General features: G+C 70.9%; 70 protein-coding genes (1 of these 70 cut by a window edge). 51 read left to right on the forward strand and 19 right to left on the reverse strand.

Annotated features, from left to right (window positions below; all coding sequences use genetic code 11):
- The 5 genes from AC27LF_RS28575 to AC27LF_RS28595 form a co-directional block, all read left to right on the forward strand.
- Nucleotides 1-808: helix-turn-helix domain-containing protein (locus AC27LF_RS28575; RefSeq protein ID WP_479663257.1), on the forward strand; the 808-nt coding region annotated here is incomplete at its 5' end.
- 163 nt (nucleotides 809-971) lie between these two features.
- Nucleotides 972-1148 (forward strand): hypothetical protein, encoded by a 177-nt coding sequence (locus AC27LF_RS28580; protein ID WP_479658212.1) that lies wholly within the window; start codon nucleotides 972-974, stop codon nucleotides 1146-1148.
- A 155-nt stretch (nucleotides 1149-1303) separates the two neighbouring features.
- Nucleotides 1304-1471, forward strand: a complete 168-nt coding sequence (locus AC27LF_RS28585; RefSeq protein WP_479658213.1) for a hypothetical protein — start codon at nucleotides 1304-1306, stop codon at nucleotides 1469-1471.
- 85 nt (nucleotides 1472-1556) lie between these two features.
- Complete coding sequence (locus AC27LF_RS28590; RefSeq protein ID WP_479658214.1) at nucleotides 1557-2753, forward strand: JmjC domain-containing protein; 1197 nt, start codon at nucleotides 1557-1559, stop codon at nucleotides 2751-2753.
- Nucleotides 2687-3544 carry an aldo/keto reductase gene (locus AC27LF_RS28595; RefSeq protein ID WP_479658215.1) on the forward strand — a complete coding sequence of 286 codons (858 nt, stop codon included), beginning with the start codon at nucleotides 2687-2689 and terminating at the stop codon, nucleotides 3542-3544. The genes AC27LF_RS28590 and AC27LF_RS28595 overlap by 67 nt, the downstream gene beginning before the upstream one ends.
- Here the strand turns inward: AC27LF_RS28595 and AC27LF_RS28600 are convergent.
- Nucleotides 3532-4389 (reverse strand): hypothetical protein, encoded by an 858-nt coding sequence (locus AC27LF_RS28600; RefSeq protein WP_479658216.1) that lies wholly within the window; start codon nucleotides 4387-4389, stop codon nucleotides 3532-3534. The two genes, AC27LF_RS28595 and AC27LF_RS28600, sit on opposite strands and share 13 nt — an antisense overlap.
- 630 nt (nucleotides 4390-5019) lie before the next feature.
- Here AC27LF_RS28600 and AC27LF_RS28605 point away from each other — a divergent pair.
- Complete coding sequence (locus AC27LF_RS28605; protein WP_479658217.1) at nucleotides 5020-5691, forward strand: O-methyltransferase; 672 nt, start codon at nucleotides 5020-5022, stop codon at nucleotides 5689-5691.
- Nucleotides 5692-5719: 28 nt separating this feature from the next.
- Here AC27LF_RS28605 and AC27LF_RS28610 read toward each other — a convergent pair whose 3' ends face one another.
- Nucleotides 5720-6112: a hypothetical protein gene (locus tag AC27LF_RS28610; RefSeq protein WP_479658218.1), complete on the reverse strand. Its 393-nt coding sequence runs from the start codon at nucleotides 6110-6112 to the stop codon at nucleotides 5720-5722.
- 103 nt (nucleotides 6113-6215) lie between these two features.
- On the opposite strand from AC27LF_RS28610, the gene AC27LF_RS28615 reads away from it, so the two are divergent.
- Nucleotides 6216-6629 carry a DnaJ family domain-containing protein gene (locus AC27LF_RS28615; protein WP_479658219.1) on the forward strand — a complete coding sequence of 138 codons (414 nt, stop codon included), beginning with the start codon at nucleotides 6216-6218 and terminating at the stop codon, nucleotides 6627-6629.
- Between the two features lie 396 nt (nucleotides 6630-7025).
- The gene (locus AC27LF_RS28620; protein ID WP_479658220.1) at nucleotides 7026-7586 is read left to right on the forward strand and encodes a GNAT family N-acetyltransferase; all 561 of its coding nucleotides are present in this window, start codon (nucleotides 7026-7028) and stop codon (nucleotides 7584-7586) included.
- Here AC27LF_RS28620 and AC27LF_RS28625 read toward each other — a convergent pair.
- Nucleotides 7579-9618: an MDR family MFS transporter gene (locus tag AC27LF_RS28625; RefSeq protein ID WP_479658221.1), complete on the reverse strand. Its 2040-nt coding sequence runs from the start codon at nucleotides 9616-9618 to the stop codon at nucleotides 7579-7581. The two genes, AC27LF_RS28620 and AC27LF_RS28625, sit on opposite strands and share 8 nt — an antisense overlap.
- A 783-nt stretch (nucleotides 9619-10401) precedes the next feature.
- Between AC27LF_RS28625 and AC27LF_RS28630 the strand changes: the two genes are divergently transcribed.
- Nucleotides 10402-11289, forward strand: coding sequence for a peptidoglycan-binding domain-containing protein (locus AC27LF_RS28630; protein ID WP_479658222.1), 888 nt, complete (start codon nucleotides 10402-10404; stop codon nucleotides 11287-11289).
- A gap of 97 nt (nucleotides 11290-11386) precedes the next feature.
- Nucleotides 11387-11737, forward strand: coding sequence for a hypothetical protein (locus AC27LF_RS28635; protein WP_479658223.1), 351 nt, complete (start codon nucleotides 11387-11389; stop codon nucleotides 11735-11737).
- 106 nt (nucleotides 11738-11843) lie between these two features.
- Here the strand turns inward: AC27LF_RS28635 and AC27LF_RS28640 are convergent, their stop codons facing one another.
- Together AC27LF_RS28640 and AC27LF_RS28645 are read right to left on the reverse strand one after the other, a co-directional pair.
- Nucleotides 11844-13928: a pentapeptide repeat-containing protein gene (locus AC27LF_RS28640; protein WP_479658224.1), complete on the reverse strand. Its 2085-nt coding sequence runs from the start codon at nucleotides 13926-13928 to the stop codon at nucleotides 11844-11846.
- A 170-nt stretch (nucleotides 13929-14098) separates the two neighbouring features.
- Nucleotides 14099-14491 carry a winged helix-turn-helix transcriptional regulator gene (locus tag AC27LF_RS28645; protein ID WP_479658225.1) on the reverse strand — a complete coding sequence of 131 codons (393 nt, stop codon included), beginning with the start codon at nucleotides 14489-14491 and terminating at the stop codon, nucleotides 14099-14101.
- A gap of 121 nt (nucleotides 14492-14612) precedes the next feature.
- On the opposite strand from AC27LF_RS28645, the gene AC27LF_RS28650 reads away from it, so the two are divergent.
- Both AC27LF_RS28650 and AC27LF_RS28655 read left to right on the forward strand, forming a co-directional pair.
- Nucleotides 14613-15446: an alpha/beta fold hydrolase gene (locus AC27LF_RS28650; RefSeq protein ID WP_479658226.1), complete on the forward strand. Its 834-nt coding sequence runs from the start codon at nucleotides 14613-14615 to the stop codon at nucleotides 15444-15446.
- A 38-nt stretch (nucleotides 15447-15484) separates the two neighbouring features.
- Nucleotides 15485-15706 (forward strand): DUF2277 domain-containing protein, encoded by a 222-nt coding sequence (locus AC27LF_RS28655; RefSeq protein ID WP_479658227.1) that lies wholly within the window; start codon nucleotides 15485-15487, stop codon nucleotides 15704-15706.
- A gap of 381 nt (nucleotides 15707-16087) precedes the next feature.
- Here AC27LF_RS28655 and AC27LF_RS28660 read toward each other — a convergent pair whose 3' ends face one another.
- The 5 genes from AC27LF_RS28660 to AC27LF_RS28680 all read right to left on the reverse strand — a co-directional run bounded on the left by AC27LF_RS28660 (nucleotide 16088) and on the right by AC27LF_RS28680 (nucleotide 22036).
- Nucleotides 16088-16708, reverse strand: coding sequence for a DedA family protein (locus tag AC27LF_RS28660; protein ID WP_479658228.1), 621 nt, complete (start codon nucleotides 16706-16708; stop codon nucleotides 16088-16090).
- A 91-nt stretch (nucleotides 16709-16799) separates the two neighbouring features.
- Entirely contained in the window at nucleotides 16800-17255 is a 456-nt protein-coding gene (locus tag AC27LF_RS28665) for a DoxX family protein (protein ID WP_479658229.1), read from the reverse strand.
- A 90-nt stretch (nucleotides 17256-17345) separates the two neighbouring features.
- Nucleotides 17346-19238, reverse strand: a complete 1893-nt coding sequence (locus AC27LF_RS28670; RefSeq protein WP_479658230.1) for an FAD/NAD(P)-binding protein — start codon at nucleotides 19236-19238, stop codon at nucleotides 17346-17348.
- A gap of 459 nt (nucleotides 19239-19697) precedes the next feature.
- Nucleotides 19698-21326 (reverse strand): alkaline phosphatase D family protein, encoded by a 1629-nt coding sequence (locus tag AC27LF_RS28675; protein ID WP_479658231.1) that lies wholly within the window; start codon nucleotides 21324-21326, stop codon nucleotides 19698-19700.
- Between the two features lie 65 nt (nucleotides 21327-21391).
- Nucleotides 21392-22036, reverse strand: coding sequence for an HNH endonuclease family protein (locus AC27LF_RS28680; RefSeq protein ID WP_479658232.1), 645 nt, complete (start codon nucleotides 22034-22036; stop codon nucleotides 21392-21394).
- A 633-nt stretch (nucleotides 22037-22669) separates the two neighbouring features.
- On the opposite strand from AC27LF_RS28680, the gene AC27LF_RS28685 reads away from it, so the two are divergent.
- A complete protein-coding gene (locus tag AC27LF_RS28685) occupies nucleotides 22670-24949 on the forward strand; it encodes a GDSL-type esterase/lipase family protein (protein ID WP_479658233.1) in 2280 nt (759 codons plus the stop codon).
- 329 nt (nucleotides 24950-25278) lie between these two features.
- Here AC27LF_RS28685 and AC27LF_RS28690 read toward each other — a convergent pair whose 3' ends face one another.
- On the reverse strand, nucleotides 25279-25947 hold the full coding sequence (locus AC27LF_RS28690; RefSeq protein ID WP_479658234.1) for a TetR/AcrR family transcriptional regulator: 669 nt from the start codon (nucleotides 25945-25947) through the stop codon (nucleotides 25279-25281).
- Between the two features lie 100 nt (nucleotides 25948-26047).
- Between AC27LF_RS28690 and AC27LF_RS28695 the strand changes: the two genes are divergently transcribed.
- Together AC27LF_RS28695 and AC27LF_RS28700 are read left to right on the forward strand one after the other, a co-directional pair.
- A complete protein-coding gene (locus AC27LF_RS28695) occupies nucleotides 26048-26941 on the forward strand; it encodes an SDR family NAD(P)-dependent oxidoreductase (RefSeq protein WP_479658235.1) in 894 nt (297 codons plus the stop codon).
- A gap of 186 nt (nucleotides 26942-27127) precedes the next feature.
- Nucleotides 27128-27670: a hypothetical protein gene (locus AC27LF_RS28700; RefSeq protein ID WP_487231249.1), complete on the forward strand. Its 543-nt coding sequence runs from the start codon at nucleotides 27128-27130 to the stop codon at nucleotides 27668-27670.
- Between the two features lie 73 nt (nucleotides 27671-27743).
- Here the strand turns inward: AC27LF_RS28700 and AC27LF_RS28705 are convergent, their stop codons facing one another.
- A complete protein-coding gene (locus tag AC27LF_RS28705) occupies nucleotides 27744-28538 on the reverse strand; it encodes an SDR family oxidoreductase (protein ID WP_479658237.1) in 795 nt (264 codons plus the stop codon).
- Between the two features lie 141 nt (nucleotides 28539-28679).
- On the opposite strand from AC27LF_RS28705, the gene AC27LF_RS28710 reads away from it, so the two are divergent.
- Nucleotides 28680-29570 (forward strand): helix-turn-helix transcriptional regulator, encoded by an 891-nt coding sequence (locus AC27LF_RS28710; protein WP_479658238.1) that lies wholly within the window; start codon nucleotides 28680-28682, stop codon nucleotides 29568-29570.
- 42 nt (nucleotides 29571-29612) lie between these two features.
- Here the strand turns inward: AC27LF_RS28710 and AC27LF_RS28715 are convergent, their stop codons facing one another.
- Entirely contained in the window at nucleotides 29613-30506 is an 894-nt protein-coding gene (locus AC27LF_RS28715; RefSeq protein WP_479658239.1) for an NADP-dependent oxidoreductase, read from the reverse strand.
- Between the two features lie 70 nt (nucleotides 30507-30576).
- Here AC27LF_RS28715 and AC27LF_RS28720 point away from each other — a divergent pair, with 70 nt between their 5' ends.
- Both AC27LF_RS28720 and AC27LF_RS28725 read left to right on the forward strand, forming a co-directional pair.
- On the forward strand, nucleotides 30577-31161 hold the full coding sequence (locus tag AC27LF_RS28720) for a TetR/AcrR family transcriptional regulator (RefSeq protein ID WP_479658240.1): 585 nt from the start codon (nucleotides 30577-30579) through the stop codon (nucleotides 31159-31161).
- A gap of 273 nt (nucleotides 31162-31434) precedes the next feature.
- A complete protein-coding gene (locus AC27LF_RS28725) occupies nucleotides 31435-32091 on the forward strand; it encodes an HAD family hydrolase (protein ID WP_479658241.1) in 657 nt (218 codons plus the stop codon).
- Nucleotides 32092-32492: 401 nt separating this feature from the next.
- On the opposite strand, the gene AC27LF_RS28730 is transcribed toward AC27LF_RS28725, so the two are convergent.
- The 5 genes from AC27LF_RS28730 to AC27LF_RS28750 form a co-directional block, all read right to left on the reverse strand.
- Entirely contained in the window at nucleotides 32493-32705 is a 213-nt protein-coding gene (locus AC27LF_RS28730; protein ID WP_479658242.1) for a hypothetical protein, read from the reverse strand.
- A gap of 94 nt (nucleotides 32706-32799) precedes the next feature.
- Nucleotides 32800-33039, reverse strand: coding sequence for a hypothetical protein (locus AC27LF_RS28735; protein WP_351728841.1), 240 nt, complete (start codon nucleotides 33037-33039; stop codon nucleotides 32800-32802).
- Between the two features lie 340 nt (nucleotides 33040-33379).
- Nucleotides 33380-34672, reverse strand: coding sequence for a tyrosine-type recombinase/integrase (locus AC27LF_RS28740; RefSeq protein ID WP_479658243.1), 1293 nt, complete (start codon nucleotides 34670-34672; stop codon nucleotides 33380-33382).
- A 215-nt stretch (nucleotides 34673-34887) separates the two neighbouring features.
- A complete protein-coding gene (locus AC27LF_RS28745; RefSeq protein WP_479658244.1) occupies nucleotides 34888-35142 on the reverse strand; it encodes a hypothetical protein in 255 nt (84 codons plus the stop codon).
- 204 nt (nucleotides 35143-35346) lie between these two features.
- A complete protein-coding gene (locus AC27LF_RS28750; protein ID WP_479658245.1) occupies nucleotides 35347-35736 on the reverse strand; it encodes a helix-turn-helix domain-containing protein in 390 nt (129 codons plus the stop codon).
- Between the two features lie 270 nt (nucleotides 35737-36006).
- On the opposite strand from AC27LF_RS28750, the gene AC27LF_RS28755 reads away from it, so the two are divergent.
- From AC27LF_RS28755 to AC27LF_RS28865, 23 genes are all read left to right on the forward strand, one after another.
- Nucleotides 36007-36321, forward strand: coding sequence for an XRE family transcriptional regulator (locus tag AC27LF_RS28755; protein WP_479658246.1), 315 nt, complete (start codon nucleotides 36007-36009; stop codon nucleotides 36319-36321).
- The gene (locus AC27LF_RS28760; protein ID WP_479658247.1) at nucleotides 36305-36547 is read left to right on the forward strand and encodes a hypothetical protein; all 243 of its coding nucleotides are present in this window, start codon (nucleotides 36305-36307) and stop codon (nucleotides 36545-36547) included. Before AC27LF_RS28755 ends, AC27LF_RS28760 begins: the two co-directional genes overlap by 17 nt.
- 128 nt (nucleotides 36548-36675) lie before the next feature.
- Nucleotides 36676-37071 (forward strand): DUF6197 family protein, encoded by a 396-nt coding sequence (locus tag AC27LF_RS28765; protein ID WP_479658248.1) that lies wholly within the window; start codon nucleotides 36676-36678, stop codon nucleotides 37069-37071.
- A complete protein-coding gene (locus AC27LF_RS28770; RefSeq protein ID WP_479658249.1) occupies nucleotides 37068-38111 on the forward strand; it encodes a hypothetical protein in 1044 nt (347 codons plus the stop codon). Before AC27LF_RS28765 ends, AC27LF_RS28770 begins: the two co-directional genes overlap by 4 nt.
- A gap of 106 nt (nucleotides 38112-38217) precedes the next feature.
- Entirely contained in the window at nucleotides 38218-38946 is a 729-nt protein-coding gene (locus AC27LF_RS28775; RefSeq protein ID WP_479658250.1) for a hypothetical protein, read from the forward strand.
- The gene (locus AC27LF_RS28780; protein WP_479658251.1) at nucleotides 38943-39191 is read left to right on the forward strand and encodes a hypothetical protein; all 249 of its coding nucleotides are present in this window, start codon (nucleotides 38943-38945) and stop codon (nucleotides 39189-39191) included. Before AC27LF_RS28775 ends, AC27LF_RS28780 begins: the two co-directional genes overlap by 4 nt.
- Nucleotides 39191-40081: a PD-(D/E)XK nuclease-like domain-containing protein gene (locus AC27LF_RS28785; protein ID WP_479658252.1), complete on the forward strand. Its 891-nt coding sequence runs from the start codon at nucleotides 39191-39193 to the stop codon at nucleotides 40079-40081. Before AC27LF_RS28780 ends, AC27LF_RS28785 begins: the two co-directional genes overlap by 1 nt.
- A complete protein-coding gene (locus AC27LF_RS28790) occupies nucleotides 40078-41010 on the forward strand; it encodes a hypothetical protein (protein WP_479658253.1) in 933 nt (310 codons plus the stop codon). Before AC27LF_RS28785 ends, AC27LF_RS28790 begins: the two co-directional genes overlap by 4 nt.
- The gene (locus tag AC27LF_RS28795; protein WP_479658254.1) at nucleotides 41007-41375 is read left to right on the forward strand and encodes a hypothetical protein; all 369 of its coding nucleotides are present in this window, start codon (nucleotides 41007-41009) and stop codon (nucleotides 41373-41375) included. Before AC27LF_RS28790 ends, AC27LF_RS28795 begins: the two co-directional genes overlap by 4 nt.
- A complete protein-coding gene (locus tag AC27LF_RS28800; RefSeq protein ID WP_479658255.1) occupies nucleotides 41372-41647 on the forward strand; it encodes a hypothetical protein in 276 nt (91 codons plus the stop codon). The genes AC27LF_RS28795 and AC27LF_RS28800 overlap by 4 nt, the downstream gene beginning before the upstream one ends.
- The gene (locus AC27LF_RS28805; RefSeq protein WP_479658256.1) at nucleotides 41644-42141 is read left to right on the forward strand and encodes a hypothetical protein; all 498 of its coding nucleotides are present in this window, start codon (nucleotides 41644-41646) and stop codon (nucleotides 42139-42141) included. The genes AC27LF_RS28800 and AC27LF_RS28805 overlap by 4 nt, the downstream gene beginning before the upstream one ends.
- Nucleotides 42138-42524 (forward strand): helix-turn-helix domain-containing protein, encoded by a 387-nt coding sequence (locus tag AC27LF_RS28810; RefSeq protein ID WP_479658257.1) that lies wholly within the window; start codon nucleotides 42138-42140, stop codon nucleotides 42522-42524. Before AC27LF_RS28805 ends, AC27LF_RS28810 begins: the two co-directional genes overlap by 4 nt.
- Nucleotides 42521-42766, forward strand: coding sequence for a hypothetical protein (locus tag AC27LF_RS28815; protein WP_479658258.1), 246 nt, complete (start codon nucleotides 42521-42523; stop codon nucleotides 42764-42766). The genes AC27LF_RS28810 and AC27LF_RS28815 overlap by 4 nt, the downstream gene beginning before the upstream one ends.
- 93 nt (nucleotides 42767-42859) lie before the next feature.
- Nucleotides 42860-43297 carry a hypothetical protein gene (locus tag AC27LF_RS28820; protein ID WP_479658259.1) on the forward strand — a complete coding sequence of 146 codons (438 nt, stop codon included), beginning with the start codon at nucleotides 42860-42862 and terminating at the stop codon, nucleotides 43295-43297.
- A gap of 93 nt (nucleotides 43298-43390) precedes the next feature.
- Nucleotides 43391-44230 (forward strand): hypothetical protein, encoded by an 840-nt coding sequence (locus AC27LF_RS28825; protein ID WP_479658260.1) that lies wholly within the window; start codon nucleotides 43391-43393, stop codon nucleotides 44228-44230.
- Nucleotides 44227-44493: a hypothetical protein gene (locus tag AC27LF_RS28830; RefSeq protein WP_479658261.1), complete on the forward strand. Its 267-nt coding sequence runs from the start codon at nucleotides 44227-44229 to the stop codon at nucleotides 44491-44493. The genes AC27LF_RS28825 and AC27LF_RS28830 overlap by 4 nt, the downstream gene beginning before the upstream one ends.
- A 47-nt stretch (nucleotides 44494-44540) precedes the next feature.
- Nucleotides 44541-45152, forward strand: a complete 612-nt coding sequence (locus tag AC27LF_RS28835) for a WhiB family transcriptional regulator (RefSeq protein WP_479658262.1) — start codon at nucleotides 44541-44543, stop codon at nucleotides 45150-45152.
- A gap of 19 nt (nucleotides 45153-45171) precedes the next feature.
- Nucleotides 45172-45465 (forward strand): hypothetical protein, encoded by a 294-nt coding sequence (locus AC27LF_RS28840; RefSeq protein WP_479658263.1) that lies wholly within the window; start codon nucleotides 45172-45174, stop codon nucleotides 45463-45465.
- 85 nt (nucleotides 45466-45550) lie between these two features.
- Nucleotides 45551-45898, forward strand: a complete 348-nt coding sequence (locus AC27LF_RS28845; RefSeq protein ID WP_479658264.1) for a hypothetical protein — start codon at nucleotides 45551-45553, stop codon at nucleotides 45896-45898.
- Nucleotides 45895-46230, forward strand: coding sequence for a hypothetical protein (locus tag AC27LF_RS28850; RefSeq protein WP_479658265.1), 336 nt, complete (start codon nucleotides 45895-45897; stop codon nucleotides 46228-46230). Before AC27LF_RS28845 ends, AC27LF_RS28850 begins: the two co-directional genes overlap by 4 nt.
- Nucleotides 46227-47129 (forward strand): hypothetical protein, encoded by a 903-nt coding sequence (locus AC27LF_RS28855; RefSeq protein ID WP_479658266.1) that lies wholly within the window; start codon nucleotides 46227-46229, stop codon nucleotides 47127-47129. The genes AC27LF_RS28850 and AC27LF_RS28855 overlap by 4 nt, the downstream gene beginning before the upstream one ends.
- Nucleotides 47130-47131: 2 nt before the next feature.
- Complete coding sequence (locus AC27LF_RS28860) at nucleotides 47132-47356, forward strand: hypothetical protein (protein ID WP_479658267.1); 225 nt, start codon at nucleotides 47132-47134, stop codon at nucleotides 47354-47356.
- Nucleotides 47357-47414: 58 nt separating this feature from the next.
- Nucleotides 47415-47885, forward strand: coding sequence for a hypothetical protein (locus AC27LF_RS28865; RefSeq protein WP_479658268.1), 471 nt, complete (start codon nucleotides 47415-47417; stop codon nucleotides 47883-47885).
- A 61-nt stretch (nucleotides 47886-47946) separates the two neighbouring features.
- Here AC27LF_RS28865 and AC27LF_RS28870 read toward each other — a convergent pair whose 3' ends face one another.
- Nucleotides 47947-48228 carry a hypothetical protein gene (locus AC27LF_RS28870; protein ID WP_479658269.1) on the reverse strand — a complete coding sequence of 94 codons (282 nt, stop codon included), beginning with the start codon at nucleotides 48226-48228 and terminating at the stop codon, nucleotides 47947-47949.
- Nucleotides 48229-48411: 183 nt separating this feature from the next.
- Here AC27LF_RS28870 and AC27LF_RS28875 point away from each other — a divergent pair, with 183 nt between their 5' ends.
- The 10 genes from AC27LF_RS28875 to AC27LF_RS28920 form a co-directional block, all read left to right on the forward strand.
- Complete coding sequence (locus AC27LF_RS28875; protein WP_479658270.1) at nucleotides 48412-49215, forward strand: DUF2637 domain-containing protein; 804 nt, start codon at nucleotides 48412-48414, stop codon at nucleotides 49213-49215.
- 6 nt (nucleotides 49216-49221) lie between these two features.
- Entirely contained in the window at nucleotides 49222-49380 is a 159-nt protein-coding gene (locus AC27LF_RS28880; protein WP_479658271.1) for a hypothetical protein, read from the forward strand.
- Between the two features lie 9 nt (nucleotides 49381-49389).
- Nucleotides 49390-49905 (forward strand): hypothetical protein, encoded by a 516-nt coding sequence (locus AC27LF_RS28885; RefSeq protein ID WP_479658272.1) that lies wholly within the window; start codon nucleotides 49390-49392, stop codon nucleotides 49903-49905.
- Nucleotides 49902-50360, forward strand: a complete 459-nt coding sequence (locus AC27LF_RS28890; protein ID WP_479658273.1) for a hypothetical protein — start codon at nucleotides 49902-49904, stop codon at nucleotides 50358-50360. Before AC27LF_RS28885 ends, AC27LF_RS28890 begins: the two co-directional genes overlap by 4 nt.
- Before the next feature lie 97 nt (nucleotides 50361-50457).
- Nucleotides 50458-50793, forward strand: coding sequence for a hypothetical protein (locus AC27LF_RS28895; protein WP_479658274.1), 336 nt, complete (start codon nucleotides 50458-50460; stop codon nucleotides 50791-50793).
- A gap of 97 nt (nucleotides 50794-50890) precedes the next feature.
- A complete protein-coding gene (locus AC27LF_RS28900) occupies nucleotides 50891-51325 on the forward strand; it encodes a hypothetical protein (protein ID WP_479658275.1) in 435 nt (144 codons plus the stop codon).
- Between the two features lie 30 nt (nucleotides 51326-51355).
- The gene (locus AC27LF_RS28905; protein WP_479658276.1) at nucleotides 51356-51613 is read left to right on the forward strand and encodes a hypothetical protein; all 258 of its coding nucleotides are present in this window, start codon (nucleotides 51356-51358) and stop codon (nucleotides 51611-51613) included.
- A 127-nt stretch (nucleotides 51614-51740) separates the two neighbouring features.
- A complete protein-coding gene (locus tag AC27LF_RS28910) occupies nucleotides 51741-52166 on the forward strand; it encodes a hypothetical protein (RefSeq protein ID WP_479658277.1) in 426 nt (141 codons plus the stop codon).
- On the forward strand, nucleotides 52163-52342 hold the full coding sequence (locus tag AC27LF_RS28915; RefSeq protein ID WP_479658278.1) for a hypothetical protein: 180 nt from the start codon (nucleotides 52163-52165) through the stop codon (nucleotides 52340-52342). The genes AC27LF_RS28910 and AC27LF_RS28915 overlap by 4 nt, the downstream gene beginning before the upstream one ends.
- Before the next feature lie 42 nt (nucleotides 52343-52384).
- Nucleotides 52385-53470, forward strand: the 5' portion of a protein-coding gene (locus AC27LF_RS28920) for a phage terminase large subunit family protein (RefSeq protein WP_479658279.1). Its footprint extends 225 nt past the window's final position; only the first 1086 of its 1311 coding nucleotides appear in the window; the start codon lies at nucleotides 52385-52387; its stop codon lies off the right edge, out of view.

Raw genomic sequence — 53470 nt, forward strand, 5'->3', positions numbered from 1 at the left:
AGCCCTCGCGAGGCGCTTGCAGCACCTTCGTCAGGACGCCGGCCTCACCGGGAAGGAGCTCTCCTGCCGGTGCGGCTGGCATCCGGCGAAGACGACCCGCATCCAAAAGGGCGAGGCCGCACCCTCCGACGCGGACATCAGAGCCTGGTGCGCGGCCTGTGGAGCGGACGACCAGACAGAGGATCTGATCGCCACGGCGCGGGTCGTCGACTCCATGTACGTGGAGTGGCGGCGCATCCACAAGAACGGCATGCGCAAGGTCCAGGAGGACTTCTACACTCTCCACGAGCAAGCGGCCGTATGCCGCGTGTACTGCTCCAACGCCGTTCCCGGGTTCTTCCAGACCGCCGACTTCGCCACCGCCCTGATGCAGTCGATCACCGACTTCCAGGGAACCCCCAACGACGTCGCCGAGGCCGTCACCGCCCGCCTCGCCCGTAGTCGGTTCCTGTACGAGGGACACCACCGCTTCGTCGTGCTGTTGGAGGAGTGGGTTCTGCGCTCGCGGATCGGCGACCAGGAGACGATGGCAAACCAGCTCCGGCATCTGCTCGACGTCCTGCCACTGCCCTCGGTCTCGCTCGGCGTCATCCCCTTCACTGCCCAGCGCGTCATCTGGCCCCTGGAGGCGTTCTACGTCTTCGACGACGCCCACGCCGTGGTGGAGACCCTGACCGCCGAGATCAACATCAGGCAACCGCGCGAAATCGCCGACTACCGCAAGGCGTTCGCCGAACTCGCGAAGATGGCCGTCTACGGCGACCATGCTCGCGCCCTCATCAACTCGGCGATCAGCGCCCTCAGATGACGTTCCGCAATAACCCGCAATTTCGTTGAGCCCGATCTCACGTCGTTTGTACGGTCGTTGACGCCGCCGGAAGGCCAGGCTCCCCGTGCCGACGGCAGTGGAGGACAGGCCCAGCCCTGCGTCTCCGTAACCGGGCTGGGCCGTCCCTTCGGAGGGATCACCCGTGACGACGACCGCCGCCAGACCCGCTTCGATCGGCGCACCCGGCTACAGCGAGACGACGCCGTGCGAGCCGGAATCCGCACGCCGGGCCCGCCCGCTCATCAGCGCCGCCCTCAACACCTGGAGCATAGGCAACCCGGTGGACACAGCTCTGGAGGGCCTGCGCACCTTCCTGTAACCCACAGGCTCCTGGCCGACGACCGAGAGACAGCACCGACCGGGAACGGCGCCGGGGGGCTTCCCCCGAGGTGCCCCGGCGCCATGCACAGCACAGCTCCATCAGACGAGCCCGGCCGGACATGGCCGGGAGAACCGAAGAGGAAGGAGCACGAGGTGGCACAGAGCACGCCTCCGCCGTCGGCCCCGAGTGGCCTCCTGGTGGCAGTAGAGGAACTGGCCGCCGTCCACGATCGCTACGACAGCCTCCGGTCCGACAACGCCGGGAGTTCGGGCGATGCCCCGTGGCCGGGCGGTGACGGCAACCTGACCGACATCGAGTAGCACCAGGCGGCGGGGGTTCGCGCGGTTCGCCGTGCGGGCCCCCGCCGCAGCTGCGTCACGTGGTCGCACTCATGAGGAGGCAGTGATGGAACACCAGTTGATCGAGGCCGTCGAGACGGCGCTCGGGTGGAACGGAGTGGACGAGCTCGGCAAGTGCTTCGTGCGGGGGAGCATCGACGCCCCGGCCCTCGTCTCCCGCATCCTGACCCCGAACCACTTGCTCGACATCGCCATGCGCAGGAGCCTGAACCGCCCGCAGTTCCGGTGCTTCCAGAAGGGCGAGGAAGTCCACCCGGCCGTCTACTACACCGACACCGTCAGCCCCCGGGGCCAGAGCATCCCCATGGTCAACATGCGCAGCCTGGGCAGGCTGCTGGGGGAAGGCGCGACGCTCATCCTCGACCAGGTCAATGTCTTCGACCCGACGATGGAAGTCGCCTGCCGGGCATTGCAGTGGTGGTCCCACGAGCGGGTGCAGGTCAACGCGTATCTGACGACGAACGACGCTGCGGGCTTCCCGCTGCACTGGGATGACCACGACGTCCTGATCATCCAGCTCGCCGGCGAGAAGGAGTGGGAGGTACGCGGAACCTCCCGCAAAGTCCCCACGTACCGCGACTCCGACCCCAACAGCACTCCGACCGAAGAGATCGTCTGGGCCGGTGTCATGAAGACGGGCGACGTGATGCACATCCCCCGGGGGCACTGGCATCAGGCGACCCGCAACGGCCACGGACCGGGCAAGAGCCTGCACGTCACGTTCGGGATCACCAAGCGCACGGGAGCGAGCTGGCTCGCCTGGCTGGGCGACTGGTGCCGAGAGCACGAGATCTTCCGGCACGACCTGGATCGCGTGCACGGGAGGGGCACTCAGGCCCTGACCGACGCTGCCGTCCGGCTGATCGGCGAGCGCCCCCCGGCCGAGTTCCTGGCCGCCTACGAGCAGACGACGGCGCTCCCACGGCACGTGCCGTTCCTCGACGTCCTTGGACCGCTCGACGCCGCGGTGTGTACCACACACTTCCCTCCCCAGATCCGAGAGAACGGCGAGACCGTCGACGTCGTGGCCTCGGGGAAAAAGATCACGCTCACGGCCAAGGCCGTGCCCGCGCTGCGTCTGCTGTTGAGCGGCAGGCCGGTCCCGCTGGAACAGGCGGCGGCCGTCGTCGGGGCCGAAGTCGCGGAGGTGGCCGAGATCCTGGTGAAGGAGGAGATGTGCGCACTGCTGACTCCCGAGTTGTCCTCGGGCTACACCGGTCTCGTCACGAACGCCGTCTCCTGACCGGCGCTCTGGATCTCGGCGTCGCCGCGATCGACACCAGCACCAACTACTTCGGCTTCCGCTCTCATGAGGTCTTGGCCCGGATAGCCGGCGATCTGCTGCCGGACTTCACGCTCTCCACGAAGGTGGGCTACTTCCCGGGGGCGGACCGGTCGGACCACTGTCTGGACCCCACTCGGCTGTATGGGGCCGTAGAACAGGCGGTCCGGGACCTCGGACGAGAGCCGGACGTGGTGTTCCTGCACAACCCGGAGGACTCGCTCCAAGAAGCCACCCCTCACAACCGGGATGTTCTGGCTTTGGCATGCGCCGCCCTCGCCGACGCCGCGGCGAAGGGAATGTGCGGGGCCTGGGGCATCGCGTCCTGGGACGCGTCACCACTGCCGGCGCTGATCGACCCGACCACACCGAAGCCGTCCGTCCTCATGGTCCGTGCCGGCTTGCTGGTCGGCATCAGAACACTCGACGCCGCGGATGCCCTCGCTGAGGCGTTGGCAATGGGTGGCAGCATGGTGTGGGGCATGAGCCCGTTCGGAGGCAGCACGGGCGCCCCGGTGTGGGACAGGATCGACCCCCGCGTCTTCCTCCGAGGCGGCGCCGGACTCTCTCCTGTACAGGCGGCCTTCCGGGCCGCCTACCGCCTCCCCCAAGTCGACGGCATTGCCGTGGGCACCGACGAACCCGCTCATCTGGGCGAACTGATCAGTGCTCTGGCCGGCGAGGTCGATGAGCAGGCGGTCCGCCAGTACCGGAGCCTCCTCCGAGGCCGGTCGCGCGGTCAGCCCGTCTGAAGCTCCGCGACGATCTGTTCGGCCATGCGGCGTGCGGGCTCCAGCCGAGGGTCCTCCGGGTGCGCATCCGGCCCGAGGATCTTCGAGCACACGAACAGCGTCATCAGCTTGCCGTCCCGGCTCTCCAAGTCACGGCGCCGCTCTTGCCGTACGCGATCGGCCAGCGCCGGGACGGCAAGCGAGCTTCCCCACAGCGAAGCGGAGTCCAGCCCGCGCGGTGCGTTCCCCCAGTCCTCCCAGTCGAACAGGCAGAACGTCGGCGCGGTCATGTTGGCCCAGTTCAGATCCGCGTGGGCCGGCACCCACCGCTCAACGGTCGTGTCGAAGTCACCAGCGAACGCCTCACGGACGGACTCGGTGACGAGGGCCTGCGTGATCGTGACCGTGTCCGGGGTGGCGACGCGCCTCGTGTCCTGAGCCGCGAGCGCGTCCAGCGAGGTGTTCAACGCCTTCCACCACTCATCCGTCAGCTTCGGGTCCCCGCTCAGTACGGCGGCGCCGATCGGCGTACCCGGCAGAAGCTCGGTCTCGTCGGCCCGCCACATCACAGGCTCGGCCGCATCCCGCCAGACCACACATCCCTGCCACGCGGGCTGAGCGATGCCCTCCAGCCGAGCGGCGCACTCGGTACCGTTCCAGCCCTGAACGCCGATCTTGTCGAGCCCTCGCCGCTCGATACGCACCCACGTATCACGATCCGTCCGCGCCCCGACCGAGCGCCGCTTACGGACAACTGTGTCCCGTTCCAGTCGCGTCAGAAGCGATCGCTCCACTCGGTCAAGAACCGCATCAACGGGTTCAACCCGCAGGTCAGAGACACGAGCCACAGATACGGAGAGCGTCACATGCGTGACCGTAGCACCGGGCCAGCCCGTACAGGCTCACGGTTCTCCACAAAGAACCCGGCGGGACGGCATGGCGGAGCCACGACGTCGTCCTCCACGCTGCCCTCGCTCGTCCTGCGGATGTGGGCCGACCACCCCGTACGACGGCGGTGGGCAGGTACGTGAGGCCGACCCGACGCGGCTGTGGGCGCAGCCCAGACCCCCCAGAGGCGCGAGGCTGTATCGATATGCGGCCCCGCCGCGATGGGATCCCTCAGGCGAGCGCCCCGAAGGGGCGCGGGGCTGTATCGATATGCGGCTCCGTCGCGCGGGCGCGACCAGCCACGACGAGGCGCCCAGACGCCGGCACAACCAAACCCCGCCAGGGACAACGCCCCCAAAGGGGCGCGGGGAACTGCGCGACCAGCCACGACGATCCCGCACCCGCCAGACGGCATACCGAGGCACCCCCTCAGGCGCCCAGGCCACGACGGCGCCGCAGTCGCCACACGACACCCCGTGGCACCCCCTGACGCGCCCAAGCCCGGGTACGGCTACGCGCAGCCAGGCAACACCCCGAGGCCCCCCAAGCGGCCAAGCCCTCGCAGACGGGGTACTAGACAGGTACCGGACACGGAAAGGCAAGGGGTCATGAGCGGGTCGCAGCTCTGGGACGACGTCGACTTCTACTTCACCAGCCACCTCTCACCGGACGACGAGGCGCTACAGGCGGCCCTGCGCGACAGCGAGGCCGCCGCCCTGCCGCACGTCAACGTCACCGCGAGCCAGGGCAAGTTCCTCCAGCTCCTGGCCCAGATCCAGGACGCCAGACGCATCCTGGAGATCGGCACGCTCGGCGGCTACAGCACCATCTGGCTCGGCCGCGCCCTGCCCGCCGACGGCCGGCTGATCTCCCTGGAGTACCGGGCGAAGCACGCCGAGATCGCCACCCGCAACATCGCCCGGGCCGGCCTGGAGAAGGTCGTGGAGGTGCGGGTGGGCCCGGCCCTGGAGTCGCTGCCCAAGCTCGCCGACGAGAACCCGGCCCCCTTCGACCTGGTCTTCATCGACGCCGACAAGGTCAACAACCCGCACTATGTCGAGTGGGCGCTGCGCCTCACCCGCACCGGCAGCCTGATCGTCGTGGACAACGTCGTCCGCGGTGGCCGTGTGCTCGACGCGGAGAGCGAGGAGCCGGACGTCGTCGGCACCCGCGCCGCCATCGAACTGATCGCCGCCCACCCCAGGCTGTCCGGCACGGCGATCCAGACGGTGGGCAGCAAGGGCTACGACGGCTTCGCGCTGGCCCGCGTACTTCCGTGACGGTTGGATCGGTGCCGCCGCGCGGGCACTACACCTCGTGGTAGAAGCCGACGTTGACGCTGCGCGGCCCGGAGCGGTCCTGGACGACTATCTCTCCGGATCCGCCCCGCGGCAGCGCCACGCTGGCGCCGTACGCGACGCTCTGGGCGTACTCCCCGACCGTCAGCCGCACCACGGACGACGGATCGGGCTGCGAGCCGCGCAGCCAGGTCACCTGCCAGCCGCCGTCGGGCCCGCACAGGAACTCCAGGTGCACCCGGGAGACGAACAGCCAGTCGTCGGGCGTGGCGAGCCGGCATACGGACCCGTCCCGGCCCACGCGCAGCACCGCGCCCGGCTCGCTCGGCGCGTCGGCCATGAGCATGCCGGCCGTGGCGCCCGCGTCGGCCCCGGAGACGGTGGCCATGGTGAGTTCGAGCACGTGCGTTCCCCCTGAGATGCGCGGCGTTCCGTCGTGAACTGCCTTTGCGGCAGCGGCCGAATGATAAATCGCCCGGCGTCGTCGCGTCCGGCACAATGAACACATGACCGAGCGAAAGCCACCGGGCGTGCCGTTCGAGTCCTGGGTCGACCGGCAGATCCGTGACGCGCAGGGACGCGGCGACTTCGACCGGCTCACCGGCGCGGGCAAGCCGCTGCCGCGGGATGTCGAGGCCACGTACGACGAACTGTGGTGGGTCAAGCGCAAGCTCGCCCGCGAGGGGATGGCGTTTCTGCCGCCTGCGCTGGCGCTGCGCAAGGAGGCGGAGGATGCGCTCTTGGCGGCGTACGCGGCTCCTTCGGAGCGGGTCGCGCGGAAGATCATCGCGGACATCAACGTCAAGATCCGCGACATGATGTTCAAGCCGCCGCCGGGGCCGGCGCTGGGTATGAAGCCGTACGACGTCGAAGAGGTCGCGCGGGAGTGGCACCGCCGCCATGCCCCTCCGGGGGGTTAGCCGGGGGCGCGTCAGGGGGTGCCTCGATATGTCGTCTGGCGGGTGCGGCACCGTCGTGGCCGATCGCGCAGTTCCCCGCGCCCCTTCGGGGCACCGGCCCCGGCCGGGGGTCCACCTGTACCGAAGCTGCGGCGCAGCAAGGAGTGCCTCGGTGTGTCGTCTGGCGGGTGCGGCACCGTCGTGGCCGATCGCGCAGTTCCCCGCGCCCCTTCGGGGCACTGGCCCCGGCCGGGGTCTACCTGTATCGGGGGTTTGGGCGCCTGAGGGGGTGCCTTGGTGTGTCGTTCGGCGGGTGCCGCGCCGTCGTGGCCGATCGCGCCGTTCCCCGCGCCCCTTCGGGGCGCGGGGGGAAATGTGGTTGCGTGTGGGGGCGGGGAGGTTCCGAGAATGGGGGGCATGGTCTGGACCGTCGCCCCCGAACCCTACGACTCCGACGTCGCCGCCGCGCTGTGGCGGGCGTACTACACGGAGGTCAGTGACCGTTGGTATCTGCTGCACGAGGGGCGTCACACCGACCCCAGCGAGCTGGAACGGGAGATCGGCGCCGCTTCGGGTGCCGAACTCGCCCCGCCTACAGGGCAGTTGCTGGTCGCACGGTACGACGGTGAGCCCGCCGGCTGTGCGGGCGTACGGCTCCTGGACCCCGCCACCGCCGAACTGACCCGGGTCTTCCTCCACGAGGACCGGCGCGGCCGGGGCGGCGCCACGCTGCTCGTCACCGCCGCCGAGGGCGCGGCGCGCGGCCTCGGCGCCACGCGCATGATCCTCGACACGCGCGGCGACCTGGTGGAGGCCCGCGCCCTGTACGCGCGCCTCGGCTACACGGAGACCGAGCCGCACAACGAGGACCGGTACGCCGAACACTGGTTCCGCAAGGATCTCGGCCCGCGCCCGGACACCCGCCGGAGCCTCAAGAGCACCAACGGGACCGAGCCGACGGCCAAGGGCCTCAGCTGAATTTCGGGGCCGGTCCGGGCTGCGGCTGCTCGCGCCGCGAACCGCACAGTTCGTCTGTCAGTTGTTTTACCAGGCGGTCCAGGTCGGTGGGGCGGTCCGGGCCCCACCAGTCGCCCAGCAGCTCCGCCAGTGACTCCTCACGGGCCCGGGCCAGCCGGTCGGCGGCCTCGCGGCCCTCGGCGGTCAGATACAGGTCAAGGCCCTCGCGCACGGCGAGGCGCCGCTCCTCGACCTGCCGGGCGGCCGCCATGACGACATGCAGCGGAACCGGACCCCGCTCGGCGAGCACACCGGGCTCCACCGAGCCGTACTTCCGCATCCGCAGCAACAGCCAGCTCGCCCCGGGAAGCAGGTCGTACCCGGCCCGTTCGGTGAGCTTCTGGTAGACCTCCCGCCGCCCGTCCCGGGTGCCGAGCAGCGACAGCGCGCGGCACACCTCGTCGTACGAGGACCGCTCGACCGGGTTCGAGGCCAGCGTCTCCGTCCCGTCCGGCGCCGTCACCGAGGCGCGCAGCCGGTCCTCCTTCAGGAACCACGCCAGGACGAACCCGAGCAACGCGACCGGAGCCGCGTACAGGAAGACGTCCGTGATGGAGGCCGAGAACGCGTGCAGGGCCGCCGGCCGCAACGGCGGCGGCAGCGCGCCGATGCCGCGCGGGTCGGCCTGGAGCGCGCCCGGCGTGATCCCCGGCGGCAGGTGCACGCCCCGCAGGGCGGCGACGAGTTCGGTGCCGAGGCGGCTCGCGAACACCGTGCCGAAGATGGCGACGCCGAACGAGGCGCCGATGGAGCGGAAGAAGGTCGCGCCTGAGGTGGCGACGCCCAGATCCTCGTACGACACGGCGTTCTGCACGATGAGTACGAGGACCTGCATGACCAGGCCGAGGCCCAGACCGAGGACGAAGAAGTACGTGCTCATCAGGGCCGTGGAGCTGTGCTCGTCGAGCCGGTGCAGCAGGAGCAGACCGATCGTGGTGACCGCGGTGCCGGTGATCGGGAACACCTTCCAGCGGCCGGTACGGCTGACGATCTGCCCGGAGACGGTCGAGGACAGCATCAGGCCCACCACCATCGGCAGCATGTGCACACCCGACATCGTCGGCGAGACACCGTGTACGACCTGGAGGAACGTCGGCAGGTAGGTCATCGCGCCGAACATCGCGAAGCCGACGATGAAGCTGATGAGGGCGGCCAGCGTGAAGGTGCGGATACGGAAGAGTTCCAGCGGCAGGACGGGCTCGGCGGCCCTGCGTTCCACGCCGACGAACCCCGCGGCCAGCGCGGCGCCGGCCGCGGCGAGGCCGATGATCTGGGGCGAACCCCAGGGCCAGGTGGTGCCGCCGAGGGAGGCGATCAGAACCAGGCAGGTGGCGACCGCGGCGATCAGCAGGGTGCCGAGGTAGTCGATGACGTGGTGGGCGGCCCGGCGCGGGATGCGCAGCGAGGTGGCGATCACGGCGAGGGCGACGATGCCGACGGGCAGGTTGACGTAGAAGACCCAGCGCCAGCTCAGCTGCTCGGTGAGCAGGCCGCCGAGCAGCGGTCCGAGCACGCTGGTGGTGCCGAAGACCGCGCCGAACAGTCCCTGGTAACGGCCTCGTTCGCGGGGCGGGACGAGGTCTCCGACGATCGCCATCGACAGTACGATCAGGCCGCCGCCGCCCAGCCCTTGCAGCGCCCGGAAGACGATGAGCTGCGGCATGTCCCGGGCCATGCCGCACAGCGCGGAGCCGATCAGGAAGATCACTATCGCGAGCTGGAAGAGCCGCTTGCGGCCGTACTGGTCGCCGAGCTTGCCCCACAGCGGGGTGGCGGCGGTCGACGCCAGCAGGTAGGCGGTGACCACCCAGGAAAGGTGCTCAAGGCCGCCGAGGTCGCTGACGATGGTGGGCAGCGCGGTCGACACGATGGTCTGGTCGAGGGCGGCCAGCAGCAGTCCGAGGAGCAGGGCGCCGATCGGCACGAGGACGTTTCCGGGGACGCCCTGTGCGCCCCTGGCGTCCTGCGTGGTGCCGTGCGTCTCCAGCGCCATGGGACCTCCCTGGCTTCCCTCCTTTTTTTCTCACCTTCCATCGTGAGCGGTGTCACCCGTTATGGCCTGTTGAGTACCGCGGAAATCTCTCCGGAACCTGCCCTTCCGGGGGCTTCCGGGCGGGAGATGTGTGGGAGGTCTGCATAATCTCTGGAGATCGCGCGGGGACGCGAGGGAGGGGACGACACACATATGACGGATCCGAAGGGCCCCGGGGATCCACGGGCCAAGGCAAACCGGGGGACCAACACGGACCCACGGAACGCGGTGGGCCGACGGAACGCGGTCGGCCGACGGGACGCGGTCGGCCGACGGGACGCGGTGGGCCCAGGGGACGCGGTGGGCCCAAGGGACGCGGTGGGCCCAGCGGACGCGGTGGTCGCGCAGGGCCCGGCCAGCCCACAGGGCGCGTCTCCCTCACGGGGCACCACAAGCCCGCATGGCACGGCAGGCCCGCAGGGCGCACCTCACCCGCGGGGCGGGGCAGGCCCACAGGGCACGCCCTACCCGCAGGGCGCGCCTCACCCGCGGGGCGGGGTAAGCCCGCAGGGCACGGCACAGCCGCAAGGGGACTCCGGGCCTCAGGGGGGCGCTGGCCCGCGGGGCGGGAGCGCGCTGGAGGGCGGGAGCGAGCTGGAAGGCCGGGGTGAGCCCGAGGGCGGCGCGGGGGCCGAAGTCGGGGTGGGGTCCGTGGGCCGGGTGGATTCTCAAGGCGGGGCGCGCTCGAAGAGCGGTGGAGGGCAGGCGGGCAGCCCGTGTCCGGAGTGTGGGGCGCCGCGTGGGGTGGACAACTCCGCGTCCTGCCGCTGCGCGCAGCGCGCCTCCGACGCCCTCCGCGACACCCGCACCGCGGAAGCAGCCGCGGCGGAGGACTTCGATCCGCTACGGATACGACCGTACGTCGACCTGGCCCCCACCGGCACCGGCCCGGACACGCCCCCGAAGGGGCGCGAGGAACTGCGCGACCAGCCACCCACCACCCGCACCCAACAACAAACCCAGACAGAAGGGGCCGTCCCGGGGGCCGAGGTCACCATGGCGTTGCGGCAGGTCCAGGCCGAACCGCCGGAGGCAAGACGTCGCCGTACCCTCCTGCTCTCGGTCACCGGAGCCGCGGTCGCCACCGTCACGGCGGCCGGTTTCGCGAGCGGGCTGTTCAGCTACGAGACGCCGTCACGGGACGGGGCGGCCCCCGAGGACATCCGCGCAAGCGTGCCCGAGCGGACGACCGAGTCGGCCACGACACAGGCACCCCCGACCACCGCGTCCGCTCCCCCGGCCGCCCCCACCCCCTCCGCGTCCACGAGCCAGTCCCCGACGACGTCCCCCACCCCGTCGCCCTCTCAGTCGGGCACGGCCACCCCTTCCGCCACCCCGTCCCGTTCGCCGGAGGCGTCCCGTTCGGCGACCGCCGCCGACACGGCCGAGGAGCCGACCCCCGTCCCGGGCCCGGTCCTGCGGCGCGGTGACAGCGGCCCCGAGGTCACCGAACTCCAGCTGCGCCTCAAGCAGGTGAACCTGTACTGGGGTTCCGCGAACGGCCGCTTCGACCGGCACCTGGAAGACGCCGTACGCACCTACCAGTGGACCCGCGGCGTCCGCGAGGACGAGTCAGGCGTCTACGGCACCGCCACCCGGACCAGCCTGGAGTCGGAGACCTCCCAGCCCTGACCCCACGCCTCACCCGGGCCCCGCTCGGGCACACACGTTCGCGTGAAGTGACGGAAGGAACTCGCATCGCAAAATCGAACAGGCGTAGCATTGCCGCGTGGCTGAGACCTATGACTTTCCGAGTGACCTGCTCGCCGGTCAGGAGGAGCTGCATCAGGTCCGGGCCGAGCTGTCGGCCCTGCTGAAGCGGCTCCCCTGGTCGGTCGAGCCGCTGGACGGCTTCAGCGACGACCAGGGCTGGCGGAAGGTGGAGCGACCCGCGTCCCCGGGCTGGACGGATGACGAGCAGGCCGAGGTGGAGAAGCTGCGGCAGCGGGAGCACGAGCTGGCGGTGTTCGTCAGCACGCACCGCTTCTGGGCGGAGGTCGCGACGGCGGAGCGGGTGGACGCTCGGATGGGGCTCAAGCACACGCATGGGAAGCCGCCCGCGGGGCCGGACACCGGGTGAGCCCGGACCCGGCGGGAGCCCGGCCCCGTGCGGCAGACGGACCTCCCATGGCGGGCGGGCCTCCCGCGGCCGGCGGGAGCCGTGCCGCAGGAACCGCAACGAAGCGTCAGCGTTTGATGCGTCCGCGGACGGCGAGGGCGGCGAGAGCGAGCAGGGTGGGTTCCATCAGACGGGAGGCCATCTCGATGTAGGTGCCGGCGGTGGTCAGGTCCTGTCCACTGGAGCGGAACACGACCGAGTTGAGCGTGACGTTCAGAGCTTTCTCGAAGCGGTCGCCGGTGAACCTGTTCCCGACGGGGTTCTGCGGGTCCTCCTTGTCGATCTCGAAGGTGACCTCGCCTCCCCCCGGCGGCACGGTGCCGGTCGCCGCCTGCTTCGGGGAGTGGCCGGGGAGTCCGAAGCCCATCAGCAGAAGGATGGTGACGAGCATCGCGGCAACCAGCCAGCCCATGGCCCGGGAGGCGCGCAGGCCATAGCCGGACAGCAGCCAGTAGCCGTGCAGCAGCCCACGTTCAGCACGGCTGGTGCCGGTACGGTCATGGCGGCGCATCTCCATCTCGCCGTAGTAGAAGTCCGCCGCCCCCGGCTCGTTCTTGCCGTCCTCGAATGCCTTGCGCAGCGCCCGGTACACCGGCGCCAGCTGCGCCGGACCGGCAGACCCGGCGCCGAGTACCGCCGCGTTCCAACCGGGCACCGCTGCCGGCTGTCGCGCACGCCAGTGGTGTTCCTCGGCGAGAGTGCGGCGCCGCGTGAAGCGCACCGGGCGCCGACGCCGCCAGTGCAGGCCGGGTGGGACCTCGGCGAAGGAGCATGTGCCCTCCAGCCGTAGCTGGTCGAGATGCACCGTCCCGGTGAACAAGCACCCCGACAGATCGACATCAGCGAGGACCAGGTGGGCCGCGTCCACTCCGCGCAGCGATGCCAGCCGTACGGCGGCGTCGGGTGTGCCGGCGCAGACCTGTTCTCCGACCGGTCGTCCGTCGGGGAGAAGGAAGCGGTCGGGTTCTGCCGCGATCGTAAGGGGGTATTCGAAAAACGCGTGGGCGAAGTCCACTTTGGCATAGCGCAGGCGCAGTTCGGCCGTGGAAGACCAACGCGTCCTCCGGCACTCCACACGACGCGCGGCGAGCGACAGGGTCACCGGACCGCTGAACACCGCCCCCGACAGCACCACACGCCCAGCGCACACCAATGGTCCGAGGGAGTCCGCCCGCTCGAAAACCGCCTGTACGAACTGGGCGTCGCCCTCGAAGGTCGCCGAATCGAACCGGGCGTCGCCCTTGAAGGTCGCCACATCGAACCGAGCCTCGTCCTGGAAGGTCGCCGAATCGAAGTGGGCGTCGCTCTCGAAGGTCGCCTCCGCGAACAGGACGCCGCTCTTGAAGGTCGTAGACCTGAACCCGATTTCATCCTCGAAGGTCGCAGCCCTGAACGCGACGGGATTCTCGAAGGTCGCCGAATCGAACCCGCCGATGCGCTTGAAGACGGCCCATCCGAACACGGCGATGTCCTCGAAGGTCGCCGACGCGAACCAGACGCTCAGCTCGAAGGTCGCCGAGTCGAACCGGGCCTCGCCCTTGAAGGTCGCCGAATCGAACCAGGCCCTGTTCTTGAAGGTCGCCGATCTGAACCCGGCGGCCCTCTCGAAGGTGGCCGAATCGAACTGGGCGGAGCCCTCGACGGTCGCCGAGTCGAACTCGCTGGCGGCGCGGAAGGTCGCCAGCCTGAACCCAGCGTCGCCACGGAAGGACGCTGAGACGAACCAAGCGCCGCCCTCGAAGACCGCCGAGTAGAACCAGGCGGAGTCCTCGAAGGTCGCACAGTTGAAGTCGGCCAAGCCCGTGAAGGTCGTCGAATCGAACTTGGCGCCGTGCTTGAAGGTCGCCGAGTCGAATCGGGCCACGCCGATGCGGGGGTCTCCGGTGGCCGGGTCGCGCAGGGCGTCGAGGAGCGCATTCAGGAGGGGCCAGGTGAAGCGCGTACCGCTGTGGTCGATGTCGTCGCCGGCGGACAGACCGGCCAGATAGGCGTCGCGGTCGATGTCGGTCAGATGAGCCAGGCACGCGGTATGGCCGGGGACATGGATGCCTCGGCAGCCGACAGCGTCCGTGGCGGGATCCGCGCCGTGTGCGCAGTGCGGCCAGGCAGGCGCCCCGGGCAGAGGGGGTTGAGGTGTGCGGGGTGTGCTCATCGCGTGGCGGCTCCGCTGCTCCGTGCCGGTCCTGGGCTCGTCGGGGGTAGGACGTGTGGTTGCTGCCCGGCAGTTCCTCCAACGAACCTCGGGGCACGTGCCATCGAAGCCTGATCGCCGCCGCTGTGGAGCAGGGGCCCGTGGCCGGCGTGGACTCCAGCCCGGGACGCCTACGGCAACCGGTCCTCCTCGGCGCCGCCCTCCTCGCGCGCCCGGTCGATCTGCGCCATGTGGTCCTCGGCCCAGGTCCGTACCACGGCGAGCGCGCACTCCAGGGAGAGGCCGAGGTCGGTCAGCCGGTAGTGGACGCGCGGCGGTACGGACGGCTCGACCCGGCGGGCGACCAGGCCGTCCCGGGTCAGGTTCTGCAGGGTCACCGACAGCATCTTCTGCGAGACACCCGGCATCCGGCGCTGGAGTTCCCCGAAGCGCACCTCCCCGGGGGACGCCTCCGCGAGCACCTTCACCGCCATCGACGTCCACTTCGTACCGATCCGGTCGAGCAGCCGCCGCGTGGGGCAGTCGGGGTCGAACAGGTCCCCGCGCCTGACCTGGAAGGTCACCTGAAGCTCACCACCTGAGACGAAAGTGCGGTCTTGGACGGCCCACGCTAGTCACCTAACGTCTCCTTGTCACCAATGGTGACCCATACTTTTCACCACCATCCGGCAAGAAGGCGGACACATGGAGCTGCACACGGTCAGGGCCAACGGGGTCGAACTCAACGTGGCCACCGCGGGAGCGGGCCCCGCCGTGCTCCTCCTGCACGGCTTCCCGCACACCTGGCGGCTGTGGACCCACGTCATCGACGACCTGGCCGCACGGCACCGGGTGATCGCACCGGACCTCAGGGGCTTCGGCGACAGCGCCCGCCCCGCCGACGGCTACGACGCGGGCACCCTCGCCGACGACGCCGAAGCCCTGCTCACGGCACTCGGCGTGACCTCGGCGGCGGTGGTCGGCATCGACGTCGGCACCCCGCCCGCCTTCCTGCTGGCCATGCGCCGGCCCGACCTCGTACGGCGACTGGTGGTCATGGAGTCGCTGCTGGGCCGGCTGCCCGGCGCCGAGGAGTTCCTGGCCGGCGGGCCGCCGTGGTGGTTCGGCTTCCACGCCGAGCCCGGACTGGCCGAGTCGGTGCTGGCCGGGCAGGAGGAGACGTACGTCGACTGGTTCCTCGACCGCGGCACGCTCGGGCACGGGGTGCGGGCCGACATCCGCGACGCGATCGTCCGTACGTACGCCGGCCGCGAGGCGCTGCGCGCCGCCTTCGGGCCCTACCGGGCGCTGCCGGTCAGCGCGCGGCAGATCGACGCGGCCGTGGCCGCGGGGCGGCTGACGGTACCGGCGACGGCGATCGGCGCGCATCCGGTGGGGCGCGCCCTGGAACGTCAACTACGGCCGTACGCCGACGACTTGACCGGGCATGTGCTGGAGGGCAGCGGGCATATCGTGCCGCTGCACCGGCCCGACGCGCTGCTGTCCCTGCTGCGGCCGTTCCTCGCCGCGTCCCGGTGACGGCTCCCTCTGGGGCGGGAGTGCGGGAGACTGGGCGTATGTGCCGGAGTATCAAGACCCTGCGTCCGCCCGTGCTGCCGGAAGAGGCCACGGAAGAGGAGATCCGCGCCGCGGCGCTTCAGTATGTGCGGAAGGTGTCCGGGTTCCGGGCGCCGGCCGCGCACAACCGGGAGGTGTTCGACCGGGCCGTGGACGCGGTGGCGCGGGCTACGGCGGAGCTGCTTGGTGGGCTGGAGGTACGGGGTTCGCTCCGCGGGTAGGGCGGAGGGGGGCGGTGGGTCGGTGCGGGGTGTTTTCGGCCGGTTGCGCAGTTCCCCGCGAGCCCCTGCGGGGGGCCTTGGCCGTCGTTTCGGGTGCGGGTCCGTTGTGGTTACTCGCGCCGTTCCCCGCGCCCCTGAGCGGCCACCGGTTCGTCGTCGGGTGCGGGTTCGTTGTGGTTGCTCGCGCCGTTCCCCGCGCCCCTGAGCGGCCACCGGTTCGTCGTCGGGTGCGGGTTTGTTGTGGTTGCTCGCGCCGTTCCCCGCGCCCCTGAGCGGCCACCGGTTCGTCGTTGGGTGCGGGTTTGTTGTGGTTTCTTGCGGCGTTCCCCGCGGCCCTGAGTGGCCACCGGTTGGCGGTTACCGTGGCTCTTGTTGAGGGGTTTATGTGGGGCGGCGCATCCAGTAGGTGGCTGCTGCTCCTGCTGCGAACAGGGCTGCCAGGGAGACTGCCGTGGCCAGCCAGGTGGCGCCCAGCCACTGCGCGCCGAAGTAGCCGAGGGCGACGCTGTAGGCGGCCCAGGACAGGCCGGCCAGGGCCGACCAGGGGAGGAAGTCGCGGGCGCGGCGGTGCGCTGCGCCCGCGCAGAAGGAGACGACCGAGCGGCCGGCCGGGGCGAAGCGGGCAAGGATCACCAGGGCGCCGCCGCCCCGCGAGAGCGCCGCACCGAGGCGTTCCTGCGCCGTGGTCAGACGGCGGGAGCGGGCGATGGCGCGATCCAGCCGCTTCCCGCCGCGCCAGGCCAGGCGGTACGCCACCAGGTCGCCGAGGACGGACGCGGTGGCCGCGGAGAGGATCAGGGCGAGCATGTCGGGCACCGCGTGCGGGACCTGCCCGGTGGCCGCGCCGGAACCGGCCGCCGCCGTGGTGGCCGCCGTGATCACCAGCACCCCGCTCGGCAGCACCGGCAGGAACACGTCGAGCAGGACCGACAGGGCCACCATGGCGTATATCCACGGTCCGGAGGTCAGTGACCCCACGCTCTCCAGCACGACGACTCCCATTGCTCCCCCGATGACAGCCATACAGCGTACGCGGCGGGTGTGACAGCGGGGACGTCGGGGGCGAAAGAGGCTGAAGAGAGTGGGGCGGGGCTCAGACCGTCACCGGTTCCTGGTCCGCCGGGCGTTCCCGCTCGGCGGACGCGCGCCGGGTGAGCAGGCCGTCCAGGCCGAGCGCGCCGGAACCGGTGAAGACGAGCAGGAGGAAGGCCCAGCAGAACAGGGCCGACAGCTCGCCGCCGTTCTGGATCGGCCACAGGGCGGCCTCCTGGTGCACGGTGAAGTAGGCGTACGCCATGGAGCCCGAGGCGACCAGCGCGGCGGCCCGGGTGCCGAGGCCGAGCAGTACGAGGGCGCCGCCCGCGAACTGGATCACGGCCGCGTACCAGCCGGGCCAGGTGCCGGCGTCGACGGTGCCGCCGTCGCTGCCCGCGGCGCCGCCGAGGACGCCGAACAGCGAGGCGGCGCCGTGCACGGCGAAGAGCAGGCCGACGACGATCCGGAACAGTCCGATGGCGTACGGCTGAGCGGAGTTGAGGCGTGCGGACATGTGGGGGTCTCCTCATCGGTTTCGGTCGGGCCGGCCGGGGACGGGCCGGTCTGGTGCGGGTACCGAACGAGGCGACCAGGTTAGGTTGACCTAATCGATGCTTGCAAGTTCAACATCCGGCCACGGTGCCGCCTCCGTTTGCGGTTCCGCTTCCGCCCCGGCCGTCCGCAGAACCGCCCGCGCCACCGCGTCCGCGTCGGACAGCGTGACCGAATCCACGCCGGGCCTGGCCCCCGCCGCGGTCACCCAGTGCACCCCTTCGGTGGGCACTCCGAACGCGAACCGCCGTGCGTGCGGCTCGCCTTGACGGTCCATCAGGCGATAGGGGCGCACGGTCACATCCAGCCCTCCGGTCTCGTAACCGTCGACGGTGTTCGGCCGGCACTCGCCGGTCCGCAGCAGCCCGGCGAGCAGTTCGTCCGCGGTGCGCCGCAGATCCGGTTCCGGAAGACGCGCCTCTATGAGAGTCGTCACACGCACCGCCGAGCCGGGCACTTCCGGTGAGTACGCCGTCCACGCCCCGTCCGCGCCGCGCACCTCAAGCCGCGGCCCCAGCACCTCCACCACCCCCGCGTCCAGCAGCGCCGCCAGCTCCTCGATGCGCCGCCGCGGCGGGCCGATGGACAGGAACGCGTTCAGCGGGGTGTACCAGCGGTCCAGGTGGTCGCGGCGGGAAGCGCCGGCCAGCCCTCCGTGGTCGACCACGAGCCGTATCTCGTTGCGCAGGTCGCGCAGCACGTCCAGGGCCGCCTTGAGGGGGCCGGCGACATTGCCGAGCGCGGCCTGCGCGGCGTCGTCGCGCAGATGGGCGCGCAGCCACGCCCGCCACTGCTCCCGGTCCGCGAAGTCCCGTCCCGCGTACGGCCGGGAGATCCGCTCCCAGCACCAGCGGTCGGCGTCCCGTATCCCGAACTCGTCCAGCAGCAGGGCCTCTTGGGGATCGCCGTGCGGGACGGCGAGGAACCGCCCGGCGAAGTCGGCACGCCGGGTCAGCGCGCCGTAGTAGACGGTCTCCACCTCCTTCGCCACCAGCGGCCATATCTCCGCCAGGAAGTCCGGCGGTTCACCGGAGTCCGCGCGCTTGCGGAAGCCCGCGATCACCTCCGGGGTCAGCACCCGCGGGGTGTGCCGGCCGTACGGGCCCTTCGCGTTGTCGCCGCGCGCCTGATAGGGGACCCCGCGGCGGGAACCGGCGTACAGGCGCGGCTCGTCACCGGAGGGCGTGTAGCGCAGGGTGCCGTCGGCGCCCCGGGCGAACCGTCCGCCCCGGCCCGTGGTCAACAGGGCCAGGTGGTCGAAGAAGTTGAGGCCCAGGCCGCGCAGCAGCACCGGCTCGCCGGGCGCCAGCGGGGCGAGGTCGACGTCGGCCGGGTTGGCGGGCGGTATGTGGCGCAGGCCGTGCTGCTCGGCGTACTCCGCCGCCTCGCGCAGCGCGCGGTCCGCGCGCGCCGGGAGGTGACCCTGGGCGAGGACCACCGCCGCGAGTCCGGTCAGGGTCCGGCCGTCGTCCAGGGTGAGCACCTGCCGACCGTGGGCGTCGTCGGCGAGCCGTACGGCGCGGGCCCGGTGGGTGTGGACGCGTACGGCGTCCGGGGCGTGCCGTACGACCCGGGCGAACACCCACTCCAGATAGCGGCCGTAGTGGGCGCGGGTCGGGTAGTCGTCGGGGCCCAGCTCGCCGTCCGCCCACTCGTGCAGGCTGGGTCCTGGCCGGATCGGTCCCGAGCAGTCGACGCTCTCGTCGGTGAACAGTGTCACCTGGCAGGCCACGGTGTTCATCAGCAGTTCCGGCGGCTGAGCGGTGCGCCAGACGCGGCCCGGTCCAGGCGGCGCCGGGTCGATCACATGGACCGTCAGCCGGACGCCGGGCGGGAGCAGCTCCGGCGCGGAGGCGCAGAGGCGTTCCAGGACGCTGGTGCCGCGTGGACCGGCGCCGACCAGGGCGACGGAGACCGCAGAGGATTCCTCGGTCGGTGCAGACAAAGGTGAGACTCCCGAGCATGTGGGGCGCAAAGCAGCGAAACGTCCGCAGGAAGCGGACGGTCCGCCTCATCATGCCGCCGCCCACCACGGAAGCCAACGCGGGTCCCACAGGTCCCGGTTGTCCCTCATGGACGGGTGAGGAGGGAGTCCTCCACGGTCGCCGGGTTCCCGACCGGGAATCCGAGGATTGCCCTCGCGGGCCGGCGAGGGGGGGCATCGGCCGTCGGAGCGGGTTTCGGCACGGCACCGTGCTGGCGGCTCCTGTCGCGCTCCCCTGTCGGGACCATGCACGCCGCCGGGCGACTGCGGCACCGTTGCGGCTGGTCGCGCAGTTCCCCGCGCCCCTCCGGGGCACGAACCCGACAGGCAGGGGCCGACCCCGCCGAAGCGGGAGGTAGGGGGCGGTGAGAAGCGGGGCGTCCGCCGTCGTCGGCTTCCGGCCCGGGCGGGACCGCGCTCTCAGGGGGTGGTGAGGTGGGTGTTCTGTGCTGTTGTCAGGTTGCCGTTCGGCGCTGCCTGGTCCAGGCGTAGCCGGGCCGAGCGTCCGGCCAGCGTCAGCGTCATGAGCTGGTTGCCGAACCAGGGGCCGCCCGTCCTGCGCCAGGACACCGGCGGCTGCGGGCAGCGGCCGTGCCGGGCCAGCCGGCGGCCCAGGCCCCGCGCCACCCCGCTCCAGCCGAAGCGGAAGCCCAGGCGGATCGAGAGCGGGATGGAGTTGTGCACCGGGGAGCAGGTGAGCTGGAGGACCCGGGCGTCGGGCGGGCCGGCCGGCCAGGACGGCTCGGCGACGTACGCGTGGTGGACGTCCCCGGAGAGGACCAGGACGGTCGCCGGCGCGCCCGGCCCCGAGCCCGCCTCGGCGAGCAGTGCGGCCAGCGCGGCGAAGGATTCCGGGAAGGCCGCCCAGTGCTCCAGGTCGGCGCGGCGGCGCACGTCCTCGCCGAACCGCGCCCAGCGGGCCCCGCGTTCGCCCCGGCACAGCGCCGCGTTCCAGGTCTCGGCGTCATGCACCAGGTGCGGCAGCAGCCAGGGCAGCGAGCTGCCGATCAGCAGGTGGTCGCAGGAGCCCCGGTCGGCCAGCGCCTGCTCGCGCAGCCAGGCCGCCTCGCCCGGGTCGAGCATCGCGCGGCCGTCCTCGTCGAGCACCCGGGCGGCCCGGGTGTCCACCATCAGCAGCCGGACCCGTCCGAAGTCGCGGCGGTAGCTCCAGCGGACCGAGGCGGGGTCGGCGTCGGCCCCGGCCGCGAAGGCGCGCAGCACGTCGGTGGCGTCGGGGGTCTCCCGTACGGCCGCGTACAGCGGGTCGGCGGCGAGTTCGGCCGGAGAGAGATTGCCCAGGTGCTGGTGGACCCAGTACGACATCAGGCCGCTCAGCAGCCGCTCGCGCCACCAGTCCGTGGCCCGCATGTCGGCGAGCCAGGCCGCGGAGGTGTTCCAGTCGTCGATCACGTCATGGTCGTCGAAGATCATGCAACTGGGCACGGTGGACAGCAGCCAGCGCACCTCGGGGTGCAGCCAGGACTCGTAGTAGAGCCAGGTGTACTCCTCGTAGTCCGCGACCTCCGCACCCGGAGGATCGCTCAGGTCGCGGCGGGCGGCGAGGCGGCGCCGGATCGCTCCGGAGGTCTCGTCGGCGTACACCTGGTCGCCCAACAGCAGCAGCACGTCGGGCCGTTCGCCGTCCGGGTCGGCGGCCAGCCGGGCGGCGAGCGAGTCCAGCGCGTCGGGGCCGACGGGGTCGCGTTCGCCTGCCGGGGGCGCGGCCCAGCGGCAGGAGCCGAAGGCGATGCGCACGGTGTCGTCCGCGGCGGGCGTGCGGATCGCGGACGGCGGGAAGGGCGAGTCGGGCAGCGGCCACACGCGCGTGTCGTCAAGGAACACCTCGTACGCCGTCGAGGTGCCCGGCGTGAGCCCGGTCACCGGGACCAGGGCGTAGTGATGTCCCGCCACCTGGAAGGTGCGGGCCGTGCCGCCCGCGCCGTCCGCGCAGCGCACCTCGGCGGCGCACGGCCGGCTCGCCTCGACCCAGACGGTCGCGGTCCTGCCGTCGGCGTACCTCAGCAGTGGTCCCAGGCGCAGTTCGGCCACGATCACCCTCCTCCGTCGTCCCGTACGGTACGGAACGACGGAGGCGGCCGGGGCGGTTCCGGGGATCAGCAGCCGCTGAGGTAGCTGGTGAGGGCGCTCTTCTCGGCGGAGTCGACGGAGAGGTTGTAGTAGTACTTCACCTGGACCCAGGCGCGGGCGTACGTGCAGCGGTAGGCCGTGCGGGACGGCATCCACTCGGCCGGGTCCTTGTCGCCCTTGGCCTGGTTCACGCTGTCGGTGACGGCGATGAGCTGCGGACGGGTCAGGTCGTTGGCGAACGCCTGGCGCTGGGACGTGGTCCACTTACTGGCGCCGGAGTCCCATGCCTCCGCGAGCGGGACGACGTGGTCGATGTCGACGTCGGAGGCGGCGTACCAGGTGGCGCCGTCGTACGGGGAGTACCAGCTGCCGCTGGTGGCGGCGCAGGAGGAGTCGGTGACGACGTTCGAGCCGTCGCGCTTGAGGACCGTCTCGCGGGTGTTGCAGGTGCCGCTGATGGTGATCCAGTGCGGGAAGAGGTCGCGGCTGTAGCCGGTGCGGTTCTCCGTGGCGACGGTGAGCTGCGAGAGGTAGCTGCGGGCGGTGGCGCCGCTGACCGGGGTGGGGAGCGCGGCGGAGGCGGTCGGGGAGTTGAAGAGCGCGACGGAGGCTATGAGACCGGTGAGCGCGGCGAGTATGCTGAACCGTCGACGCGCGTAGAACTTGGCCATGCGAACTCCCTTGAGGGGTGAGGGGGTTGGGGTGCGAGCGTGGGAATGCTCGCGGGCCCGTGTTGCGTGCGGGTGTGTGCGCGGTAAGAAGTTAGTGACGCGCGCATGACAAGCACAACCCTCACTTGCGGCGTCGTCTTGGCCGGGGCGCCCAAGGGGGTGCCTCGGTATGGCGTGCGGCGGGTGCGGGTTTCGTTGTGGCTGGGCGCGCCGTTCCCCGCGCCCCTGAAATGCCGGGCCGCGCCCAGGAGTTCGGCCTCGGTCCGGGCGCCCAAGGGGGTGCCTCGGTATGGCGTGCGGCGGGTGCGGGTTTCGTTGTGGCTGGGCGCGCCGTTCCCCGCGCCCCTGAAATGCTCGGCGGCGCCCAGGAGTTCGGCCTCGGTCCGGGCGCCCAAGGGGGTGCCTCGGTATGCCGTATGGCGGGTGCGGCTTCACACATTCTCCGCTTCGTTCACGCTTGCATGTCAGGTCCATGACGATACGGTTCCTGTTGCGCCCGATTGGATCGATCCAAAAAGATCCGCCTCACCGGGCGCCTTCACGTAACGCCCCTTAGAGGAGAACAAGTTGAGCCCCCCACCGTTACAACCAGCGCACAGACGCGGCACCCTGCTGGCTCAAGTCGCCGGCACCGTGGTCCTGGCCTCGGCACTGACCGTTCCGGCCGGCACCGCCTCCGCCCAGCCATCCCAAGCGCCGACCGGCCACGGTTCGGCTCCGGCCGCCGCAGCTGAACCAAGAGACGTCAAAGTAGACATCGTCGGCGACTCCTACTCCGCGGGCGAGGGGATGGTCGGCACCTACTTCAACGCCAACGACCCCCGGCACCGGTCGCCCTACGCGGCCGGGGCGCAGGCGATGCAGCGGGTCGAGGACGCCAACCCGGATGTGAATCTGAACGGCGCCACGGGCGCGTCATCGGGTGCGGTCGCCAAGGACTTCTTCCAGTCCCAAGCGCCCGAGTCGTCCGGGGACCCGATGGTCAACGGACCGCAGCGGGACCTGGTCCGGCCCGACGCGGACGCCGTGATCGTCGGTTTCGGCGGCAACGACGCCCACTTCGCCGAGGTACTGACCGATGCCATCACCTCAGGCACCGGTAAGGCGTTCGAGAAGGTACTCAAAGATCTCAAGCCCATGCTCGACTCCGGGCTGAGCGACCAGGAGTACCGGGACCAGGCGGCGAACTCGGCGCCGGGCCAGGCGCCCACGGTGACCGCGCGACTGCTACAGGTCTACAAGGCGTTGCAGCAACGGGCTCCGCACGCCAAGCTGGTGGTGCCCAACTACCCGCTGGCCATCGACCCGAAGGTCAAGGCGCCCTACTACAGCGGTTTCAGCACGTACGAACTGGAACGCATCCAGGAGTTCGGGAAGCAGCTCAACGCCGCGATCGCCAAGGCGGTGGAGGTCTGCGGCTGCGCCGAACTGGCCGATGTCTCCGATTCGATGGCCGGGCGCGAGGTCTACACCGACAAGCCGGGGCTCACCGATCTGGGCGTGGTCTTCACCGGAAGCGTCGGCCAGTGGAGCAAGCACGAGCCGTTCCACCCGAACACCCGCGGCGGCGCGTTGATGGCCAACGCCATCGCCAAGGCGCTGGCCAAGGCGCTGGGACTGAAGTCGCCGCCGGCACAGGGCGACAAGCTGACGCCGCTCACCAAGCTGCGTGAGTTGGTCCCGGACGTCAACGGTGACGGTGTCGATGACCGCGCCGTCCGGAGCCACAAGAAGCGCAAGCCGTCCAGGCCCAGCGGTCTCGGCTTGGTGCCCATCGGGGCGAGCACGGCTCCGGGCAACGACTCCACCCCGGGCACGACTCCGGGCCAGGGGTCCACCTCGGGCTCGACACCGGGTAAGGGCACGGCACCCGGCAAGGGCACGAGTCCGGGCAAGGGCACGGCTCCCGGTAAAGGTTCAGGTACCGGGACCACTCCTGGCAAAGGCACGAGTCCGGGTAAGGGCACGACTCCGGGCCATGGTTCGGGCACCGGCACGGCTCCGGGCAAGGGCACGGCTCCCGGCAACGGTACGAGTCCGGGCAAGGGCACGACTCCCGGTAAGGGCTCCGGCACCGGCACGACTCCCGGCCAGGGTTCCGGCACGGGCACGACTCCCGGCCAGGGTTCCGGCACCGGCACGACTCCCGGCCAGGGTTCCGGCACCGGCACGACTCCCGGCCAGGGTTCCGGCACCGGCACGACTCCCGGCCAGGGTTCCGGCACCGGCACGACTCCCGGCCAGGGTTCCGGCACCGGTTCCGCCCCGGCCCCCGCCCCCGCTCCTGCCACCGGCTCCGGTTCGGCTCCGGGCCGGGGCGCAGCCACCGGCACGGCTCCAGCCACCGGCTCCGGCACACTCCCCAGCCGGGGCGTAGCGACCGGCGCAGCCCCTGCCACCGGCTCGGGCGCGCTTCCGAGCAGGGGCATGGCTGACGGTGGCTCTTCGGCCCCGTCGCAGCCCGCGAACACGCCGGGCCCGACCCCCGGCCTCGACCCTGGTGCGGGGCTGCCTCCGGTCGGCAGCACCATCAACCCGGCGCCGGCCCCGCAACCGGCTCCCGCCGCCTGGAGCACCATCCCCGGCAATATGCCCGGTACCGGCTATCCCAGCGGCCTCGGGAGCAGCATCATCGGGAGTTCCGGAGCCTGGAGCAACATCCCCGGCAACATGCCCAACGTGGGGACCGGTTCACCCGGCAGCAGCGGCATCGGCGGTGGGTACGCCACCGTCAACCCCGGCGCCTACGGCGGCGGCTTCGGGTCCGGCAGCCCCAGCAGTTCGGGCATCGGAACCGGCGTCGGCGGCTCCGGCCTCGGATCCAGCCCCGGCGGAGGCAGCCCCGGTGGCTCCGGCAGCCCCGGTGGCTTCGGCGGTGGCTCCAGCGTGGGCGGCTGCGGCGCCTGTTCCTAGGCCCAGCCACTGAGTCAGCTCGGCCCGGTCACCCCCTGGTGACCGGGCCGGGCGTCGGTCCGGATGATGGCTTCCCGGCGAGCCGCGCCGAGCGAAGACGAACGCCTTCGACGCCCCCGGCCGACCACTGACCGACGCACCCGAAACAGCCCCGACGCCGCTCGCACGTCCGGCGCCGGGGCGGCACCCAGGAGCCCGGCGTGGCCCCGCGGGGCCGCTGAGCGCTCCGCTGGACATAGGGGACCCCCATCGCGGCGGAGCCGCATATCACTACAGCCCCGCGCCCCTTCGGGGCGCTGTCGCACCGCAGCGGACTTCGCTGGACCCGCTCAGCTCGCGCGGGGCAGGGCGCCCAGCAGCGCCGCGTCGAGGCCCAGCCGCAGGGCGTCGTGCAGGTCGGAGCCCACTACCGCAAGCGAGGGGTCGGCCTCGTAGACGGCGAGTATGGCGGCCGGCGGCGGGCAGTAGGCCGACAACGCGCCGGCCAGGATCATGGCGTGCAGGCAGAACGCCTGAGCGCCGTCGCCGAGTTCCGGCACATGCCGGCGGACCAGGTCGGTCATGGTCGCCAGGGCGTCGAGCGAGGCCCGCTTGTGGCGCCGGGCGACCTCAAGGGTGACGTTGTGCTCCAGGACGCCGCCCTGCGCCCCGAACAGGTCGCACAGCACGGGGCGGTCGGCCAGCGAGCGGCTGAGCACTTCGGCCAGCCGGCCGGCCCGCTGCTCGGCGGGCAGGCTCGCGTCGATACCGGCGGCCAGCTCGTCCGGCAGCTCCGCCAGCCAGGTGTGCAGGAAGTAGTCCAGCAGTTCGAGCAGCACCGCCTCGCGTGACTCGAAGTAGCGCAACAGGGCCGACTTGGCCAGTCCGGCGCGCCGGCTCAGCTCGTTGAGGCTCACCTCGGCCACCGGCATCTCGTCGAGCATCGCCGCCGCCGTGTCCAGGATCGCCCGGCGCCGGATCTCGCGCTGCTCCTCGCTGCGGGCCCGCTGGAAGGTCATGTCCGCCAGCCTAGCTTATTTACCAGCGGTCCCTTGACAGCGTACCGACGGTCCCTTACGGTCGAGACGTAATGTACCGGCAGTACATAAGGAGGGTGTCATGAAGTGGACCGAGCAGGATGTTCCCGAACAACGGGGACGGGTGGCCGTGGTGACCGGCGCCAACACCGGCCTGGGCTTCGAGACGGCCCGGGTGCTCGCGGAGCGCGGCGCGTCGGTGGTGCTGGCCGTGCGCGACACCGAGAAGGGCAAGCGGGCCGCCGCGCGGATGTCCGGCGACGTCACCGTGCAGGCCCTGGACCTGACGTCGCTGGACTCGGTCCGCGCCGCGGCGGCCGCATTGCGCGACCGACATCAGCGGATCGACCTGCTGATCAACAACGCAGGGGTGATGTACACGCCGAAGCAGACCACCCGGGACGGCTTCGAGTTGCAGTTCGGCACCAACCACCTGGGGCATTTCGCGCTTACCGGGCTGCTGCTGGACCTGCTCCTGCCGGCGCCCGGCTCCCGGGTGGTGACGGTCAGCAGCACCGGGCACCGCATCCGGGCCGCGATCCACTTCGACGACCTCCAGTGGGAGCGGTCGTACAGCCGGGTCGGCGCCTACGGGCAGTCCAAGCTCGCCAACCTCATGTTCACCTACGAGCTGCAACGGCGGCTCGCGGCGCACGGCACCACCGCCGCGGTGGCCGCGCATCCCGGCATGTCCAACACCGAACTCGCCCGCAACGCCCCGGCGATCGTCCGCACGCCGCTGACCTGGCTCGCGCCGGCGATCACCCAGAAGGCGCCGATGGGCGCGCTGCCCACCCTGCGGGCCGCGACCGACCCCGCCGTCCTCGGCGGGCAGTACTACGGCCCCGGAGGCCGGAACGAGATCAAGGGACACCCCCGCCTGGTCACCTCGAGCCCGCAGTCCTACGACGCCGAGGCCCAGCGCCGCCTCTGGACCGCCTCCGAGCAACTGACAGGCGTCAAGTTCCCCCTCTAGCCCGGCCTCTGTCGTACGACGGGTACGGCAGCGCCCCGGCGAACCGCTCGATTCTCGCCACGGCCAGGCCGTCCGGGTCCAGCAACGTCGTACTGTTGCGCAAGCCCGTGTGCCCAGGGCATCTAGCCGAGTAGAGAACAACGTCGCAGCGCGGACGGCGCGTACTTCCGGGAAAGGAAACGCATCGTGGTGAACGGCCGCAAGGACAAGGTCCTGCGGAGGATGTCGTTCAGGGTGCTGTCATGGGTTGTCACCCTCGGCTTTGGGCTGGTAGCGGTCGGCGTGCTCATCAGCCTCACCTACACCTTCGAAAGTGGACCACTTATCGGCGTGGCCGCCTGCCTTTTCACCATTGCACTCAGCCGACGCATCATGGGCTCACGCATCGTGCTTGGCCCTTCCGCCGTGACCGTTGTCAACCCGTTGACCACTTACACGGTGCCGTACGGTGCTGTCGCCGAGGTGCGGGGTGGTGGTGGAGGAACGTTGAACCTGGTCACGCGGGCAGGAGACGAGATTTACTGCACGGGATTCGGGGGGTCGATCATTGACATCTTTGTGAGATCCGCGGATCGTGCCGCCGAGCGCATCGAGCAGGAAGTGAGGCGCAGGCGGAGGGCCACGCAACAGGCCCAGGTGACGAAGAAGTTCACCGTCTCGTGGATCGCTGACGTCTGCACCGTCGGCGCTGTGGCGTGCGTGATCGCGGCTGCCGCCGTAGGAGTCTGAACAGTGAGGTTGTCGCGGGGGACAAACTCGTTGCCCGGGCCGCCCGCGGCCTCCGCGATCCCGCCGACCGCGCCTACGCGGACGCCGCGTCATCACCCGCCGAGCCCGCGGACACCTCGCCCCGCATGGAATCGAGGGCCTGGGAGCGCTGGGCCACCAGGGCTGCGTAGGTGCCGTCGCGTTCTGCCCAGCGGTGGAGGTGGACTGCCTTCACCAGGATTTCGTGGGGGGTGGGGTCCTGCGACAGCAGTTGCATGACCTCGGTGGCGAAATCGTGGAGCGGCAGCGCGCGCGGGTTCACCTTCTCCTGCCCTGCCGTGGCGACCGCCGGAGGAACCAGTTCGACGACGCCGACACCGGTGCCGTCGAGCTGTGCGCGCAGTGCCTCGGAGTAGGCGTGCACCGCGGCCTTCGAGGCGGCGTAGGTGGGCATGGGCGGGAACGGCAGGAACGCGATGCCGGAGGTGACGGTGACGAAGGTGCCGGCGCCGCGGCCGACCAGATGCGGGGTGAAGGCGTCGATGACCCGGATCGTGCCGACCAGGTTGGTGTCGATCGTCGTACGCGCCGCCTCGAAGTGCGCGGGGTCGCGCAGGTCCTCCAGAAGCATGACGCCCGACATCGTCACCACGGTGTCCAGCTCGGGATACCGGGCGAGCACGGCATCGCGGGCACGGGCGACGGAGGCACCATCGGTGACGTCCACGGCGACGGTGCCGAAACCTTCCGCGGACAGCTCCGCGAGCGCTTCCTGGTTACGGCCGGCCACAGCCACGGTGCTGCCGGCCGCGGCGAACCGGCGGGCCAGTTCCCGCCCGATGCCCGAGGTGCCGCCGACGACGAGAACGGTGCGGTTGGAGAGATCCACGACAGGTCCTCCCTCTCTCAAACTTCTCAAACGGTGATGCCGCAAGTCTTGACGGTGACCACCGGGTGTGGCAGGGCCCCCGTCTTCCCTGGTCCTGCCAGGACCCCCGCTCGGACCCGCGCACCGTTTTACGGTGGCGTCATGAAGGACGAGGAAACCGGCAACCGACTCGGCAGCTACCTACGCGCCCGACGCGAGCTGGTCTCCCCGGCGCAGGCGGGGCTCCCGGCCGGCGGAAACCGCCGCGTCCCGGGCCTGCGCCGTGAGGAGGTCGCCCTGCTCGCCGGCATCAGCGCCGACTACTACCTGCGCCTGGAACGGGGCCGCGACAAGAACCCCTCGCCCCAGGTGCTCGACGCGCTCGCGCGCGTCCTGCGTCTCGACGACGTCGAGCGGACGTATCTGCTCGGCCTCGCGGCGGCACGCCCCAGGGCACCGCGTCGCAAGCGACCCGAGCACGTACCGGCACGGGTGCACCAGCTCCTCGCCCACCTTCCCGTCCCCGCGTTCGTCGAAGGACGCGCCTTCGACGTGCTGGCCGCCAACCCGATGGCCGTCGCGCTCTCCCCGCGCCTGAGGCCCGGCCAGAACCGGCTTCGTTCCCTGCTCCTCGATCCCGAGGAGCAGGCGTTCCACCAGGACTGGCCGAAGGCCACCGCCGATTTCGTCGCCGCCCTCCGCACCACCATCGGGGACGACACCGACAATCCCCGGTTCGTCGAACTCGTCGGAGAACTCGCGCTGTCCAGCGAGCGGTTCCGCACCCTGTGGGCCCGGCACGACGTCCGCACGATGGACGGAGGCAGCACCACCGTCCACCACCCCGTCGTCGGTGACCTCAGGCTGCACCGCGACAAACTCCCCGTGGAGGACGTCATCCTCGTCGTCTACTACCCCGACAAGGACAGCGACAGCGACGAGAAGCTGCGGCTCCTCGCCGCGCTCGCCGAGACCGGGCCCGGGTCCGGGTCCGGGTCCGCGGACGCGGCACACGAGGAGCCGGCCGACGCCCCGCGCCCGCAGACGCCCTGACGACGACGCCCTGACGAACACCGGCGGCCGTGAGGACGGCTCTCAGACGACCAGGACCCGGCGCCCGCGCGTATGACCGGCCTGGCTGTCGACGTGCGCCGCCGCGGCCTCGCCGAGCGGGTACGACCTCTCGACCGGGATGTGGAGCCTGCCCCGCGAGATGAGGCCGACGGCCACGGCGAGCGCGTCCGGCATGCTCCCGGCCACCCCGGAGAACCGGACACCCAACTCCGGCGCTCCGAGATCGGCGATGGAGACCACCCTCCGCGGATCCCCGGTCAGCTCCACCAGCTCGCGGATCACGCCCGAACCGGCCAGATCGAGCGCCGCGTCGATGCGGCCGAGCCGCCGCACCCGCTCGACCCAGCCCTCGCCGTACGGCGTGGCGAGGGCGCCCAGGCCGCGCAGATAGTCCTGGTTCGCGGCACCGGCCGTACCGATCACCGTGATGCCGCGGTCGCGGGCGATCTGCAGCACCGCCGAACCCACTCCCCCGGACGCGCCGCTGACCAGCAGTGTCTGCCCGGACCGCACACCGACCTGGCCGATGATGCGCAGCGCGGTCTCCACCACGGAGGGGTAACCGGCCGCCTCTTCGAACGTCAGCCCCTCGGGCATACGGGCCCAGGCCGACAGCACGGCGAACTCGGCATACGTGCTCGTACCCTCGCCGAACACGCGGTCGCCGACCTCGACCCCTTCGACGCCCTCGCCGACCTCGTCCACCACCCCGGCGGCGTCCTGCCCGACTCCGGCGGGCAACTCGATCGGATGGACCTGCTGGAACTGGCCTTCACGGATACGCCAGTCGACGGGGTTCACGCCCGCCGCCCGCACGGCGATGCGTATCCGACCGGGCCCCGCGTGGGGTTCCTCGGCGTCGATGAGGTGCAGCACGTCCGGACCGCCGAACTCGGCGAAGCTCACTTTCTTCATGCGGCCGACCGTAACACTAACGGTTACGGTTTAAAAACCGTTCCAGTTTTGCATCTGATAGCGTCAGGGCATGACCGTGCCGTCCGGACGCCGTGAGCGCAAGAAGGCCGCGACCCGCCAGAAGATCGCCGACACCGCGCTACGGCTCTTCATGGAACGCGGATACGACGCGGTGGGCATCCGCGAGGTGGCCGCCGAGGCCGACGTGGCCGTCACCACGCTCTTCTCCCACTTCGCCTCGAAAGAGGCCCTGGTGTTCGAGCAGGACCAGAACTTCGAGCAACGCCTCACCCAGGCGGTCACCGGCCGGGCCCCCGACGAGCCGCTGATCCCCGTACTGCGCCGCGAGATCCAGGCCCTGGTGCGGCACTGCACGGCGGACGGCGCCGCCCCGATCTGGCGCATGATCGACGCGACACCCGCCCTGCGGGAGTACGAGGAGTCGATGCGGCTGCGCCACGCTGAGTCGCTGGCCACGGCCATCGCCGCCGATCCCGGCCTACCGCAGACCACGACGGCCTGCCGGACGATCGCGCGGTTCGCGATCGACGCGTTCTCACTGGCCCGTGAGGCGGACGATCCGGAGGGCGCGGTGGACGAGATCTTCCGGATGGTCGAGGCGGCCTGGGCCGCCGCCCTCACGGCCCGCGGGTGAGCTGAACGTCGCGTGAACGGTTGACGCGGCGGTGGCGGGATGGTGCCTTCGTTTTGTACCGTGGAGAAACAAAGTGGCTCCCGCCCGCTTTCCCTGACCGGCGGGCGGGGCCGCCTTGTCCCTCCGGGGTGCTTTGCCCTTCCGGATGCGCCTTGCCTCTCCGGGCTTTGTCCCTCCGGGGGCCTGTGTCCCTCCGGGGACGCATCCGACCTCCCCAGCGGCCGGCGCCCGCCGCCGGACCGCCACCCGCCCGCCGCCTTGGAGCCGCCGCCCATGCCGCCCACCGTTCTCACCGCCCGCGCCCTGCTGCTCGACATGGACGGCACGCTCGTCAACTCCGACGCCGTCGTCGAACGCATCTGGCGGCGCTGGGCCGAGCGGCACGGACTGGACGGCGACGAGGTGATGACGGTGGTGCACGGCCGCCAAGGGCACGCCTCCATGGCCGTACTGCTGCCCGACCGGCCCGTCGAGCAGAACCTCGCCGACAACGCCCGCATGCTCGCCGAGGAGACCGCCGACATGGACGGCGTGGTCGAGGTCCCCGGCGCGAGCGCGTTCCTACGGGCCCTGCGCGGGCTGCCGCACGCCCTCGTGACCTCCGCCGACGTCCCCCTGTCCACGGCGCGGATGGCCGCGGCCGGGCTTGACCTGCCGGACGTGCGCATCACCGCGGAATCGGTCGGCGCCAGCAAGCCCTCCCCCGAGGGCTTCCTCAAGGGCGCCGCGGAACTCGGCGTCGACCCCGCCGACTGCCTCGTCTTCGAGGACTCCGAAGCGGGCATCGCCGCGGGGCGCTCCGCGGGCATGCGGGTCGTGGGCGTCGGCCCACGCGCCGGGCAACACAACCCGGACTTCGTGGTACCCGACCTGACGGGAGTACGCCCCGAACCCACCCAAAACGGCAAGATCAAGATCCACATCCCCTGACACCCGAGGGGGCACGGGGCTATATCGGCATGCGGCTCCGCTGCGGGGCTCGACATGCGCTCCGCCGCGCGGGCGCGACCAACCACGACGGCGCCGCGGCCAAGGGACGACGGTCGCTGCCCCGATAGGGGCGCGGGGAACTGCGCGACCAACCACGACGGCGCCGCAACCAACCGACAACGGTCGCTGCCCCGACAAGGGCGCGGGGCTGTATCGACATGCGGCTCCGCCGCGCGGGCGCAACCAGCCACAACGGCGCCGCAGCAAGGGACGACGGTCGCTGCCCCGACAAGGGCGCGGGGCTGTATCGACATGCGGCTCCGCCGCGCGGGCGCGACCAGCCACAACGAAGCCGCAGCCAAGGGACGACAACGCGGCCAACCCAGCGGAGCGCGTCGCGCCTAGCGCCACACCCCCGGCCCCCCACCGCGCCACTCGATCAGCGTGGAGCGGACCACGTCCATCTCGTCCCAGCCCTGCAAACCCGCCTGCTGCATGAAGCGGGCGATGTCCTGAAGGCTGAACGCGCGCCCAAGGATCTCCCCGTTCACGCGCACCCGCCGGCCGCCTTCCTCGTCGGGCGGGTAGATCACCACGGGCTTCGTGCCGGTCATGTCTCCACACTCACCCCGCGCGCGGGCGAGCGCACAGCGGACCGCACCACAGCGCCCGCAGACCGGGAACCGAGGCCAGGGCCGCCTCGGGCGGTCACTCCGCGGGGTCCTCCTCGGCATGCCGGACGGCCCTCTTCACGGCCTGCTCCACCTCGTGCCGGTTGGCCTCGGTCTGCTTGGCGTGCTCGGTGATCGCCGCCTGCGCGGCCTCCGCCGCCGTACGCCAGCGGCGCCACTGCGCGTCGTAGTCATCGCCGCTGAGCCCGGCGAGCTTCGCCCGCTCTTCCTCAGCGGTACGTTCCAGTGCGATGAGCCGATCGGGGATGTCTGCCACGTCCACGGATGCTAGGCCGGACCCGCCGCAGCCCCGGTCCGACCCGCGAGACGGGGGTCCAGATGGACGCGCCCACTCCGCGAACGGAAACGAACGCAGAAACGGCCCCCCGGAGCCACCTCCGAAGGACCGTTCACCGCGGTGGGCGCGGACGGTTTCGAACCGCCGACATCCTGCTTGTAAGACCTTCCTTCCACATGGCCAGCGTTCCCGAGGGGTGCCGAGCCATTCCGGGTCGTGATCATCTCCGCCACGCGTCGAACATGTGAGCCATTTCGAGCGGCCCCGAGTGGTGCCGAGCGGTGCGTGTGGACTTTTTGCGGACTCCCGCCCCAATCGATCACTCAACGGCACGGAGTCCGCTTCCCTCGCCCGCGCCGCCGGTCAGGGCCGCACGCACCTTCTCCCGAGCGCTCTCGCTCTCGTGCGTGTAGAGCCACGTGACCTTCCCGCCGCGCTTCTGCCCGAGAAACGCCTGAGTGTCCCTCTCCGGCACGCCGGCCTCGTGAAGCCGCGACGTCGTCTTGTGCCGGTACTCGTACAACCGCGGCCACCACTCCGAACGCCCCGTCTCCGGGTTCTTGATCTCGCGCGCGATCCCGGCCTGCTCGATCGCCGTGCGCCACGGCCGCTGAAGGTTGTTCGTGTTCAGCGCTGCCCCACGGGGCCCGCGGAACACCAGCTCCTCCGTGTGCAGGTCGTAACCGTCACCGATGGCCGACCGAGTCGCCTTCGGCTTCCACTTCTCCTTCATGAAGCGGATCGCCCCGAGCGCCTTCGGCGTCAGCGGCACAGCCCGGAACCCAGCCTCCGTCTTGGGTACGGCCTGGCGGCACAGCCGACCATTGTCCGACACCAGGATCTCCTTCACGTAGACCACCATCTCCTTCTCGTCGACGCAGTGGAGCCGCAGACCCGCGTACTCCCCCGGGCGCATGCCCGTCTCGTACGCGAAGTCCCGGAGGATGACCTGGTAGTACGCGGGCAGCGCCGCGTGGATGAGCGCGTACTGCGCCTCGGTCGGAGGCTTCAGGTCGTCGGGATGCTTGAGCACCTTCTGCGCTGTGACCTCAAGGTGCTCGGCCGGATTGATGCTGATCCGCTCGCCGTCCTTGATCGCCGCGCCGAGCAGGGCGACGAGGAGCTGCTTCACCTGGGTCTGCGTCCGGTGACCCTTCACATGGTTCGTGAGCCACTTCTGCAAGGCCATGTACTCAAGGTCGATCAGCCGGTACCCAGACCACTTGGGCTCGACGTGGGCGCGCCACACGCTGAGCTTGCGGTTGCGGGTCTTGATCTTCCCCTTCTTGCTCTGGACCTCCCAGAACTCTTCCCACCACTTCCCGAGTGTGATCTTCCCCCGCTCGGGGTCGCGGTAGGTCCGCTCGCGTACCGCGGTGCGAGTCTTGTCGAGAAATGCCTCCGCAGCCTTCCTGCCGCCCTCCTCGATCGGGAAGTTCTTCGCCTTCTGCTTGCCAGCCGGGTCGCGGTAGCGGGCCTGCCAGCTGCCGATGCAATCGCGGCGGGGTCGGCGCTCGCCGTACTCGGCGGGCGGGTACTTCTCCAGGCAGAGCGCGCAGCCGCAGTTCTTCGACGGGATCTGCCGTGGGTTGTTCAGGGCCCTACGAGGCACGCTGATGCCTCGCCTTCAGCTGGACGGTCGCGAGGAACGTGACCGCGTCCTGCCGCGTGGTGAAGCTCTTCGTCCGGCGCGCCCGGCCGGCGCTCCAGCGAGCCTGCCAGGGACCGGTGCACCCGCTCTGCGGAGGGCGCGGGCCGTAGCGTTCCGGCGGTAGGTCGATGACGCAGTCAGGGCAGCCGCACGTGCGGCTTGGGATCTGCTCGGGTTCAGGCGCCAAGGTGGATCACCTCGTCACTCCTTCGCTGCTGTGGGATCGCGGGGAACAGCTCAATCTCATCCCCGCACCAGCAGCGTGCACCGAACGGCTCCTGCTCGATGCCGAGTTGGAGAAGTACGGCGCGGACGGCGCGAAGTGTGTAGAGGGCAGTAGCGCTCAACTCGTCAGGGACCGTGATGATCTGCCGCTCGGCGTCCCAGGGGTCAAGCTGGTCGCGCGGCGCGAATCGGACGCGAATGCACATAGAACTCCCCCAGGTTGCACGTGTGACTGACGTGTACCGACGGGGGAGAACATCGGTCGTGTGCTCGACCGTACCTCTGGTTAGTCGAATACGCGACCACTCTGAGCAGGCTTCCCGCACAAAGGTTGACGGGGAGTAGTCAGCTCCGTTTTACGGAGACCACTGAACCGCAGGTAAGGTTGCACGACGGTTCCTGAGTGGATGTCAGCTTTGTCTGTCGTTGCTGTCCGCCACGGCCCTGGCCTGGATCAACAGCATTCGTCGCTGCTCCTCGGTCAGCCGGTCCAGGACCCTAAGGGTCTCTTCTCGTTCGTCGGCCGTTTGCGGGGCGGGCGCCCTCTTTCCGGCCGCCGCGAGGAGCCGGTCCGCCGTGAACTTCGGGAACAGCTCGGCGAGCGCACGGATGGTGGCAGGCCGAGGGATGCGCTTGCCGTGCACCCAGGTGTTGACTGCGGCGACGGATACCTGGAGCCCGTGCGCCTGTAGACGGCGCGCGACCTCCGTGTCGCTGACGCCGTACTCGTCCTTGAGGGCGGTCAGCGCCTGCGCGAAGGTCTCGGCCACCTCGCTGGTGGCGTGCTCAGGGTTCTCCACAGGGCAAGAGTGCCCGCCACCTTCTACTTTCTGCAAGTAAAAGTAGAAGGCATGGCAAGAACTTAGCGGCGCGCGGTCTCCCCACTACGCGCCGTCGTGCATGTCATATGCCAGGATAGAACACACGTTCGAAGATCGCACCTAGCCCCCGAGTCTCGGCGGGTCTCGGAACGGCTCGGCATGACCCTTGACGTGACCTCTACTTCAACAGTAGAAATGTCGTAACGCCTCACCTGGGGCGATCTAGTCACCACGGCACGAGGTCCATCCATGCCCAAACTGCGCCGCAAGAACGACGGCAGACCCATCCGAGACGCCATGGCGCGCGCCGGCCTCTCCATCCCCCAGCTCGCGGAAGCGACGCGGCGAGTGGACCCGACCGGGAAGGGCGTCAGCGCGGCAACCGTCGGCCGTCTTGCGGGGCAGGGCAAGACCGCACGCGAGAAGTGCGAGCTGAAAACGGCCTGGTTCGTCGCTGAGGCGCTGCACGAGGAGACGAACGCACCCCTCCAGGACCTCTTCGCCATGCCAACAGCTTCAACTTCGACAGTAGAAAGGTCAAGGTTCGATGCCGAAGAAGAGTGACCGGCGCGTCGAAGCCCTCCCCGCCGGCCTTCTCCCGCTCCTGACCCAGCGCGAACTGGAGACGTACTACGGCGTCTCCGACTGGACCGTTCTCCAGTGGATCAAGGACGGGATGCCGGTCAAGCGGCTGAGGACGACCGGCCAGCAGCAGAAGGAAGTGCGCCGCTTCGAGTTGCCTGCGGTCGAGGCGTGGATGGCTGAGCACGACCAGCTCGCCACCGCCTGATCCACCCCTGAACGCGCCGAAGGGCCGCTCCGACTTCCCGGCCCGAGCAGCCCCCGACCGGCGCCCCTACAAGATCCGAAAGAGAGGGCCGAATGGCCACATCATCGCAGACCCCGAGAGTCCTCCCGTTGGGTGAGGCCCCAATCGCCCGGCCGTTGACCGTGCCCGCCGTGTTCCGCGAGGCGGCCCGCATCCTCGCGACGAACGGCCTGCACAAGGGCGACCACGTGCCCGACGCTTTCGACCGCGAGGTGTACGTGCCGCACTTCCTGCGGCCGATGTCGATCGTGGCCGCGCTGAAGTGCGCGACGACCGGCGACCCGCACCGAACGTCGCTGCTCGCGGACGAGGCGATCAGCGTGCTGGCGCTGCGGCTGGAGGTCGACGGTGAGGGCCCGCTGTTCGGCGGGATCTTCGACCTGGAAGCACACGTGGACGCGTGGGGGGACTTGGAGTCCCGGACCACGGAGTCGGCTGTTGCGGTGCTGGAGGCGGCTGCGGACGTGAACGAGGTCGCGGCATGACGGATTCGATCATCGTCCGCGTCACTCTCGACTCATACGACCTGCTGCACCCGCGCGAGAAGCAGGTGCAGGTGTACGTGCAGATCCCCGAGGTGGCGCGTGCGTCGTGGATGCTGCCTGAGCACCACTTCGGCTTCTCGAAAAGCGAGCCGTGGCCGAGCGTCGTGGACGCCGCGCAGGAGCACTACGTGCGGAGCGGCACGGTGTCGGACCCGACGTCGGCCGCTGCGCGGGCTGCGGTCGTGGAGTGGTTGCGGAATGACGCGAACCACGACGCGATGTATGCGGCGTGGGAGGCGGATCAGGCTCGTCAGCATCCGGTGGCGCGGAAGCTGCTGAAGGAGAACGAGGAACTGCGGGCTCGGGTTGCTGAGTCGAAGGCGTCGCCGCTGGCCTGGGCCCGACTGCTCGACGCCAAGTCCGTCGACAACTTCCTGATCGCGCTCGGCATGGCCGCCGACACGGACCCGGCGGACGGTGCGCTTGCTCAGGTTGAGGAGATGCTGCGTTCGTTCCGTGCGGCCCTGCCTGCGGGTGCCGAGGAGCAGCGGGAGCAGACCCTCCACGAGCACGTGATCGCGCGGGACGCTGAGATCGAGCGGCTGAAGGCGCAGATCGAGGCGGCGCGCGCCGTGCACGTGAAGTTCCCGGATTCGGAGCACTGCCAGCACGACGCCGAGCCGTGGCCGTGCCCGACGGTGGCCGCGCTGGTTCCGGTGGATGGGATCACACGGCGGATCGCGCCGACGCAGGCCCTCAGCGAGGACCAGCCACTGACCGTCTACCGCGCCGAGCACCCAGACTCCGGGATCACCCTCCGCCACTACGGCACCGAGGCTGCTGCCCGCGCGCACTGCGAGGCGATGGAGCGCCGCTCCTGGCCCGCGGGGACCACGCTCGTCTTCGACTGGATCGAGGACGACGAGGACCGCGTTGCCGAGCTGGTGGTCACCGCCGGGCAGAACGAGGAGTCCGTCACCGGCTACATCGTCACCGCGCTGGAGCTGGCCTCCGAGTACGACGAGGGGGCCGACGAATGAGCTTCCTGGAAGGGCTCCTCTGGGCCGCGATCGTCTGGGCCGTCTTCCTGGTGTACTGCGCGGTCGATGCGCCGTCGCTGCTGGCTCGCTGGAAGCGAGGCCGCCGATGAGCGTCCGCAAGGTGATCGAGCACGCGCTGAGGGCGTACTACGTCGACAGCGCCGAGCCCGCTGCCATCGCCCGAGACCTGCTCGCGCAGCACGACGCCGAGCAGCTGCAGGTGGCCGCCGACCTGGTGCACGCCATGGCCGACCCGGAGTGCACGTGCGGCGGCTGCGACTCCTGCTCCGCCCGCGGGTTCGCCGAGCAGTTGCGCAAGACGGCAGGGGAGAAGAGCAGCCGCCCGGCGGCCGATGCCACTCCCGACAAGCTCACCGCCCGCGAACACCGCCTCGCGCAGCTGCTCGACACCATCCGCACCCACGGCGGCAAGTGGTCCTCATCCAGCGTCCAGCAGATCCGGCGCGCGACCGGCGGCCCCGTCCAGCGGGGCGCCGCTCGCCGCGACCTGATCGAGCTGACCCGGCGCGCATACCTCGTACCCGACGAGCACTGCGGGCGCCGCTTCTATCGGCTCGGCAGCGACCCCAGCCCTGCCCACCCACGGCGCGGCACCCGGAAGTCCCTGCTGGAGGCGATCCAGACAGAGGGCGGCGAGTGGACGACCAGCCGCATCAGGCGCACCTGGCGCCGACTCCTCGGCACGCATGTCCTCCGCATGGCCGCCCGCCGCTACCTGGCCGATCTGCACCGTGACGGCCACCTCGACCGCCACGGCGACGGCACCCCTCGCACCTACTACACCCCAACTATCAGGAAGGACGGCCGCTCATGACCGGCCCCGAGCACTACACCCGCGCGGAGCAGCTGCTCCGCGAGGTCCGCGACGGCCACCAGGAAGGCACGGACGTGGCCGCCATCCTCGCCGCCGCGCAGGTGCACGCAACGCTCGCCCTCGCAGCGGCCACCGCCATGCAGGCGCCCGTGGACGGTTCCGAGTCCGGCATGGGCTCGGCCGAGTTCAGCGAGTGGTACCGCGTCGCGGGGGTCAAGCCGCCCCGGAGGGGTGGCGACGCCTGATGACGACTGTCGTGCAGGCCGGGGCACTCGCCCCGGCCGCCGGCCCGGACCCCATCACCGAGCCAGGCATCCACCCGATGACGAACGAGGAGTACCACTCCCACCGGTACGCCCTCTCTTCCAGCGGCGCCCGGAAGCTGCTCGCGCCGTCCTCGCCCGCGCACTTCCGGTACGAGCAGGACCACCCGCAGCCGCCGAAGAAGGTCTTCGACATCGGCAACGCCGCCCACAAGCTCGTGCTCGGGCAGGGCCCGAAGCTCGTGAAGATCGACGCCGAGGAGTGGCGGACCAACGCCGTCAAGGCCGAGGTCAAGGAGGTACGCGAGGCCGGGAACATCCCGCTGAAGCCCTCCGAGTACCAGCAGGTCCACGACATGGCCGACGCCCTGCGCCGACACCCCGTCGCGAGCCTGCTGTTCGACCCCGAGCACGGCACCCCCGAGCAGTCCCTGTTCTGGCGCGACGACAAGACCGGCGTCATGCGGCGGGCCCGCCTCGACTGGTTGCCCAACCCGCGGTCCGGACGACTGATCATCGCCGACTACAAGACGTGCCGCTCGGCGAACCCCGAGGCGTTGCAGAAGGCGATCGACGAGTACGGCTACCACCAGCAAGACGACTGGTACCGGTCCGCCTGCCACGCCCTCGGCATCGCCGACGACACGGCCGCGTTCGTCTTCGTCTGCCAGGAGAAGCAGGCCCCGTACGTGATCACCGTCATCGAGGTGAACGCGACGTCCCGCCGCATCGGCGCCGCCCGCAACCGGCGCGCCCTCGAAGTCTTCGCCGAGTGCACCCGCACTGGCTACTGGCCCGGCTACAGCGACGACGTGGTGCCGCTCGCCCTGCCCGGTTGGGCCGAGACCCGAGACACCTTGGAGTACCTGTGAACTACCCCGCTACCGCCGACCACCAGTTCGCGGCCCCGGCCGCCCCGGCGCCGTCGTTCATCGGGCAGGGCACCGCAGTTGAGCAGTCCCGCGCGGTCGCCGAGGTCCAGGCCGCCGTCATCGTCGCCCGCCAGTTCCCCCGCGTCGAAGCCCTCGCCATCAAGAAGATGCAGACGGCCTTCGCACAGCACAACCTCGCCGTCCGCTCGTTCTTCCGCTTCCGCCGAGGCACCTCGAACGTGTCCGGCGAGACGATCCAGTTCGCCAAGGAACTCGCCCGCTGCTGGACGAACATCCACTACGGCGTCCACGAACTGCGCCGCGACGACGCCGCCGGCGAGTCCGAGATGCAGGCGTGGGCGTGGGACCTGGAGACCAACGAACGCGCGAGCACGACGTTCATCGTGCCGCACACCCGCTGGTCGAAGGACAGCGGCGGCACGCGGCTGGAGGACCCGCGGGACGTCTACGAGAACAACTCGAACAACGGCGCCCGCAGGCTCCGGGAGATGATCTTCAGTGTGCTCCCCGACTGGTTCCGGGAGCAGGCGAAGGCCATCGCCAACCACACCGTGGAGAACGGGCAGGGCGACAAGCCGATCGCGCAGCGCGCGGCCGAGGCCATTACCGCGTTCGAGGGCATCGGCGTCACGGTCGAGCAGTTGGAGGAGAACCGCGCGGGCCGTGCATCCGGGAAGTGGACGAACCTCGACCTCGGCCAGCTGCACATCATCTTCGAGTCCATCCGCCGTGGCGAGACGACCGTGGACGAGGAGTTTCCGCAGCAGCGCGTGACCTTCGGCGAGATCCAGCAGCAGCACGAGGAGCAGGCCGGCCAGCAGCAGGCCCCCGGCGAGGAGCAGGCGCCCGCCGAGGGTGCCCGGCCGTGGCCGTCGACCCGGCAGCCCGGATCAGGGACGGGCGCATGAAACCGATGACCCGCGCGGAACTCACCGGACTCCGCTCCGTACTCGGCGCCGCCACCCCGGCCGCCCTGGAACTGGTCGCCGACGCCGTGAAGGCAGCGCGCATCGCGAACCGTGCCGACGACTGGAACGCGCGGCACGCGCTACTGGCAATCCCGCCGATCGTCGCGCGACTCCTGAACGCGGAGACCGACCGCGCCGCGCTGCGCTCAACCATCGCCCGGTTGGTCGTCGCCAATCAGCGCGGCGACGACTACTCCCTCTCCGATCTCGCCTTCGAGTTGGAGCGCGCCGGGATCGACCTCAAGGCGGACTACACCGAGGCAGACGACCTTGCGCGCGCGACAGAACGGGAGGCGTTGCTGTGAACCTGCTCGCCCGCCTCCGTCAGGTCGTCCAGCCCGGCAACGGCCACCGCAGCGCCACCCGCCAGCCGCGTCGTGCCGAGGAGACCGTTCCCCTGGCCATCCTCATGCGGCCCACCGAGGCGGTGGTCAACGATCTCGCGTACTGCCCGGCCGAGGAGCGGACCACGTTGCACGCCTTCCTGCGTACCGGGGGCCGCGTCTGCTGGACGTGCCGCACACGCACCCTGCACGACCCGCTCACCAGCACCCCAACCGCGGGCGGTGCCGAGTGACCACGCCGACCCTGTTCGACCCGGAGCGTCCGGCCGCCACCACGGCGGCCGGGGCCCGGCCCGCACCCTTCGTCATCCCCCTGCCCGCCGGCCTGCGCCTGCTGAACGCGAACCAGCGCCCGCACCACCGCGTCCGGCACGAGGTCACGAAGGAGCTGCGCGCCGCCGCCAGGGAAGCCGTCAGCGAGTGCCCCGCCCTCATGGACGCGCTCGCAGCAGCCAAGCCCGGCGCCCTCTTCCAGCGTGCGCACATCCTCGGCGTGCTGCACCCGCCCACCGATGGCCGCCGCGACCCGGCCAACTGGTACCCCAGCTTCAAGGCCGCCGTCGACGGGATCGTGGACGCCGGAGTCCTCGAAGACGACGACCACATGCGGGTCATCGGTCCGGACATGCGGCTCGGGGAGAAGCGGAAGGGCGGTCAGATCGTCCTCGTTGTCCGTGGCCTAGAGCCAGGTGAAGACCCGCTCGGCTACGAGGCGGTGGACCGGTGATCGAGGTCACTGTCTCCCTCGCCAGCATCGACACGGCGCGCCGCTTCGCCAGGCTGCTGCGCGCCGCAGCGGATGTCGAGCTCCATCGCGGCCAGGCCCGCAGCTGGCGACGCGCCGCGGCCCGACTGGAACGTTTCGCCAACCCGGCCCGCCCGTACCGGCCGCGCGTTCGCCGTCCCCGCCACAGCGAGATCGACGAGGAAGCCGTGCAGCGCGTCGTTCACGGCCTCCGTCCCTACCCCGTGCTGAGCCGCGCGGAAGCCCGGCTCGCCTGCTATCGCATGACGGTCGCCGGCCACAGCACACGGGAGATCGCAGGCAGGCTGGGGATCGCGCGGCGCACCGTCAGCCGGTGGCGCGCTGAAGACCAGGGGTCGACATGACCTCCCGCCGTAGCCGCCGCGCCCCGCCTGAGCCCGAGTACGTACCGGGGATGCTCCTCGACTGGAGCGACCGAGACCTGCACTGGTCCAGCCGCGAACTCCCGTGCCGCTACTGCGGGTTCCCGACCCACCTGCGCGACTCGAAGCGGAAGCCGGCGCACAAGGTCTGCGCAGAAGACGCGCTCGCGATCCAGGCCGCCGAAGCAGCCGCGGCCTACCGAGCGCGTGGGCGCCTCCACTGACCACCACCCGACGGCCGCGTTCCCCGGGCCCGCCGACCCCCACGGCGGGCCCGGGACCCAGCCCAGCACCACCGATCCAGAAAGGCACAGCACATGCCCAAGCTGCCCGCCCACCAGACACCCGAAGCCAAACTCGACTCGGCGGCCGGCTTCATCGACGTCGCCCTGACCCGCGACCAGAAGCGCGGCGCGTTCGAGAAGCCGGGCACCGTCATGTACGCGATCGTCGCCCTCACCTCAACCTCGTACACCGGCCACGCCGACGGCGAGGACAAGGCGCCGCACGTGAAGTTCCGCGTCACCGAGTGCGAAGTCGCGAAGGACGACGAGGAGGCCGTGTCCCTCGCCGAGGCGAAGCGCGCCATGTGGAGGCGCCGCCAGATGGAGGGGACGTTCGACGAGGCCGGTCCGGGCCCGCAGAGCGCCGAGGACGTGCTTGCCGAGCGGTTCGGGAGCTACCCGACCGAGGGCGAGTACGAGGCCCACCAGCGCGCCAAGGAAGAGCGCCGCCGGGCCGAGTTCGTCCGCTAGCCGCCCACTGTCCGGGGCGGCCGTACAGCGGGCGCCCCGGGCCGACCGGATCTTGCCGGATCGGTTCCGCAACATCACGAGAGAAGCAGTGAGTTGAGCACAGACGAGCAGGACGCCCGCACCCCGGGCAGCGTGCCGAACGCCTTCGGCAACGCGCTCGCGTGGCGGTGGGCCCGCAGCATGCCGCGGGCCCTGAAACCCGGCCTGCTCACGCTGCTCTACGCCCTGCGTGCCATGTCCAACGCCGCCGGTGAACTCCGCTTCAGCGACGGCAAGCCCATCCGGATCCAGGACATCGCGAAGGCGGCCGGCGCCGACGAGAAAGACGCTCGCGACCGGCTGGAAGCCGCTGTACGGGCCGGTGTTGTTGTCGTTCGGGGTGAACGCCGCCGGGGCCGTACCGCGCTGTACGCCATCGTCCTCGCGCCTGCCCCGGACTGGCCCGCCGCAGTGGCCTATCTCGAAGCCGTCAAGGCGTCTCGTGAGGAGGCTCGGCAGAAGCGGGAGGCCGAGCGGAAGACGGCTCCGTGGGCCGAGGAGAACGGGGGGCGGTCCCCCGAACTCGAAGGATCAGAGAACGGGGGACCGCCCCCCGAACTTACCGACGGTACGGCCGAGGAAGAACGGGGGACCGCCCCCCGAATGAGTTCGGGGGACCGCCCCCTGAACGGTTCGGGGGACCGCCCCCCGAACACCCCAGGGGGTTACCCATGGGGTTCCCAAGACGGGGCTGAGGTCTCTTTCAAACCTCAGGTGGTTGGGCGCTCCGGTGATCAGAACGAGTCCCACGAACCCAACCCCGACGACCCCACCACGTGGCGCATCTGCCCCGGCTGCAACCGCCGGATCATGCCCGACCCCCAGCGCCCCGACCGCACCGTCCACGCCCGCTGCGAACCCGCACTCGCCCACCACGGAAGGCACAGCGCATGACCACGCCCGACACCCTCTCGCCCGGCCCGCTGAAGCTGCTCCGCGCCCTCGCCCGCGAAGACCTCGGTAGCGGAGTCCAGTTCGAGTCAGCCCCCTACGGCCGCTGGCGCATGGAGGGGAGCACCTACGCCGTCAACGCCCGCAGCTTCCACCTGCTCGACCGCTTCGGCCTGATCAACGTCGGCGACGGCTGGAGCGACCCCGTGCGCATCACCGAGGCCGGCCGCCGCTGGCTCGCCGACCGCAAGCCGAGCCGAGCCTGACCAGCACCGCAGACCAACCGCCCCACGACCAACCCCCGGGGGTACCCATGCCCAGCACCCTGCACGACCTGATGATCCGCACCCCCGGCCTGCCCTGCCGCCTCGACCCCGAGCCGTTCTTCAGCGACCAGGCCCGCGAACGCGCCGCCGCCGTACGCCAGTGCCAGACCTGCCCCCTGCGGACCCCGTGCGCGGCGTACGCCATCGAGACCCGGCAGGCGCACGGTGTGTGGGGCGGTACCACGGCCGCGGACCGGCGCAGCTTCCGTGACGGCCGGCCGTGGCGGTTCGACGAGCACGGGCGACTGCGGCTCGTCTGCGGCTCGGAGGCTGCGTATCGGGCGCACTTCGGGTACCGGGAGCAGCCGTGCGCCGAGTGCACCGCGGCGCACGACGCGCACGTTGAAGCCGATCGGCGGGCGCGGCTGGCCGTCGAGCACGCGGCCGGCGGTTCCTCGCGCGGCTACCACCTGCACCGCGTGCTGGGGGAGCCCGCGTGCGACGGGTGCAAGGGGGCGCAGGCGAAGCGGTCGGCAGCGGATCGTGCGCGCGGCCGGAAGAGCCCACAGCGGGCGCGTAGCGGTCGGGGCGTCCGGAAGCCCACCGAGATCACGTCGGGCGCTCCAGCGGGCGCACAGCCCCTGCCCATCGCCAGCTGACTCACCACGTGGAGTGACCATGAGCAAGCCTGAACCCACCGCCCCCGTCATCCTGCGGGCCGAAACCACCGTCAACGGCGTCCAGTACGCCTACCAAGCAGCCCTCCCAGTCCGGTACTGGCAGGCCATCAGCAGCGATCCGGACCAACGCGCCGACTACGAGGGCATGCTGCGCGCCCGCCTCGGCGCCGTCGTAATGGACCGACTCCAGCCACCCGTCACCGTCCACATGCCGACCGAGCTGGACGAGGCCGCGATGCAACACGCCCTCCAGGAGTTCGAGCAACGACCCGACGACGAGGCCCGCCCGTGACCGCCGTCGTCGCCTACGTGCTCCTCGTCGTCACCACCGCCGGCCTGCCCCTCGCCCACTGGTCCCACACGCCCTGGAGGAAGCCTTGAAGCGCGCCACCAGCATCCTGTGCCTGCTCTACCTCGCCGCCTCGCTCGTGACGCTGCGGCTCGCCGTCACCAGCCAGCAGCACGACCGGCCCGCCTACACGGCGCTCCTGACCGCCTGCACGGTGCTGTTCGCCCTCGGCATCGTCCACCACGCCTACCACCGCGACGAGCTGCGCGCCGCCCTACTGCGCCTCGAACGCGCCGCACGCCCACCCGACACCCGGCCCGCCATCGATGACGCCGTGGCCATCGCCCTCACCGCCGCCTGCTGCGAGACCTGGTGGGCAACCGCCGGCGCGCAGCACGACCCCGAGCACTGCACCCGAAGGGACAGCACCACATGAGCTACCCCACCCTGTTCACCACGCCCGGCGTCCGCCAGTTCGCCGAGGAGATCGACGCCGAACGCCAGCGCCAACTCGCCAAGTTCGGCGACCAACACCACCCCGACGGCACCGGCAACAAGAGCCAGCAGGACGACGCCGACCGGGCCCGCCGCTGGTGCCAGGACGCGTTCGCCTCCGGCTACGGCACATGGGCCGACATCCTCGCCGAGGAGGTCGCCGAGGCCAACGCCGAGCGGGACCACGCCAAGCTGCGCGCCGAGCTGGTGCAGGTCGCCGCCGTCTGCGCCGCCTGGATCGCCGACATCGACAGCAGGGCGGCACAGCGGTGAGCCAGCCCAGCACCGACGCGCGGGCCGTCGTCCGCGCCGCCGAGCAGTTGACGACGCAGGTCCGACGCATCGCCGACGCCCTCACGACGCCCGTCGTCACGTACGAGGACCGCGCCGTCGACGACGCGACGACGCCCGCGACGACGTGCAGCGCGGCCTACCGCGGGCCCAACTACCCGCCGGGCGAATGCATCCGCGCCGCCGGGCACCTCACCGTCACCAACCACACCGACGACCTCGGCCACAGCTGGCCCGACGCCGTGGCGGTGTACCCGACGTTCGACGAACCGCTGCGCGCGGCCCCGGCCGCCGACGAGGACGCGTGCCTGACCCACATCGCGGGCGCCTGCGACGGCACCACTCGCGACTGCGCGTTCATCACCGACGCGGGCCGGAGCAACGTCCTGCTCGTCCTCGTCGACCGTGCCGCTCGCGGCGTGCTCAACGACCACGAGGCCATGGCACTACGAGCACGGGCGCAACAGCTCATCACGGGCCGGGAGACGTGGAAGGGCAAGGCCGAGGAGATCGAACGCGACCGCGACCAACACGCCGCCGTCCTCGCCGAGGTTCTGCGCCACTTCACCGAGCATGGCCACCCAGGCGCGCCCTGCGTGCGTACCTCGTGGGTGCGTACGGACACCGTGGACCGGTGGCGCAGCGTCGTGCAGCACGACGTCGAGCGGCCATGGTGGCAGCAGGTCGCCGAGGCGCGCGCCGAGCTGGAGCAGGCGCAGGCCGCCATCGAGCGCGTGCGCACCCTGCGCGACCCCATCGCCGAAGCCCTCGAACGCGCCGACTACCGCCCCGACATGAGGCGCGGCGACCTCGCCGACTCGATCATGCCCGTCATCCTCGCCGCCCTCGACGGCCCCGAGCAGCCCACCACAGGGGAGTGACCATGCCCGAACAGCCAGCCACCCACACCCGCCGCGTCAGCTACTTCATCCAGTCCCGCCCAGCCAAAAGTCAACCGTGGCAACAGAGCGGCCTCATCTTCTCGTGGGAGAACAAGGCCACCGCCCTGGAGAAGCTTGCCGGCCGACGCGAGATGCAACCGAACTGGGAGCACCGGCTCATGGAGCGGATCACCACGGTCACCGAGCAGCCCGCCACGGAGACGTGACCGGCTGTCAGTGCTGCGCCCTACCGTCCCGACCAACCACCACCGAGGGGAATCGACCGTGACCCAACGCACCCTGCCCCACGACCTCTACATCCAGAACGTCTGCGATGCCCTCGCCGCCGCCGGCCTCGAACCCGACGAGGCATGGACCGAAGACGGCGACCTGGACCGATACCGCGACGACGGCCTGTCCGGCGTCGCCTGCATGCTGACCGCCGTCATCGTCTGGGAAGGCAGCCACCCCGCGCTCAACACCGACGCACACCGGCACGGCATCGCCCTGACGTGGGACCATCCGGCCGAGCAGTGGCAGTGGGCCCCGCGGAAGGAGAACGGCCACCTCCAGCGTGACCCCGAGTTCCTGCCCGCGCTGCCGAGGTGGGCCGACCCGGCGGTGGTCGTCAGCGTTGCGCGGGAGCTGCTGGCCGGTCGTCCGGCGCCGACGGCCGAGGGCCCGGTGTGGTCCGGCCACGAGGTGGCGCAGCACGCCGTAGACGGGTGGGTGGGCGCCGAGGGAGCCCAAGCCTGATCGACGCAGGCAGACGCCCCGTCACCCCGTCACGACGACGGTTGGTGACGGGGCGTCGTCGTCAGCTCATGCCCTTCCAGATCCGCCACGCCCGCGACCGGTCCGTACCGATCGCCTCACCGATCTCCGGGAAGTCCATGCCCGCCTGGTGCAGGGTGTTGACCGCCTGCTGCCGGATCTCCTTCGGCAACGTCCGCTCACCCGGCCACTCCCGCAGCACCAGGCCGGCCGCCCGCGCCCGCACCGCAGCGTCCGGGATCGCCTCCAGCAGGCGTAGCGCATCCCGCACCGCAGCGAGCACCCGATCCGCCTCGGTGCGCGCCTCGTCCGTCTCCTCGGCCATGCCCCGTCACCTCCCCATCGGAGCGTAGGTCTGCACACCCGTCGCCGTGTCGGCTACCCTCAACCGTGCGTGTCGGCTATCCGACACCAAGCCCCGGACGGACCGACGACGCCCGACGACGCCCCACAAACGAAGACGCCCCCGGCGGCAACCGGGGGCTGACCACAGGAGACGTGACCTCCCATGGCTGACCAGCAGCCTACGCACACCCCACCACCCACGGCTACGAGCGGACTCGGCCTCGCCGTCGGCGCCGCCGCCATCATCACCGCGATCACCGGCATCGCCTTCTGGCTGTCGTACCACCACCTACACGACGTCGCCGCCGGCAACGGCCTCGGCATGGACCCCGCCCGCGCGTGGGCATGGCCGGCCGTCCTCGACCTCTTCTACCTCGCAGGCGAACTACTGATCCTGCGCGCCTCGTACCTGCGCACCGTCGACCCCTGGGCCATCTGCCTCACCGCAGTCGGCGCACTCGGCTCGATCAGCCTGAACGTGGCCGGCGTCGGCGCGGACGCCCCCGCCCTTCAATACGTCGTGGCCGCGGTCCCGCCGGTGGCCGCCCTGTTCGCGTTCGGCGCGCTCATGCGGCAGTTGCACGTCTGGTTCGCCCGACGGCCGGCCGAGACGACGCAGGCCCCGCCCGTCGTCACCGTCGAGCGTGCCCAGCAGCCAGCCGCGCCCCCGATGCCCGAGCACGCCCCCGCGCTCCCGCCGGCCACCGAGAAGCCCGCGGCCGACGAGCAGCGACCCGAGCGACTGACGATCCGGTACAGCGACCCCCGCTGCGCCGTCATCCGCCCGCTGTACGACGACGGGTACCGGCCCACCACCGGCGAGATGCGGGCCGCGCTGGAGGCAGCGAACCTCACCGCCCCGGGCGCGTCCACCCTCCGTGGGGTCCTGCGCGCCGAGATCGAGAAGCACGAGCCCCAGCTGGCCGCGCTGCCCACCCGGCCATCGCCGCTGCACCGGGCCGGGTGACCACCCATGCTCCTCACCGCCCTGTTCGGTGTGTTCTTCGCGCTGGCCATGCTCGGCGGGCTCATCGTGCTCGCCCTGGTCGACTTCCGCGCCGTCCCCCCGATCACCGGGACGGCAGCTTTCGTGCTCACCTGTGCCGCGCTCGCCGTGGCCATCCTCCGCTGAGGACCCACCTTGAACTACGTCACCTACGGCGGCGTGACCGTCGGAATCTGCATCCTCGTCTGGGACGTCATCCAGTGGTGGCCCGGCCGCAAGCAGTTGCTGAAGGACCCGGTCAAGCACGCCGCCAAGCTGCTGCCCTGGCTGCTGTCCTGGTGCTACGGCGCGCTGACCACCCTTGGTGTCGCCGGGCTCATCGGCCTCGTCTCCAGCACAGTCCTGGGCATCTCGAACTGGCTCGGGGACGCCGCCCTGTTGTGGGGGGTGGGCGAGCAGCCGGGCCAGCTCGCCGCCCGCGCGACGTTCATCCCACTGTCCGGTCCTGGCAACTGCGTGGTGCTCATCCTCACCGCCGGGTTCATCGCGGCCGTCAGGAAGGGCAACGATCACGAGAGCGCTCTGCTGAAGCGTGGCGCCTGGTGCGGCATCACCCTCGGGACCAGCGCGGGCGTGGCGGGGTTCGCTGCCGTGCCGCTCGCGCTCGCCGCGAACTGGCTCGGAGACAACACCTTCGGGCGGATCGGATGAGCCGGAAGGAGGCGGCCGAGGAGGAGCCGTCCCAGGCGGCTGGGGCGTGCGTCCTGGTCGTCCTCGGCGGAGCCGTGGTCGGTGTGGCGTTCGCGGTGGACGAGGCGGCCGGCGTGCTCCTGGTCGTCGTCGCCGGGGGCATGGCGCTGTGGCGGTCGGCCCGCCGCCGCATGTCCGATTCGTCCGCCACTCCCCCGCCCGAGCCTGAGCCCCCTTCCGGCGAGGTTTACGCACGTGAGACCGGGCGTGCGCGTGAAGTCCGCAAGACGGTGGGGGAGGGGTACTTGATCTTCCCGGAAGTCGAGTACGTCACCGACCCGGACGCTCCCGAGGAGGCGGACGGCTCCGAGTCGCAACAGCCGACCGAAGCTCCGAGCGGGAGGCGCCTGCCGCTGCAAGGCCGCATCGAGCGCGCCTTCTCCGCGAGGCAGCGGGAGGAGGTGTGCGACCGATGATCCGTCGCCTGACCGCCGCCCTCGGCTACGAGTACTGCGCCGAGTGCGGCTGGTGGACCAAGCCCCATTGCGGGCACTGACACAAGAGGATGACCCCATGACGAACCCGCCGAAAACCCCGATCACCAGCACGCAGCTCGCCGACGCCCTGGCGCTCGCCGAATTCCTTGACGCCCGATACGGCGAAGACCTCGCCGCGCTCCCCGAGGACTCACCGGGCGCACGCGAGGCCCTTGGACACCGCCTGATCGTTGACCAGGCCCGCGTCGACCTCACCAGCCCGCACACCGCCGACCAGCACCTGCTGCGCTGGCGAGCGATCACCACCCTCCAGGAACTCGGGAGACGCTGGGCAGGCAACCACAACGGCCTTCGCAGACACCCCGAGTACCGCACCAGCTGGCTACCCGCCAGCTACCCCGACGCCCAATGACCGGCACCCGATCTCCCTGCCCCCGAAGCACAGTCCCACCGGGCCTGGTCCGTTGTGTCACTATGCCCCCACCGACCGCACTGTCCAGGGGGGACACATGCGCACTCGCGCCACCATCACGCTTGCCACCGCCGCCGCGCTCCTCGCGCTCACCGCCTGCTCGTCAAGCGACGACAAAGCCAGCAGCCCGACCGACTCCGCAACGCCCACCACGTCACCCACCCCGGCCGACACGGGGGCGCTGGAGTTGACCGTGCGGGACTACACCGCGGCGTACTTCAAGGGCGACGCCGACGCCGCGTACGCAGCGCTGTCGAAGCGCTGCCAAGGGAAGATCACGGCCGACGCGTACGCGGCCGTCGTGAAGCAGGCCCATGCCGACTACGGCGCGCAGGAGGTGAAGACGTTCAAGGCGGACCAGGTGTCCGGCAACCTCGCTCGTGTCTCGTACGGCGTCGGCATCCCGAAGTTCGACCAGGAGGCGCAGCCGTGGGCGCGGGAGGGCGCCGCCTGGAAGTACGACGCCTGCTGACACGGCCGCCGGACCGCGAGAGGATGAGCTATGAGCTATCGCCGCTTTCCCGACCGTGAGCGGGCCCTGAGCCAGCTCGACCGTCACCACCCTGTGCTGCCACCGTCCGAGTTCCAGCTGAAGCTGGCGCAGGACGCCCATGTCGCTCTGGAAGCGGCCGGCCGCGCGATGCGCCCGTTCCATGAGGTGATGCTTCAGCTCGCAGCCAACGCGCCTGCTTTGCTTGCACAGACGGGGCCTGCTGCTTCCAAGTTCATCGAGGCGTTGAAGCAGCCGGCCCGCGCCTGACCCTGCACCCGAGCCGAGGCCCCCACCGAATCGTGCGGTGGGGGCCTCGCTGTGTCCGCGCGAATTGCAGCCCCCAAGATCCCAGCACGCCCGAAATCCGTACCGTCCCTGCCAGGGAGGTGACGGAGTGGCGACCAAGAAGAACGCGGACATTGCACGGCAGCGCGAGGACGAGGTGATGCTGCTCCGCACCCGCGAGCGGCTGGAGTTCCGCGAGATCGCCGAGCGGATCGGCGCGGACATCAAGAACACCTACGAGGCGTGGAAGCGTGGCCGAGCCCGCCTCCACCAGGAAGCCTCCGACAGCTTCGGTGCGTACGTCGGCGAGCAGCTGGCGACGTGCAAGCAGGTGATCGACGGTCTGATGCCGCAGGTGTTCGCCGGCGGCATGAACGCCTCCAAGGCCGCCGAGGCGATCGTCAAGGCCATGGACCACGAAGCGAAGCTGCTCGGTCTCTACGCCCCGGTGAAGGCGAACGTCACCGTCACCGACGAGATGACCGCCCGCATCAAAGCCCTCGCTGACGAACTGGCGCAGCTGGAGGAGACATGACGGAGCCCATCCCCGAAGAGCCGACCGAGCAGGACCCGGCCCCCGAGCCACAGCCGATGTGCACGGTCACGTGGTCTGGCGACCCGCAGGTCCGGTGCCTGCTGTTCGCCGGGCACCTGGAGAAGCGGTTGCCGCACCAGAACATGACCATCCCGCCCTACTACGAATGGGAGTAGCCCCCAGTGCAGGCCGCCGACCTCGATGCAGCATTGGCCGGGATGTCCCCGGCCGAACTTGAGCTGCTGGAAACCGAGTTGGCGGCGCGCCTGTGGGCGAAGCGGTGGGGCCGCTGGAAGCCGTACCCGTGGCAGGTCCCGCCGGACGAGATCGAGACGTTGGGCTGGTGGCTCCAGCTCGGCGGCCGTGGCACGGGCAAGACGGACGGCTGCGCCCGCTACATGGTCGCCCACGTCAACGGGCCGCCCTGCGACCCGCGGCTGAAGGGCGGCCACCGCATGGCGATCATCGCGCCGACGCAGGGAGACGCAGTCGAGGCGTGCGTGAACGGGCCGTCCGGACTCAAGGCGCACGACCCGCGTGTGGTGCTCCGCACGACCGCCGGCGGTACCTTCGCGAGGTGGCCGTCCGGGGCCGAGGCGAAGCTGTTCGGCGCGCATACCCCGGACGACGTGGAACGGCTCCGGGCCGGCGGTAACCGGTGCCTCGTGTGGATGGAAGAGGTCGCCGCGCAGCGCCGGTTGAAGGACGCCATCACGCACAGCGAGATGGGTCTGCGTATCGGCTCGAATCCGCACTACATCGGCTCCACGACGCCCAAGCCCCGTACCGAGATCATCGAACTCACCGAGCGGTCCGACGTCATCGTGACCAAGGGCCGGACTCGGGACGCGATCCACCTGCCGCAGGAGCAGCGGGACAAGCTGATCCGCCGCCACGCCGGCACGGCCACCGAGGCTCAGGAGCTGGACGGTGAACTACTGAAGGACATCGAGGGCGCCCTGTGGAAGCGCGGTGTCCTCGACCGGACGCGTGTCGGCGCGGCCCCGCCGCTCGTGCGCATCGTCGTCGCCATCGACCCGGCCGCCACGGACGGCGACGAGTCCGACGAGATGGGCATCATCGTGGCTGGCCTCGGTCAGGCGTACATCCCGGACCGCAACGGGTTCGTCCGGCAGCACGCCTACGTCCTCGACGACCTGTCCGGGCGCATGTCCCCCGAGGAGTGCATGCGGAAGGCGGCCGAGGCGTACCACGCCTGGAAGGCCGATGTCGTGATCGCCGAGACGAACAACGGCGGCGACTGGATCGGTACGACGCTGCGGCAGATCGACCGCACGGTGAAC

This window comes from Streptomyces diversicolor (assembly GCF_057537855.1).

Bases quoted from the DNA above. Each gene is read 5' to 3' on its own strand.
- AC27LF_RS28915 (WP_479658278.1), top strand. From the start codon at position 52,163: ATGACGGAGCCCATCCCCGAAGAGCCGACCGAGCAGGACCCGGCCCCC.
- AC27LF_RS28795 (WP_479658254.1), top strand. From the start codon at position 41,007: ATGAAACCGATGACCCGCGCGGAACTCACCGGACTCCGCTCCGTACTC.
- AC27LF_RS28860 (WP_479658267.1), top strand. From the start codon at position 47,132: ATGCCCGAACAGCCAGCCACCCACACCCGCCGCGTCAGCTACTTCATC.
- AC27LF_RS28890 (WP_479658273.1), top strand. From the start codon at position 49,902: ATGAGCCGGAAGGAGGCGGCCGAGGAGGAGCCGTCCCAGGCGGCTGGG.
- AC27LF_RS28830 (WP_479658261.1), top strand. From the start codon at position 44,227: ATGACCACGCCCGACACCCTCTCGCCCGGCCCGCTGAAGCTGCTCCGC.
- AC27LF_RS28620 (WP_479658220.1), top strand. From the start codon at position 7,026: ATGGTCTGGACCGTCGCCCCCGAACCCTACGACTCCGACGTCGCCGCC.
- AC27LF_RS28900 (WP_479658275.1), top strand. From the start codon at position 50,891: ATGCGCACTCGCGCCACCATCACGCTTGCCACCGCCGCCGCGCTCCTC.
- AC27LF_RS28725 (WP_479658241.1), top strand. From the start codon at position 31,435: ATGCCGCCCACCGTTCTCACCGCCCGCGCCCTGCTGCTCGACATGGAC.
- AC27LF_RS28590 (WP_479658214.1), top strand. From the start codon at position 1,557: ATGGAACACCAGTTGATCGAGGCCGTCGAGACGGCGCTCGGGTGGAAC.
- AC27LF_RS28655 (WP_479658227.1), top strand. From the start codon at position 15,485: ATGTGCCGGAGTATCAAGACCCTGCGTCCGCCCGTGCTGCCGGAAGAG.
- AC27LF_RS28665 (WP_479658229.1), bottom strand. From the start codon at position 17,255: ATGTCCGCACGCCTCAACTCCGCTCAGCCGTACGCCATCGGACTGTTC.
- AC27LF_RS28730 (WP_479658242.1), bottom strand. From the start codon at position 32,705: ATGACCGGCACGAAGCCCGTGGTGATCTACCCGCCCGACGAGGAAGGC.
- AC27LF_RS28715 (WP_479658239.1), bottom strand. From the start codon at position 30,506: ATGAAGAAAGTGAGCTTCGCCGAGTTCGGCGGTCCGGACGTGCTGCAC.
- AC27LF_RS28775 (WP_479658250.1), top strand. From the start codon at position 38,218: ATGAGCGTCCGCAAGGTGATCGAGCACGCGCTGAGGGCGTACTACGTC.
- AC27LF_RS28875 (WP_479658270.1), top strand. From the start codon at position 48,412: ATGGCTGACCAGCAGCCTACGCACACCCCACCACCCACGGCTACGAGC.
- AC27LF_RS28770 (WP_479658249.1), top strand. From the start codon at position 37,068: ATGACGGATTCGATCATCGTCCGCGTCACTCTCGACTCATACGACCTG.
- AC27LF_RS28760 (WP_479658247.1), top strand. From the start codon at position 36,305: ATGCCGAAGAAGAGTGACCGGCGCGTCGAAGCCCTCCCCGCCGGCCTT.
- AC27LF_RS28660 (WP_479658228.1), bottom strand. From the start codon at position 16,708: ATGGGAGTCGTCGTGCTGGAGAGCGTGGGGTCACTGACCTCCGGACCG.
- AC27LF_RS28710 (WP_479658238.1), top strand. From the start codon at position 28,680: ATGAAGGACGAGGAAACCGGCAACCGACTCGGCAGCTACCTACGCGCC.
- AC27LF_RS28695 (WP_479658235.1), top strand. From the start codon at position 26,048: ATGAAGTGGACCGAGCAGGATGTTCCCGAACAACGGGGACGGGTGGCC.
- AC27LF_RS28815 (WP_479658258.1), top strand. From the start codon at position 42,521: ATGACCTCCCGCCGTAGCCGCCGCGCCCCGCCTGAGCCCGAGTACGTA.
- AC27LF_RS28905 (WP_479658276.1), top strand. From the start codon at position 51,356: ATGAGCTATCGCCGCTTTCCCGACCGTGAGCGGGCCCTGAGCCAGCTC.
- AC27LF_RS28690 (WP_479658234.1), bottom strand. From the start codon at position 25,947: ATGACCTTCCAGCGGGCCCGCAGCGAGGAGCAGCGCGAGATCCGGCGC.
- AC27LF_RS28880 (WP_479658271.1), top strand. From the start codon at position 49,222: ATGCTCCTCACCGCCCTGTTCGGTGTGTTCTTCGCGCTGGCCATGCTC.
- AC27LF_RS28650 (WP_479658226.1), top strand. From the start codon at position 14,613: ATGGAGCTGCACACGGTCAGGGCCAACGGGGTCGAACTCAACGTGGCC.
- AC27LF_RS28850 (WP_479658265.1), top strand. From the start codon at position 45,895: ATGAGCTACCCCACCCTGTTCACCACGCCCGGCGTCCGCCAGTTCGCC.
- AC27LF_RS28835 (WP_479658262.1), top strand. From the start codon at position 44,541: ATGCCCAGCACCCTGCACGACCTGATGATCCGCACCCCCGGCCTGCCC.
- AC27LF_RS28785 (WP_479658252.1), top strand. From the start codon at position 39,191: ATGACGACTGTCGTGCAGGCCGGGGCACTCGCCCCGGCCGCCGGCCCG.
- AC27LF_RS28870 (WP_479658269.1), bottom strand. From the start codon at position 48,228: ATGGCCGAGGAGACGGACGAGGCGCGCACCGAGGCGGATCGGGTGCTC.
- AC27LF_RS28680 (WP_479658232.1), bottom strand. From the start codon at position 22,036: ATGGCCAAGTTCTACGCGCGTCGACGGTTCAGCATACTCGCCGCGCTC.
- AC27LF_RS28755 (WP_479658246.1), top strand. From the start codon at position 36,007: ATGCCCAAACTGCGCCGCAAGAACGACGGCAGACCCATCCGAGACGCC.
- AC27LF_RS28720 (WP_479658240.1), top strand. From the start codon at position 30,577: ATGACCGTGCCGTCCGGACGCCGTGAGCGCAAGAAGGCCGCGACCCGC.
- AC27LF_RS28780 (WP_479658251.1), top strand. From the start codon at position 38,943: ATGACCGGCCCCGAGCACTACACCCGCGCGGAGCAGCTGCTCCGCGAG.
- AC27LF_RS28615 (WP_479658219.1), top strand. From the start codon at position 6,216: ATGACCGAGCGAAAGCCACCGGGCGTGCCGTTCGAGTCCTGGGTCGAC.
- AC27LF_RS28625 (WP_479658221.1), bottom strand. From the start codon at position 9,618: ATGGCGCTGGAGACGCACGGCACCACGCAGGACGCCAGGGGCGCACAG.
- AC27LF_RS28745 (WP_479658244.1), bottom strand. From the start codon at position 35,142: ATGTGCATTCGCGTCCGATTCGCGCCGCGCGACCAGCTTGACCCCTGG.
- AC27LF_RS28605 (WP_479658217.1), top strand. From the start codon at position 5,020: ATGAGCGGGTCGCAGCTCTGGGACGACGTCGACTTCTACTTCACCAGC.
- AC27LF_RS28840 (WP_479658263.1), top strand. From the start codon at position 45,172: ATGAGCAAGCCTGAACCCACCGCCCCCGTCATCCTGCGGGCCGAAACC.
- AC27LF_RS28895 (WP_479658274.1), top strand. From the start codon at position 50,458: ATGACGAACCCGCCGAAAACCCCGATCACCAGCACGCAGCTCGCCGAC.
- AC27LF_RS28820 (WP_479658259.1), top strand. From the start codon at position 42,860: ATGCCCAAGCTGCCCGCCCACCAGACACCCGAAGCCAAACTCGACTCG.
- AC27LF_RS28640 (WP_479658224.1), bottom strand. From the start codon at position 13,928: ATGAGCACACCCCGCACACCTCAACCCCCTCTGCCCGGGGCGCCTGCC.